At 67.0% G+C, this 57,671-nt stretch carries 49 protein-coding genes, 2 pseudogenes and 1 riboswitch (2 of these 52 cut by a window edge); of the genes and pseudogenes, 28 read left to right on the top strand and 23 right to left on the bottom strand.

Translation table 11 applies throughout. The features are described 5' to 3' along the window. The 3 genes in view from NV1_RS29350 to NV1_RS29340 are tightly spaced (at most 2 nt apart) and all read left to right on the top strand, a layout consistent with a single transcriptional unit that may run on beyond the window. Nucleotides 1–161, top strand: partial view of an SCO2523 family variant P-loop protein gene (locus NV1_RS29350; protein ID WP_067898723.1) — the final stretch only. Its footprint begins 784 nt before the window's first position; the window shows 161 of its 945 coding nt (coding positions 785–945); its start codon lies off the left edge, out of view; it ends in the stop codon at nt 159–161. A 2-nt stretch (nt 162–163) separates the two neighbouring features. Next, on the top strand, nt 164–1,189 hold the full coding sequence (locus NV1_RS29345) for an SCO2522 family protein (protein WP_067898481.1): 1,026 nt from the start codon (nt 164–166) through the stop codon (nt 1,187–1,189). A 1-nt stretch (nt 1,190) separates the two neighbouring features. Continuing rightward, nucleotides 1,191–2,210, top strand: coding sequence for an SCO2521 family protein (locus NV1_RS29340; protein WP_067898478.1), 1,020 nt, complete (start codon nt 1,191–1,193; stop codon nt 2,208–2,210). A 1-nt stretch (nt 2,211) separates the two neighbouring features. Here the strand turns inward: NV1_RS29340 and NV1_RS29335 are convergent, their stop codons facing one another. Continuing rightward, nucleotides 2,212–2,583: a PNPOx family protein gene (locus NV1_RS29335; RefSeq protein ID WP_067898476.1), complete on the bottom strand. Its 372-nt coding sequence runs from the start codon at nt 2,581–2,583 to the stop codon at nt 2,212–2,214. Nucleotides 2,584–2,721: 138 nt separating this feature from the next. Between NV1_RS29335 and NV1_RS43940 the strand changes: the two are divergent. The 5 genes and pseudogenes from NV1_RS43940 to NV1_RS43935 form a co-directional block, all read left to right on the top strand. Next, nucleotides 2,722–2,896: pseudogene (locus NV1_RS43940) on the top strand (F420-dependent methylene-tetrahydromethanopterin reductase); the annotation flags it as partial. Nucleotides 2,897–3,206: 310 nt separating this feature from the next. Continuing rightward, complete coding sequence (locus tag NV1_RS29325) at nt 3,207–5,066, top strand: SCO2524 family protein (RefSeq protein WP_067898470.1); 1,860 nt, start codon at nt 3,207–3,209, stop codon at nt 5,064–5,066. Between the two features lie 16 nt (nt 5,067–5,082). Next, nucleotides 5,083–6,006, top strand: coding sequence for an SCO2523 family variant P-loop protein (locus tag NV1_RS29320; protein WP_245713977.1), 924 nt, complete (start codon nt 5,083–5,085; stop codon nt 6,004–6,006). A 4-nt stretch (nt 6,007–6,010) separates the two neighbouring features. Further along, a complete protein-coding gene (locus NV1_RS29315) occupies nt 6,011–7,057 on the top strand; it encodes an SCO2522 family protein (protein WP_067898464.1) in 1,047 nt (348 codons plus the stop codon). Between the two features lies 1 nt (nt 7,058). After that, entirely contained in the window at nt 7,059–8,051 is a 993-nt protein-coding gene (locus NV1_RS43935; protein WP_067898460.1) for an SCO2521 family protein, read from the top strand. Nucleotides 8,052–8,082: 31 nt separating this feature from the next. Here NV1_RS43935 and NV1_RS29305 read toward each other — a convergent pair whose 3' ends face one another. The 4 genes from NV1_RS29305 to NV1_RS29290 form a co-directional block, all read right to left on the bottom strand. Further along, nucleotides 8,083–8,361 carry a LysR family transcriptional regulator gene (locus NV1_RS29305; protein WP_067898455.1) on the bottom strand — a complete coding sequence of 93 codons (279 nt, stop codon included), beginning with the start codon at nt 8,359–8,361 and terminating at the stop codon, nt 8,083–8,085. Between the two features lie 278 nt (nt 8,362–8,639). Continuing rightward, complete coding sequence (locus NV1_RS29300; protein WP_157117443.1) at nt 8,640–9,038, bottom strand: hypothetical protein; 399 nt, start codon at nt 9,036–9,038, stop codon at nt 8,640–8,642. Between the two features lie 72 nt (nt 9,039–9,110). Next, a complete protein-coding gene (locus NV1_RS29295) occupies nt 9,111–9,935 on the bottom strand; it encodes an SAM-dependent methyltransferase (protein WP_067898449.1) in 825 nt (274 codons plus the stop codon). A 156-nt stretch (nt 9,936–10,091) separates the two neighbouring features. After that, complete coding sequence (locus NV1_RS29290; RefSeq protein ID WP_067898446.1) at nt 10,092–10,994, bottom strand: helix-turn-helix domain-containing protein; 903 nt, start codon at nt 10,992–10,994, stop codon at nt 10,092–10,094. A gap of 249 nt (nt 10,995–11,243) precedes the next feature. On the opposite strand from NV1_RS29290, the gene NV1_RS29285 reads away from it, so the two are divergent. Next, entirely contained in the window at nt 11,244–11,564 is a 321-nt protein-coding gene (locus NV1_RS29285) for a hypothetical protein (RefSeq protein WP_067898443.1), read from the top strand. 47 nt (nt 11,565–11,611) lie between these two features. Here the strand turns inward: NV1_RS29285 and NV1_RS29280 are convergent, their stop codons facing one another. Then, nucleotides 11,612–12,883: a PucR family transcriptional regulator gene (locus NV1_RS29280; RefSeq protein ID WP_067898440.1), complete on the bottom strand. Its 1,272-nt coding sequence runs from the start codon at nt 12,881–12,883 to the stop codon at nt 11,612–11,614. Nucleotides 12,884–13,215: 332 nt separating this feature from the next. Here NV1_RS29280 and NV1_RS29275 point away from each other — a divergent pair, with 332 nt between their 5' ends. Then, nucleotides 13,216–14,232 carry an alpha/beta hydrolase gene (locus NV1_RS29275; RefSeq protein ID WP_067898438.1) on the top strand — a complete coding sequence of 339 codons (1,017 nt, stop codon included), beginning with the start codon at nt 13,216–13,218 and terminating at the stop codon, nt 14,230–14,232. Between the two features lie 427 nt (nt 14,233–14,659). Here the strand turns inward: NV1_RS29275 and NV1_RS29270 are convergent, their stop codons facing one another. From NV1_RS29270 to NV1_RS29250, 5 genes are all read right to left on the bottom strand, one after another. Beyond that, nucleotides 14,660–15,946, bottom strand: a complete 1,287-nt coding sequence (locus NV1_RS29270) for a sensor domain-containing diguanylate cyclase (protein WP_067898435.1) — start codon at nt 15,944–15,946, stop codon at nt 14,660–14,662. Between the two features lie 158 nt (nt 15,947–16,104). Continuing rightward, nucleotides 16,105–16,440 carry a histone-like nucleoid-structuring protein Lsr2 gene (locus tag NV1_RS29265; RefSeq protein ID WP_067898431.1) on the bottom strand — a complete coding sequence of 112 codons (336 nt, stop codon included), beginning with the start codon at nt 16,438–16,440 and terminating at the stop codon, nt 16,105–16,107. A gap of 332 nt (nt 16,441–16,772) precedes the next feature. Beyond that, entirely contained in the window at nt 16,773–17,246 is a 474-nt protein-coding gene (locus NV1_RS29260; protein WP_218027235.1) for a MarR family winged helix-turn-helix transcriptional regulator, read from the bottom strand. A gap of 45 nt (nt 17,247–17,291) precedes the next feature. Beyond that, nucleotides 17,292–19,034: an NRAMP family divalent metal transporter gene (locus tag NV1_RS29255; RefSeq protein ID WP_067898428.1), complete on the bottom strand. Its 1,743-nt coding sequence runs from the start codon at nt 19,032–19,034 to the stop codon at nt 17,292–17,294. A gap of 92 nt (nt 19,035–19,126) precedes the next feature. Beyond that, nucleotides 19,127–19,306 carry a hypothetical protein gene (locus NV1_RS29250; protein WP_067898717.1) on the bottom strand — a complete coding sequence of 60 codons (180 nt, stop codon included), beginning with the start codon at nt 19,304–19,306 and terminating at the stop codon, nt 19,127–19,129. Between the two features lie 316 nt (nt 19,307–19,622). Continuing rightward, a riboswitch (M-box (ykoK) riboswitch) is annotated at nt 19,623–19,791 on the bottom strand. Between the two features lie 138 nt (nt 19,792–19,929). Between NV1_RS29250 and NV1_RS29245 the strand changes: the two genes are divergently transcribed. Together NV1_RS29245 and NV1_RS29240 are read left to right on the top strand one after the other, a co-directional pair. Next, nucleotides 19,930–20,913 (top strand): cation diffusion facilitator family transporter, encoded by a 984-nt coding sequence (locus NV1_RS29245; protein WP_067898426.1) that lies wholly within the window; start codon nt 19,930–19,932, stop codon nt 20,911–20,913. Nucleotides 20,914–21,055: 142 nt separating this feature from the next. Further along, nucleotides 21,056–22,048: a cytochrome c oxidase assembly protein gene (locus NV1_RS29240; RefSeq protein ID WP_084525911.1), complete on the top strand. Its 993-nt coding sequence runs from the start codon at nt 21,056–21,058 to the stop codon at nt 22,046–22,048. A gap of 50 nt (nt 22,049–22,098) precedes the next feature. Here NV1_RS29240 and lexA read toward each other — a convergent pair whose 3' ends face one another. Continuing rightward, on the bottom strand, nt 22,099–22,848 hold the full coding sequence (gene lexA, locus NV1_RS29235) for a transcriptional repressor LexA (protein ID WP_067898420.1): 750 nt from the start codon (nt 22,846–22,848) through the stop codon (nt 22,099–22,101). 347 nt (nt 22,849–23,195) lie between these two features. Between lexA and NV1_RS29225 the strand changes: the two genes are divergently transcribed. Beyond that, complete coding sequence (locus NV1_RS29225; protein ID WP_067898414.1) at nt 23,196–23,696, top strand: hypothetical protein; 501 nt, start codon at nt 23,196–23,198, stop codon at nt 23,694–23,696. Between the two features lie 126 nt (nt 23,697–23,822). Then, the gene (nrdR, locus tag NV1_RS29220) at nt 23,823–24,314 is read left to right on the top strand and encodes a transcriptional regulator NrdR (RefSeq protein ID WP_067898411.1); all 492 of its coding nucleotides are present in this window, start codon (nt 23,823–23,825) and stop codon (nt 24,312–24,314) included. Between the two features lie 89 nt (nt 24,315–24,403). On the opposite strand, the gene NV1_RS29215 is transcribed toward nrdR, so the two are convergent. Together NV1_RS29215 and hrpA are read right to left on the bottom strand one after the other, a co-directional pair. Next, a complete protein-coding gene (locus NV1_RS29215; protein ID WP_067898714.1) occupies nt 24,404–24,820 on the bottom strand; it encodes a polyketide cyclase in 417 nt (138 codons plus the stop codon). Nucleotides 24,821–25,040: 220 nt separating this feature from the next. Beyond that, complete coding sequence (gene hrpA / locus NV1_RS42550; protein WP_245713976.1) at nt 25,041–30,146, bottom strand: ATP-dependent RNA helicase HrpA; 5,106 nt, start codon at nt 30,144–30,146, stop codon at nt 25,041–25,043. A gap of 187 nt (nt 30,147–30,333) precedes the next feature. On the opposite strand from hrpA, the gene NV1_RS29205 reads away from it, so the two are divergent. Both NV1_RS29205 and NV1_RS29200 read left to right on the top strand, forming a co-directional pair. Next, the gene (locus NV1_RS29205; RefSeq protein ID WP_067898711.1) at nt 30,334–31,557 is read left to right on the top strand and encodes an aminotransferase family protein; all 1,224 of its coding nucleotides are present in this window, start codon (nt 30,334–30,336) and stop codon (nt 31,555–31,557) included. 111 nt (nt 31,558–31,668) lie between these two features. Next, the gene (locus tag NV1_RS29200; RefSeq protein ID WP_157117442.1) at nt 31,669–32,265 is read left to right on the top strand and encodes a DUF5134 domain-containing protein; all 597 of its coding nucleotides are present in this window, start codon (nt 31,669–31,671) and stop codon (nt 32,263–32,265) included. Nucleotides 32,266–32,357: 92 nt separating this feature from the next. On the opposite strand, the gene NV1_RS29195 is transcribed toward NV1_RS29200, so the two are convergent. Both NV1_RS29195 and NV1_RS29190 read right to left on the bottom strand, forming a co-directional pair. Beyond that, the gene (locus NV1_RS29195; protein ID WP_067898405.1) at nt 32,358–32,897 is read right to left on the bottom strand and encodes an alkyl hydroperoxide reductase; all 540 of its coding nucleotides are present in this window, start codon (nt 32,895–32,897) and stop codon (nt 32,358–32,360) included. Nucleotides 32,898–32,921: 24 nt separating this feature from the next. Further along, nucleotides 32,922–33,509: a peroxiredoxin gene (locus NV1_RS29190; RefSeq protein WP_067898402.1), complete on the bottom strand. Its 588-nt coding sequence runs from the start codon at nt 33,507–33,509 to the stop codon at nt 32,922–32,924. A gap of 112 nt (nt 33,510–33,621) precedes the next feature. On the opposite strand from NV1_RS29190, the gene NV1_RS29185 reads away from it, so the two are divergent. From NV1_RS29185 to eccCb, 8 genes and pseudogenes are all read left to right on the top strand, one after another. Next, nucleotides 33,622–34,530, top strand: coding sequence for a hydrogen peroxide-inducible genes activator (locus NV1_RS29185; protein WP_067898399.1), 909 nt, complete (start codon nt 33,622–33,624; stop codon nt 34,528–34,530). A 118-nt stretch (nt 34,531–34,648) separates the two neighbouring features. Next, entirely contained in the window at nt 34,649–35,467 is an 819-nt protein-coding gene (locus NV1_RS29180; RefSeq protein WP_067898396.1) for an MBL fold metallo-hydrolase, read from the top strand. A gap of 58 nt (nt 35,468–35,525) precedes the next feature. Beyond that, the gene (locus tag NV1_RS29175) at nt 35,526–35,720 is read left to right on the top strand and encodes a hypothetical protein (protein WP_067898393.1); all 195 of its coding nucleotides are present in this window, start codon (nt 35,526–35,528) and stop codon (nt 35,718–35,720) included. After that, nucleotides 35,717–36,229 (top strand): gamma-glutamylcyclotransferase family protein, encoded by a 513-nt coding sequence (locus tag NV1_RS29170; RefSeq protein ID WP_084525889.1) that lies wholly within the window; start codon nt 35,717–35,719, stop codon nt 36,227–36,229. The genes NV1_RS29175 and NV1_RS29170 overlap by 4 nt, the downstream gene beginning before the upstream one ends. 220 nt (nt 36,230–36,449) lie before the next feature. Beyond that, a complete protein-coding gene (locus tag NV1_RS29165) occupies nt 36,450–39,935 on the top strand; it encodes an indolepyruvate ferredoxin oxidoreductase family protein (RefSeq protein WP_067898705.1) in 3,486 nt (1,161 codons plus the stop codon). Between the two features lie 100 nt (nt 39,936–40,035). Beyond that, nucleotides 40,036–40,404, top strand: coding sequence for a hypothetical protein (locus NV1_RS29160; RefSeq protein WP_067898391.1), 369 nt, complete (start codon nt 40,036–40,038; stop codon nt 40,402–40,404). Next, nucleotides 40,397–42,352, top strand: a pseudogene (locus NV1_RS42545) (caspase, EACC1-associated type); the annotation flags it as partial. The gene NV1_RS29160 and the pseudogene NV1_RS42545, both read left to right, overlap by 8 nt. 122 nt (nt 42,353–42,474) lie before the next feature. After that, the gene (gene eccCb, locus NV1_RS46000) at nt 42,475–44,763 is read left to right on the top strand and encodes a type VII secretion protein EccCb (RefSeq protein WP_157117441.1); all 2,289 of its coding nucleotides are present in this window, start codon (nt 42,475–42,477) and stop codon (nt 44,761–44,763) included. A 30-nt stretch (nt 44,764–44,793) separates the two neighbouring features. Here the strand turns inward: eccCb and NV1_RS29150 are convergent, their stop codons facing one another. From NV1_RS29150 to NV1_RS29130, 5 genes are all read right to left on the bottom strand, one after another. After that, nucleotides 44,794–45,240, bottom strand: coding sequence for a hypothetical protein (locus NV1_RS29150; RefSeq protein ID WP_067898385.1), 447 nt, complete (start codon nt 45,238–45,240; stop codon nt 44,794–44,796). A gap of 63 nt (nt 45,241–45,303) precedes the next feature. Then, entirely contained in the window at nt 45,304–46,521 is a 1,218-nt protein-coding gene (speD, locus tag NV1_RS29145; protein WP_067898382.1) for an adenosylmethionine decarboxylase, read from the bottom strand. Between the two features lie 8 nt (nt 46,522–46,529). Continuing rightward, nucleotides 46,530–47,648, bottom strand: coding sequence for a type III PLP-dependent enzyme (locus NV1_RS29140; RefSeq protein ID WP_067898380.1), 1,119 nt, complete (start codon nt 47,646–47,648; stop codon nt 46,530–46,532). A gap of 258 nt (nt 47,649–47,906) precedes the next feature. After that, nucleotides 47,907–50,414, bottom strand: a complete 2,508-nt coding sequence (locus tag NV1_RS29135; RefSeq protein ID WP_067898702.1) for a DEAD/DEAH box helicase — start codon at nt 50,412–50,414, stop codon at nt 47,907–47,909. Nucleotides 50,415–50,594: 180 nt separating this feature from the next. Further along, nucleotides 50,595–51,551 carry a proteasome assembly chaperone family protein gene (locus tag NV1_RS29130; RefSeq protein WP_067898378.1) on the bottom strand — a complete coding sequence of 319 codons (957 nt, stop codon included), beginning with the start codon at nt 51,549–51,551 and terminating at the stop codon, nt 50,595–50,597. 320 nt (nt 51,552–51,871) lie between these two features. Between NV1_RS29130 and NV1_RS29125 the strand changes: the two genes are divergently transcribed. Then, entirely contained in the window at nt 51,872–52,594 is a 723-nt protein-coding gene (locus NV1_RS29125) for a hypothetical protein (RefSeq protein WP_067898375.1), read from the top strand. Between the two features lie 175 nt (nt 52,595–52,769). Then, complete coding sequence (locus tag NV1_RS29120; protein ID WP_169813437.1) at nt 52,770–53,966, top strand: DUF4192 domain-containing protein; 1,197 nt, start codon at nt 52,770–52,772, stop codon at nt 53,964–53,966. A 32-nt stretch (nt 53,967–53,998) separates the two neighbouring features. Here the strand turns inward: NV1_RS29120 and galE are convergent, their stop codons facing one another. Both galE and NV1_RS29110 read right to left on the bottom strand, forming a co-directional pair. Continuing rightward, complete coding sequence (gene galE / locus NV1_RS29115) at nt 53,999–54,979, bottom strand: UDP-glucose 4-epimerase GalE (protein WP_067898373.1); 981 nt, start codon at nt 54,977–54,979, stop codon at nt 53,999–54,001. Nucleotides 54,980–54,982: 3 nt separating this feature from the next. Then, nucleotides 54,983–55,669: an iron-dependent transcriptional repressor DtxR gene (locus NV1_RS29110; protein WP_067898370.1), complete on the bottom strand. Its 687-nt coding sequence runs from the start codon at nt 55,667–55,669 to the stop codon at nt 54,983–54,985. A gap of 245 nt (nt 55,670–55,914) precedes the next feature. Here NV1_RS29110 and NV1_RS29105 point away from each other — a divergent pair, with 245 nt between their 5' ends. Together NV1_RS29105 and NV1_RS29100 are read left to right on the top strand one after the other, a co-directional pair. Next, a complete protein-coding gene (locus tag NV1_RS29105; protein ID WP_067898367.1) occupies nt 55,915–57,159 on the top strand; it encodes an acetoin utilization protein AcuC in 1,245 nt (414 codons plus the stop codon). Nucleotides 57,160–57,172: 13 nt separating this feature from the next. Next, a protein-coding gene (locus NV1_RS29100; RefSeq protein WP_067898695.1) for a bifunctional acetate--CoA ligase family protein/GNAT family N-acetyltransferase crosses the window boundary here: on the top strand, nt 57,173–57,671 show its 5' portion. It continues 2,222 nt past the right edge of the window; 499 of the gene's 2,721 nt are visible here — the first part of the coding sequence; it begins with the start codon at nt 57,173–57,175; its stop codon lies off the right edge, out of view.

The raw sequence follows: 57,671 nt of genomic DNA, 5'->3' as shown, positions 1-57,671 counted from the left end.
GGACGACGCCGGTCGAACCCGTTCTGCAATGGCGCGAACAGGTGATTCTCGATACCGACGTCGATATGAGGATCGCCAATCGGGAAACCGTGACAGCCTTCACCGAATTGGCGGATGAACTCGTCAACGAGGATACCTGGCTGGGGGAGGGGTATTTCTGATCATGGATTTCGGCACCGGGTACGGTGAGGCAACCGAACAGGTGAAGATCGCCAATATCGAGCTGTCACATCTGTCCATAGAAACCGGGCACTTCTATATGAAAGACCTGACCGGCGACTTCGAACTCGTCCGGAACAAATTCCGGCGGGTGAAGAAGCTGGTCGACCTGTACACCGAAGCCACCCGGGCCGAGTTCGGCAGTTCCGCGCGAGTGAGTACCTGCTTCCTGGTCGACGACTATTTCGGGTCGAAATCAGATCCGACCGAGGTGCTGGCGAAAATTCTCGGCACAGCGCAGGAGTACGACCTGGTCATCGACTATCTCGCACGTGAGTCCAGTTGCTGGGAGTCGCCGCAGTATGTGGATGGACAGCCGACCGGGCATTCCGTTCCACTGGCGGAGATGATCGCGTCCTCGATTGTGTCCGAGCCGGTGCCCGCGACCACGGGCGGGCGACCGCCGGATATCGAATCCGGCTGGCTGTGCAACGGCCGGCGATCTTCGGAATATGATTCGAAGCAAGCCATGCAATTGACGAATTATCGTCCGCCGGAAGAGCTCGGCCGTCGCGAGCATTCGATATTCTTGGACGTGGAACTGTGGAGCGAGAGTATCGGCGAGGGTGGTGCGAAACATATCCGATGGTCATGTCCCTACCTGGCATCGGTATGGCAGCTTCTGCGTTTGGGCGTGGTGCGCTACGCCGGTGGGCCGGTGGTACAGCCCCAGCCGGCCGGTGAAAGGTGGCCGCAGCATTGGTGGGAGATGCCCGCGGTGGTACAGCTGAATCCGAAAGCCGCGCCGTTTGCCGCGTATCAGGCGTTGTCCATCCTGCCGCAGAGTTATCTGAAGATCGAACATGCGGTTCGGATGATCCTCGATCACGTGCACCTCGACGAGGAACTCGTGGCGCAGACTCTCGCACGTGGGGCGCGCGAGCGGGTCGAGATTCCTCGTGAACTCACCAGGCGCCTGCAACATGTCTTCCTCAGTGAGGTCTCGGCGGCGCCGGGTGGTGGGGCGTGAAATGACCGCCGTCGGCGTGGATTCGGGCGACTCGGTCTTGGCGATGTTCGGGGAGATCCAGACCTGTCTGCTGCCGTCCCGGCAGGTACTCGATGCCCCGGCCAGCGTCGAACTGCTCAGCGCGATGAAGTTCGGCAGTGCCGTTGTTACCCGGGAACGTCCTGTGCCCCTTGCGGTCTCGCCTAATCGCCTGGAGGGCGTCGACTGCAACCTGTCCCAATATCGAGTGGACGGGACCGGGGGTAAGCGGGTGCACGTGATCGGCACCGTCGCTTCGAGGGCGGTTGTGATCGGTGGCCGGGTGCTCCAGGGGTCGTCGCAGACCACGGTGATCCGAGCGCACGGGTCCGATCGGCAGCCCTGGGCGCACTATCTGAGCAGACCGGGCACCATCGAGGTGGTGAGCGGGTCCGCATCCGGCGGTTCACTGGTGGACGGCTATCTGCGGCCACCCGCCGAGGATCTGCTGGATCTGAGCTCGATCTGTGGCCGGATCTCGAATCTGACCCGCGTGGATCGCCGGCTCGATCAACGCATTCCGTTTCGCCGCGCGGGTACCACGCGGTTGCGGTGGGCGGTCGAGGTGGGCGAGTCGTCGGAGCGCGCGCTGCCGTTCTTCTTCCGGCTCGACGACGACACGGTGCGTTCGGTGCGAATCGTGTTGCCACGGCAGCACATCACGGAGGCTCAACGCTTCTGTGAGGATCTCGCGACCCACGATTGGCTGCTGACCGCCATCGGCCGGGTGGCCGAGGGATTCGGCGTATTCCAGACCCGGCCCGATGTGGTGCTGGACGAATTGTCCCGGGTGCTGGACGAATTGGTTCCGCTGTGGATGCCGGGCGCCCACGCGTCGCCGCTACTGCGGCCGATCTGGGATGGACTCGAGTCCGATCCCGGTTTCACCCGGCAGTGGACTGCGCGGGTGGGGCAGTTGCGGGACCGGATGACGGCCACAACCCTGAAAGTGTTCCAGCGTTCCCAGGCTCATCAGGCTGAGGGCATCCGGAAGAGATTGTGACTCAGGCGGGCTGGTCCAGACGGACGTTCACGGTGACCGTGCCCTTCTCGTCCCGAGTGGTGACCGCATGCCCGGTGCGGTCGCCGTCACGCAGGTGCACCGTGATGGGTGCGCCCTCGCCGAGGAAGTTGCGCCACCAGCTCTTCTTGTCGGGCATGGCCACGCCGATCACGACGTCGTCTCCGGTACGGCGGTAGGCGATGGGGGTGCGGAAGGTTTTGCCCGAACGCCGGCCGACGTAGCTGATCTCGGCCATGCTGCCGCTCATCCGCTCACCCAGCACGGGCACTCGCATCAGGGCGACCATCCCGTTGTTGAATCCCCGGACCAGCCCCTTGACGAGGCCGTTCGAAGCAGGACCGTTGGAACTCATCGCTATCCTCCCGATCGACGGATGACCGATAGTCACAGTAGCCGTACGCGGCCGGTCGACTCTTCCCGGTGTTGCGATCACGCGGAGGGAAAGGATGGCCGCCGGGCGGGCCACCACCGACGCCGAGCCGTTCCACACCGCTGGGTCCGCCAGGGCGCAAGCGACTTCAACATTCTCGCCGCATCTGGTGCCGACCGGTCTGGACGAAAACGTCGACTGGTTGATTCCCGAACTGCGGGAACGCAATTCGTACCCTACCGAATACGCCGGCACCACCCTGAGTGAACATCTCGGATTGCGTCCACCGCTCACCTGGTGGGGGCGAGTTGCCGACGACCGTGCAGCGGCAATGACAACCGTCCGGTTCGGGAAATTGTCCGAATCACTTGGTCCGCTTCGGATTTTCCAGGCACACTCTAGGTAGCGATCTATAGCGGTGACCGGATGCGGGGGCATGGGCGAGTGCGAAGAGTCAACTGTAGGGTGCGGCCGAACCTGCTCGAGCACAGGTCCGTTGGGCGTCGGCGAGGTCGCGGTGGGCCGATATTCGATGAGCTAGGGCGTCGTACGCCCGCGCAAGCGAACATGCTGACCGCGCTCCGCGGCGGTGCGGGAGCGGTGCGATGAGAATCCGCCCGCGACAACAACTTCTGGATCTGTGGCGCTCGGTGCTCGACTACTGCTACCGCGAGAAGAAATGGGTCTGGGGCGGGCGCGACGGATCCAACTCGATCAGCGACGCCGAACAGCTGCTGTGCCTGCTGTATCCGGCCACCTCGCTGGACACCTTCCGGCTGGACAGACCCGATGACATCGCACCCGATGTGGCAAATGCGCTCGCCCCGTTCGGCAGCGACACCCGCATCGGCAGTGTGCTGGTCAATCTCATCGAGGAATATTTGGCTCGTTATTCCGGCGAGGACGACGAGCCGATCTTCGCGATGGGCAGTTATCTGCGCACCTCCGAGGATTACACGCCCACCGAGAACGAGCAATCGGTCGAGATCGTCGATTCGTATTCGATGTCTCTGAGTCTGTGCATCGCCGCGATGCGCTTCCTCAAGGGATACGAGCAGTCGATGTCCGGGCTGTTGCGGGACGAGGCCAAGGCTCAGTTCGAGAACCGGATGTCGACGGTGCAGCGACAGGTCGGCACGCGGCTGACCGCGGCGATGGCGGGACTGGTGCGCAGTTTCGTCATTCACACCACTGAACCGGAATCACCTGCGGGGCAGGCAATTCTGCGCATGGTGAATCAGTCCGGCGTCCCGAACGCGGAGATCGTCCGGTCGTTGTCGGCCAAGCTGGAGCAGTTGCGGGTCCGGGCGGCCAACGAGGTGCGGCTCGACCAGCCCGAGGTCCTCGAGATCGCCAACGACCGCCGATTGTTCGAATGCGGCTGGGGCTGGGGCGTCGTACGCAATGCCGGCACGCTGGCAGACGTCGGCGGTGGGCACGTCGCGATCGCCAGCGGTCACGCCGAACCACGGCCCTACCTCTACTTCACGATGGTCGCGCTGGACGGCATCCTGGATCTGTCCTCGCAGCGTATTCGTGAGCTGGATCTGCTCGATGCCACCCAGCGCAAGCTTGCCGACGAACTGCAGTTGAGACTGGAGCTCGCACAGAGTTACTGGTCGACCGTGGCGCGTTTCGTCAACGAACGGTGGCCGCTCGAGGACATTCCGTGGCGCACCTCCGACGGTGAGGAATCGGACTACTACAGTCTGGTCGTCACCGCGATCCTGATCCAGGATCTGGTCCGTCGCGATAGTACGGACGATCTGGAGCGGACCGTCGGGGTGCTCGATCAACTTGCTCGTCGTGGGCGCATCACCAGCCGCCCGACGCTGGACGATCAGGCCGCACGTCTGCATTTCCCGGGTGTCCGGCTCCGGCTGGCCGGCAGCGAGGATATCGACGGTGGACCGCAATTGTCCTGGTATGTACCGGATTTCGCGACGTTGCTGCTCAAACGCACCATACAGGCGGTGAGTGTCGCGGTCGAGGTGTCCGTTCGCGATCAGCTCATGGCTCTGGCCGAGACCACCATGGACCACATCGATCAGCGGGCCATGCAGGGCGGGCCGGCGGCCGGTCTGTGGGACGACAGCGGTCCGGTATTGGGCCTGCCCCCTCCGCTCCCGACCGACGAGCCGTCCTGGTTCCTCACCGAGCGGGTGATGGAATTCCTCGTCGGTGCCTACGACACGTTCCGGCGCCCGCCGCCCGCGCCTCAACCGATGGTCAATCGTGCTCAGGAGTTGCTGCGCGAGGCCGACGACTTGCTCAACCGAGAACGTCTCGAGGTGAGCGAGGACGATCAGTCGGCCAAGCGAGCCGAACTGGATCGGATCGAGCAGTCCCTCGACCGAGCGCGGCAGCTGTGGCGTCAGCGTCCGGGCACGGCGTTCAGTCTCGCGGTGGGTGCGTTGGAACAGCTCGACGAGCTGGCCAACGCCCGTGAGGACGCGACCCGGTGAGGGCGGCATAGTGCTGGTGTTCTCGACCTCTGACAAGGGCGGCACGGGGCGGTCGGTGACCAGCTGCAATCTGGCCTACCGGCTGTGTCGCTCCGGCCACACCGTCGCTTACGTGGACTTCGACTTCGGTTCACCGACCGCTGGTGCGCTGTTCGAGATCAGCGCGGTGGAGCGGGGTGCCGAACACAGCGGGGTACATTCCTATCTGCTCGGTGAGCACGATGCGGTGACTCGTGTCGACGTGGCCGCCGCCACCGATCGGCCGGGTCTGCGCCGTGGTCCGCGCCTGAGTCGGCTCATGCTGCTCCCCGGCGATCAGGGCGGGGCCGAATTCCTCAGTCCCGACAAGGTTATCGTGGAGCGCTGCGCACGGCTGCTACTCGAACTGGAACAGGAGTTCAAGGTCGTCATCGTGGATCTGAGCGCGGGACGTTCGGCCGCGTTGGAAATAGCCTTGCGCGCCACCGCGCCTCCCACCTCCACCGGGGCTGCGTCGCGTACCTCCCGCAAAGTGCGTTGGCTGGTGTTCCACCGCTGGACCCGCCAGCACATCATCGCGGCATCCGGGTTGGTGCACGGTAAGAACGGGCTGCTGGAAATGGGCGAGAAATATGGGCACAACCCCGATGAGCTGCTCGATTCGGTGCGATATGTGCGCACGGCGGTATCCGGGAAGGAAGCCCGCAACTCTCAGCAGTTCCCCGCACAGTCCGCCTGGCTGGACGAACAGGACAAGGCTCTGCGGCAGCTCGCGAATGAGAAGCGGCTGGGCATGACCGCCGTACTCGGCGAAACTCCGATGGAACCCATTCTGCAATGGCGTGAGCAGATCATTCTCGACGCCGATGTCAATGCCCATATCGCCAACCCGGACACCGGGAAGGCGTACGCCGAACTGGCCCGGCGGCTGGTCGATCCGGCTACCTGGAGAAGGCTGTGATCGTATGGTCGATGGATACAGCGAGGCAACCGAGCACCCGAAGATCACGCCGGTCCCGTTGTCGCACTTGTCGATCGAGGTCGGGCATTTCAAACTGAGGACGATCGCCGAGGATCCGGAGGCGCTGCGCAGCGAGTTCCGCCGCATCAAACCTCTGGTGGAGGCGTTCTCCGAATCGGCGCGCATCCAGTACGGGCCGGGCGCCCGGATCAGTACCTGCTATCTGATCGATGACTACTTCCAAGGCGACGATGTCCGGAGTCGGGCCCGAGATTCGGATTCGCCGGAGCCGGACCCGGCGAGAAGCGCCGATCACACTCCGCAGAAGATCCTGTCCCAGCTGCTGGCCGCCGCCGAGGAATGCGGGCTGAAGATCGACTATCTGGCCCGCGAATCGGCCTGTGCGCAGACCTCGGAATTCGTCGGCGGCGTCCCGCTGGGCGAGCCGATTCCGCTGGCGGAAATGGTCGCGGCCTGTATCGTTCCCGAACCGGCCCCGGACGACACCGGTGGACGGCCACCCACCGCGGAGTCCGGTTGGCTGTGCAACGGCCGCCGATCCTCGGCTGCCGAGCCCACCCAGGCGATGCGGGAGCGAACCTATCGTTCGCCGCAGGTGCACAGCGCCAACGAACATACGATCTTCATCGATATCGAGTTGTGGAGTAAGACCGAGGACGGGCGAACTCGCTGGTCGTGTCCATTTTTGGCCGCGATCTGGCATCTGCTGCGGCTCGGAATGTTGCGCTACCACGGTGCGGCCGTGGTCGATCCGCAGCCGCACGATGCGCAGTGGCCGGATCGCTGGCAGGATCTGCCCGCGATCGTCCGGCTCTACCCCGGCGCCGAGCCGTTCGCGGCATATCGGACCCTGTCGATGCTGCCCAAGCGCTATATCGAGATCGAGCACGCGGTCCGAGTCATTCTCGACCACCTGGATCTGGACGAGAATGTCTTCGGCCAGGTCGTCGCGGCGGGGGAGGCGGAAGGTATAGAGGTGTCGGCGAAAATCAGCGAACGGCTGGCACATCTGTTGTTGGACGGATCGTGAGATGCCCTCAGCCGCACCGCTGGTCGTTTTGGGCGAGGTGAAGACCTGCTTACTACCCTCGTCGACCGTCCTTTCTCGTGCCGAGGCGGGAGAGCTGCTGGCACTGATGCCCGGTCGCGATGTGTCCTGGCGCGAACGACCCGGTTCGCTCGCGATCTCACCGACGATGGCGGTCGGTGTGGACTGTCACGTGCGAATGGATGACGGTGCGGCGGAACGGCGTTCGACGCGCATCGTCGGCACTGTCGCGACCCGGGTGGCGCTGCTCGGCGGGCGGATCCTGCAGTCCTCGGCGCATATCCGGATCGTGCGGGGTGAGGATCGTCGCCGACAGGCGTGGTCGCATTACATCAGTCGCAAGGGCATCGCCGAGGAGATCGAACTCTTCGCGCCGGACCCTCCAGCGGTGGCCGCGGCCATGGTCGAGGGCTATCACAGGGATCCGGCCGAGGCGGGCGTCGACAATGTCCTGGATCTGGATTCGACCAGCCGCAGGCTACTCGGCCGGATCCGGACCGATCCGCGCTTGGATCAGTCGCCCCCGGTGCAGGTCGGCACCACACGCCTGCGCTGGACCGCGGTGGTCGGTGGTTCGGCCGGCCCCGATGTGCGGTTGCACCTGGACGACGAGACCGTCCGGTCGGTGCGCGTGATCGTGCGCAAGGAAGCCGACCTCGATGCGGTGCAACGGTTCTGCGAAGATCTCGCCGCACACGACTGGCTGCTCACCGTGGTCGCCGACGCACTGGATCAGGCCGATCACTTCGATTCGGTGAGCGCTGACCGGCTCGATATCCTCGAACCTCTGGTGCGGCATTTCAGCGGACTCTGGATGCCCGGGGCGCATACCCCGAAAGCGCTGCGCACGCTGTGGCGGGATCTGCAGGCCGAACCGGGATTCACGCGTCAGTGGACCACACTGCGCGATCGGCTCCGGGATGATATCTCCGTCGCCACCTTGCATGCGTTGCGGCACAAGGACACCGGCTGGTGAGCGTGACCGGTGACCATGAATACGGGCCGGCTCAGCCGGGCCGCGGGCCGAGACTGCGTGCCCGCTCTATCGCGTTGTCGACCATAGCCAACGTCGGCCGAACCGATTCCAGCAGTGCCGCGCCCGCCGGAGTGAGACTGACCGATCGTGTCGTCCGGTCGAAAAGGCGTACTCCCACATCGCGTTCGAGCTGCTGGATGATCCGGCTCAGTGCTTGCTGTGAGATGTACAGGCCGCGAGCGGCCGCCGAGTAGTTCAGCTTCTCGGCGACGGCCACGAAATATCGCAGATGTTTCAGCTCCACACCCATATCGAATCGGTGTAACGCGGCGCGGGATTCGGCTATTTCCGGGAGGGTGCGCCGAGACGGGACCGAACGCGGCCGGACCGGAGGGTTTCGGGTGAATTCGCCTGTGACGGCGCATGATCGGTTCGTCCGAGCGGTGATGAGATCTGTGCGTACCGCTGCGCGCGGCGGCGGTTGCGCTTAAAATAGTTGGTGCGCAAGGGGTTTATCGGAGCGGTCGCGGGGAACTTGCTTGCGGCATATGGAACCGCGCGACCGCTGTCGACGTGTTCTGCTGGGCCCTAGGCGTGATCGAACTCGTGGTTGAACACACCGTCGTGGAAGGCGTCGAGTTCATCTTGATCGAAGACGAGTTCGACTTCGGTGTGTGCCGCATCCGACGACGTTGTCATGATGCGAAAGATGTACATGCCGTCGGTGCGCCGGGTGACGTCGAGCGGTGAGCGGCCGCTGTCCCCGGCGCGCACGGCGGCCTGATAACTGTCGAACTGGGCATCGGTGAGCAGGAGTAGTTCACTGTTCGGCAGCGTCGTCGCCGGAGTGGTGGCGGCGGTGCTGCGCTTGTCGTCCCAGACGGCCGTCCAACCCTGCTTGCGGGCGACGCGGACGCAGTTCTGATTCGGAGAGCTGCGTGCGGCCTTGCGGAACTCACCCACGGTGAAGGTAGGTAGCAGCGTCATCGGTGTCCCTTTCTACGGAGTAAAAACGCAGACACGCGGGACGACGAGATCCCGCGTATCTACCAGCTGTATCTAACCCTTGTAACCAACCGCGGCGAAATTACACGGACGCGCCGGATCCTGCGGGTCGACCGGCTGCTCGGGCCGCCAGTCGGCGGCGTACACGATGCCGGGCTCGACCAGCTCGAGGCCCTCGTAGAAGGACTCGAATTCCGTGCGGCTGCGCATGGTCGCCGGATCGGAGGTCTCGCGATACAGTTCGGCGAGCGCGGCCATGCGCGCGACGAGTTCCTCGGGAGCCTCGGACATGGATGCATGGCTCATTCCCACATAGCTGCCCGCCGGGAGTGCGTCCCGCAATCGGGCCATCAACTCCGTGGGCCGGTCGCCGTCGGGGACGAACGGCCACACGCTGACGATGAGCAGACCGATCGGCTCGTCGAAATCGATCAGCCGTCGGGTCTCGGGATGATTCAGGATGACATCGGGCAGTCGCAGATCGGCCTCGATGATCGCGGTGCGATCGAGTGTCTCCTGCTCGGTCAGCAGTTCGTGGGCGCGGTTGACCGCCTCCAGGTCGTTGTCGACGTAGACCACCCGGCTCGCGGGGTTCAGCGCCCCGGCGACCTCATGTGTATTCCCGACGGTGGGCAGACCCGAGCCGATGTCGAGAAATTGCCGGATTCCCTGCGACACCATGAATCTCGTGGCGCGCTGGAGGAATTCCCGGTTGTGATGAGCCATCACGTCGAGGTAGGGAATGGCTTGGAACACCCGCTCCCCGAACACCTTGTCCACATCGAACACGGCCTCGCCGGACAGGTAGTAGTGATACATGCGTGCGGCCGAGGGGCGGGTCGCATCGATCTCCCGTGATTCGAAGTCCTCGGAACTCATCGCCCCGCCTTCCCCGACGTGACTGCAGTCACCCGGACCGCGGGGTGGACGTGTACACGCATCTGTTCTCTCCTCGTCGAGTCGTCGAATCTTGTTGAGTCGTCGAAATGTTCGCCGGCAGGTTTGTCCGGCGAACTCGTGGTGGTGGATCGGCGCTCAGGTGTTGTTGAACGTTTTGCGACGGAACGATCGCGCGACATGTTCGATGAACTGGCGCGAGTCCTCGGCGCTGAGCGCAGCGGCGGACAGCCGTGCCCACACCGCCTCGCGGGCAATGACGGCCGGTTTGTCGTCGATATAGCGGATATCACCCTGGGATTCGACGATCGCCATGTCCAGATCACCGGCCGCGCCGGGGGAGGGCACCCGGATCAGGGTGAACCTGTCCTCGGCGCCCGCGCCCCGGGTGGTGACCGTGAAGGGCAGCACCTGGATCAGGATGTTGGCTCGTTTCGACAGTGTCAGAAGGTGTTCGAGCTGCTCGACCATGACCGAACGTCCGCCGTATTCGCGGCGCAGGCACGATTCGGACAGGATCGCATGGAATTCCGGCGGACGCTGCGTCAGCAGAATCTCCTGACGTGCCAGTCTGGCCTGCACCGATTCCTCCACGGTGACCGTGTCGGGATCCGGATCGGGTGTGGCCTCGGGCTCGTGCAGTGCGCGAATGTACGACTCGCACTGTAGAAGTCCGGGCATGATCTCGGCCTCGGCTACCCGCAGTTGACCGGCGTGGGCCTCCAGATCCACCAGCAGGCGCAGATCCTCGACGTAGGCGCGGCGGTAGCCGGTATTCCAGAAGCCACGTCGATGATTGTCGCGCCGAAGCTCTTTCAGTGATTCGAGATAGGTCTCGTCGGTGAAGCCGAGCTCGCTGGCCAGCCGTTCGAGATCGCCGACCGTGATCGAGCCCGTGCCGACGATCAGCATGGCGATGCGACTCTGGCTGGTCTCGATGATCTTCGCGGCCTCGCTCTGGCTGACCCCGGCGGTGCTGAGCATGTGCTCGATCTCGCGGCCCAGCAGCAGTTTTCGGGCCGTGCGTAATCGTGTACCCATGGCGCATCGGCGCACCGGCGGAGCGCCTGAAACTCCTTCCGCGGCAACCACTTCCGGGGCCCGATCGCAATCTTGCTGTAGCCCTCGCGTGATAATCACGCTAACATCTATCACGTTCAGATTATCATGTTTTCGGTATCACGGATGGTCTTGCCGGCCACCGGGTTACGCCTCGGCGGAGGGGGAGTCGGATGACGACGACCACGCAAATGCGTTCGGCACCTTGTCGATTCGGCGACGGTCGGGTATGTGGCGATCTCCCTGGTGAACTCACCGATCTCCTCGCGCGCCGAATCCTCGGTGTCGAACACGCGCCCATGTGCGATCGATGGCTGGACGCCGTCGCGTACCTCTCCGCAGATCTGGACGACGACTGATATGGATATCTCACTGTGGCCGGCCGGATGGCCGCACGAGGCCCCCGAGGCGCCCTTGACCGTGGGCGAGGCGCATTTGACGATGCAGCGGCATCGTGGCTGCCTGCGCGAGGAATGTCCGCGTAAGGGCGCCGCGTACCGCACACTCGTCGAGGCCGGACGGATCCGGCCCGACTCCGCGCGCGAGCGCTGAAATCGCCTCCGGCGCCCACCCTCCCGGGGTGGGCGCCGGAGGACTGGTCAGCTTCCGTAGGTGCGGGCGACCAGGGCTGAACGCAGGTACCAGAGGCCGCTGGCCTGGGTGGGATCGAAACCGGTGAGCTGGCCGATCCGCTTGAGGCGGTAGTCGACGGTATTGGTGTGCACGTGCAATAGCCGAGCGGTGCGCTGGCGGTTGAGGTTGTGCGCGATGTGGGTCTGCAGGGTGTCGAGCAGTTCGGCGTGCTCGTCCAGCGGATCCAGCAGCGAGCCGAGGTATTCGCGGCCCGGCCCCGGCCGGGTCAGCTGATACTCCAGGGCCAGATCGTCGAAGCGGTACAGTCCCGGCACCGATTGCAGCCGCTGCACCATGTCCAGCAGCTGATGCGCCTGATCGGCGGCGGTGGGGATCTCCGCGGCGGCGGTGGTGACGACCGCGGCGGTCACCGGAACTCGCGCGGCGTGCGAGAGCCGGCCGACGAGCTTCTCCAGGCCCTCGTCGTCGAACTGCTCGGCCGGGATCAGCAGGGTTCCGCCGTCCACCGACAGCAGTGAAAGCAGGGATTCGCCACAGCGCAGGGCCAATTCGGCCTGCACGCGCCGAAGTTTGCGCCGCGCCACCACTTTGGAGTCCAGCATCGGGCTGGCCTCCTCGGGATGTGGCGGAATCGCCACGGCGATAACGCGATACCGCTCGGCGATCTCGATCCCGCATTCGCGGGCCATCGTCGAGGTGGGGTGCCCGCCCAGCAGCGCCGAGGTCAGCGTGTGCACCGCGGTGTGATGCTCGCTCACGACCGCCTTGAGCTCGCGGACGTAGGCCACCGAGACGGCCGTGGTCATGGTGTCGAGCATCTCCACCACGCGCTTGGCCCCGTCGACGAGGTTTTCGTAGTCGGCGGTATTCAGAGTGAGCATGGGCTCGTTGCCGGGGGCGGTGCCGAGCGATTGATGCCGCACCGCCGCGCCGGTGACCAGGTCCAGGCCGATCTTGAAGCCCTCGTGGATGGCGTGGTGGATGGTGTTGATGGGTACGCCCTCGCGCGCCCACTGACCGGCGGCGTCCTCGAGCCGCTCGGTCTTGGCGCGCACGTCCTTGCCGTCCAGCATGCTGACGGCCAGCTCCAGACAGGTGCGCGTGATGGTGGTGACGTCTCCGTAGATGGCGTCGCCGGGTAGTGTCCCGCACGGTGCGACGTTTTCGACGAAGTGGCCCACCATCTGTCGCGATAGCGCCCAGACGTCCTTGAGCGGTAGCGACATCGGTCGCCCCGACATGGTCAGTCCCGGCCGGTCCGGAGTGGTGACAGACATTGGCGAACTCCCTTCCACCCCCGCGTTACTGCCCTGCCATGTCACCGTAATCGTCTCGAGATCACCGGAGGGCCCGTTTCCTGCACCATCGTGATGTTTGGGAACGTGGTACCGGACGTTCATAGTGATCGATCACAGTACTGGCCGGTAGTCGGGCGATGGGCGGCGTCGACCGGGGGATTCGGCCATGCGGTGCCGCCGGTCGCGGTGACCTACGCCGCATTATCCGTGCTCGCGGAACCAGAGCGGATAACCCGGTCGTTGCCTCGACGGTGCCACGCCGATGTGGCGATGGTGCCGCGCTCTGTCCGGGTACATGGTGAGGCGGCAGTATGAACGATCACATCCGCGGGACGGCCGGGCATTGCCTGGCAACGGTACTGCGGTTCGCGGCGGCGGTCCTGACGCTCGCGGCCGTGCCGGTTCTGGCGCCGGAATCCGCCGGCGCCGTGCGAGTCCCGGCATCTTCGGATGGATCGCATATCGACCACACGGTGCCCATCGACGCCCGGCGGGCCACGGTCTACGTGTACTCCGCGGCGATGAATCGGGTGATCGCCCTGGATGTCATCCGCGCGGCCGACACCAGCGTCCCGCGGCCCACGCTGTATCTGCTCGACGGCGCCGAGGACGGGATCGGCTGGGACGGCACCGAGACCTCGTGGGAGACCAAGACCGATCTGCTCCCGTTCACCACGGACAAGAACGTCAACGTCGTCACAGTGCTCGACGGCCGGTACTCGTACTACACCGACTGGCAGGCCGCTGACCCCGTGCTGGGACGCAACGAGTGGACCACGTTCCTGACCCGGGAACTGCCGCCCGTCATCGATGCCGCGTACGACACCTCGGGGCGCAATGCCATTGCGGGCGTATCGATGTCGGCCACCTCGGCCCTGGCGTTGGCCGAGGCCGCGCCCGGGTTGTACCGGGCGGTGGGGTCGTTCAGCGGGTGCGCGCAGACCAGCACCGATCCGGGGCGTCGCTATGTACAGGCCGTGGTCGCATCGGGCGGCGGCAATCCGTGGAACATGTGGGGCCCCGACGGTTCGCCCGGCTGGTCGGCCAACGATCCGTCGACCGACGCGAACCTGACCCGGTTGCGCGGACAGGAGTTGTATCTCAGCGCGGGCACGGGTGGCCCCGATGCCGCGGGGGTGACTCCCCCCGAGGGCGGGATGCTGGAATCGGTGGTGGCGAACTGCACGCGCCGATTGCAGGCATCGACCACTCGGCTGGGCATACCGGCAACCTTCCGGTACGTGCCCGGCGGTCAGCATTCCTGGCCCTATTGGCAGCGGTCCCTCCATGCCGCCTGGCCCGGATTCGCCCGCGCACTGGGCATCTGACGGGCCGGAAGTCTCCTCCTCGGGAGATGATTCGGCCCATCCAGCGCGCTGCCCGTGTCGAATACCTGATCAGATGCCCAGCGGGTCCGGCAGATCGTGCCGGTCCGCGTCCGCGCCACAACCGGCGCATATCACTCCCGCGAGACGGAAAGGACTCCGGCAATGATTCCGCATTTCTTCGATCAGCTCGGCTCCATGATCTCCACCTTCCTCGCTCGGTTGCTGCTGCCCTGAAACCCGCACGGCCGGGGTGGGGTGTGCACCCGCGGCGGGCGAGTCGATCCGGTGGAATACCGTGTAACGCGGTCGAATTCGAGCTATCGGCCAGCACCCGCGGGTTCCTCGCATCGTCTCGATCGATCCGAAAAGCCGGGACCGCCTCGACATTCAGTACGCCTGCCGCCGGAATGTCTTGTCGGGGACCGACTTATAGCCGACCCGTGAACCCCATCCCGGCCGTCATGTCCACACTGTGCAACACCCAGCGATTCGGCCCAGCGGCTTTGGCCCGATACAACCCCGCGTCGGCGGCATCGAGAAGTTTCTCCGCGTCCGCTCCGGATACCGGTGTCACCACCGCCCCGATACAGGCCGAAATGGTGAGTCGATGTTCGTCGACCGGTATCGGTTCTTCCAGTGCGCCCAAGAGCGTTTCCGCGACCGAGCCGACTCGTGCCGCATCGCACGGCGGCGGAAGCAGGGCGACGAATTCGTCCCCGCCGACCCGGGCCAGCGTCGCATCGCCGATGCACTCGGACAATCGTGTCGCCACGGCGGTGAGCAGCCGGTCGCCGACGCTGTGGCCGTAGGTGTCGTTGACGGTTTTGAATCCGTCCAGATCGATGAAGCCCAGGCCGATCCGGTCGTCCGGATCGGCCTGGACGATGATCTGCGACAGCGTTTCCACCAGTTGACGCCGATTGGACAATCCGGTCAGCGGATCGTGCCGTGCCTGGTGGTGTAATTCGGCCTGCAGGGCACGGCGTTGGGTGGTGTCCTCACCGGCCACCAGGAGGTAGGCCGCGCGTCCCCCGACCGCCGGCACGAGCGTGACCGCCCAGGACACCCAGCCGCCGGTCCCATCGGCGCGCAGGTACCGCACCTCCAGACGCACCGTGCCGGCTCCGGCGACCACGAGTTCCTCGAAGACGCGCGATTGCACCTGATCGTGATCGTCGGGATGGACCAGATCCCACACGGGTAGTCCGCGTAGTTCCGACAGGGGGCGGCCCAACATGGTGGCCAGTGCCGGATTGGCGTCCACGACCCGGCCGCCGGCATCACCGATGGCTATCGCGATCGCGGCATTGTCGAATACGACGCGAAACCGGGCTTCGGCGGCGATACGGGCATCGGCCATCGCCGCGTGCAACATCTCCTGATGCCGTGCGCGCAGGGCGAGTAATTCCTCGGTGTAGCCGCGCGCCATCTCGCCCAGGGCGGGAATCAACCGTTCCTCGTACGGGGCGATCAATCCGGCGAGTTGGTTCAATACCTGGGCCGAACGGGCGAGCACCCGCGGATCGGTCAGATTCGCGCGGACCAGTGCGGCGCCGACCGCCGTGGCCACTTCGGTATCGAAGGATTCGCAGGCGAGCGCGCCGATCATTCGATCGAGCAGATCGCACAGCAACTGTTCGAGTTCGCGGTGGGACATCGGCACGAAACCGGTATCGACGACCGCCGCACGCCACCGGAGAGCGAGTTCCGCCACGCGGTGATCTCGTGTCAAACCCACCCCCGCTCGATCCGACGCTGCGACATGCGGGAACGGCGTGGTGCCGAACCGGAATCCCAGGCTACCGGAAACCGCCGAGCCCCGGCGGTCGCGCGACCGCCGGGGCTCGGGAGAAACGACGAGGGGAGGACCGGCTACTTGTTGGCTTTGTGATAAGCGGCGACGATCTCGGAGGAAATTCGGCCGCGAGCCGACACGTTGTAGCCGTGTTTCTTGGCCCATTCCCTGATGGCGACGGTTTGCTCGCGATCCGCGGCCGACTTCGAGCGCGAGGTACTGCCCGCCTTCAGCCGGCCGACCTTGCGGGCCTTATCCGTCCAGGGCTCGAGTGAGCCCCGCAGCTTACCGGCATTCAACGTGGACAGATCGATTTCGTAGGCCACACCATCGATCGAGAACTGCACGGTCTCATCCGCTTTGGACTTCCCGTCGTAATCGTCGATGAGTGTGACGGTGACCTTCTTGGCCATCACTGAGCCCTTTCGCACGGACACGGATCAACTCGGATTGCATATACCGTACCGCATTACCGGGGAATGCAGCGAATCCAGCGCTATTCGGCGCGTTTCCGGTGCCGGAATGTGGCTAATGGTATTGAACAATCCCCACGGTGCTGGAATTGTCCGGGCTGCGAGCATTCGGATATGTGAATCCTGTGACCGCTCACGATCGTGACGCCGCGAGACGATGTGTATGCCCAATGTTCGCCGCCGTTCCAAGATGGACCGGCGATAGTGGTGTCCGTGCGTGCGGGATATTTGCCGAATGCGGTATTGGAGGTGTTCGGGCGGGTTTCGGCGGATCAGTGTTCGAGCAATCGCTGCAGCAGCGGGATCGCGGCCAGCAGCGCGTCCTGGTCCGCGCGAGTCAGTTCGGTCGCCATCGCCTGGGCCAACCAGTCCTCTTTCGCGCTGCGCGCGGCGGTGAGTTGCTGTTCGGCCGTATCGGTGATCGACAGCAGCACCTGCCGCTGGTCGGTCGGATGCGGTCTCCGGGACACCAGGCCGCGTTCCTCGAGCGCGGCCAGGGTGACCCGCATCGACTGCGGGCGAACGTTTTCCGCGCGGGCCAGGGCGGCAACGGTCGCCGGGCCGTCGCGGTGCAGGCGGCTCAGGACCACCCCCTGCGACGGCGTGACCTCCATGCCCGAGTGGGCCGCCCGCAGCCTGCGCAGGATGCGACTGAGGGCGACCCGCAGCTCGGCGGCCGATTCGGTCAGTTCACTCGCCGATCGGGCGTCGGTCGGCGCGGTGTCGTCCTGCGTTTCCCCGGTCACGGATCCAAGTATGGAATACGGACGGCGAACGCGGACGCGGGCTGCCTACCCGCCGATCTGCTGGACGATCTTGACCACGACCAGGACGACCGCGAGGGCCAGATAGCCGCGCAGGGCGATCATGCCCGCCGTGCGCAACGGCGAGAAGTTCGGGCGCTCGAGGTCGTCCAGTTGCGGTGTGCGCCAGGCGTATCGATCGGCCGCCACGATCGACTTGCGCTCCTGCCGGGACAGCGGCGTGGAGTCCAGCTCCTCGATCTGGTCGGGGTCCAGGCCGCCCAGTTCCGCGGCGGTTCGCTCGGCGCCGCGCCGTTCACCGCGATGCCGGGTGACCGCGAGGGCGACCCCGCCGAGCAGTCCGATCGCCGCGCCGATGCCGAATCCGAGCTCGAGGCTCGCCGTGGACAGGTGCGGGAAGAAGGTCGCCGCGGTCAGGGCCAGCGACAGCAGTACCAGCGCCCATACGATGATGCCCGCGACGATGTTCTGCCGGGTGGTGTTCACCCACGGCCCGAGCACGGCCTTGTCGTTGCACAGAAGAACCAGGAACACCGTGGCGGAGGGCAGCAGCACGCCGGCCAGGGCCTGCACGCCCTGGGTCAGCAGGCCCAGTACGTGGTCGGGGCTGAACGCTACCGCCGCCGCGGCGGCCAGCAGCAGTGCGTATCCGGCGTAGAACGCCGGCGCCTCGCTCATCTTCCAGTGCAGCGAGTGCCGCTTGCCGAGGGTGTCACCCAGCGTGTACGTGGTCGCCAGGCCGACGGCGTTCGCGCCGATCAGTGACGCGTCCAGCAGCAGGATCGCGAACATCGCGCCGACCGTCGTGCCCAGATGTGCCGACAGCCCGTGCGCGACGGCCCCGGCATCGGAGAACGCACCCCGCCCGGCCGGGCCCAGGCCGAAGGCGGTGGCGGCCATGATCGCGACCGCACCGATCATCACCACGACGATCCCCACCCACAGGTCCACCCGCTCGTAGCGGATCCAGCGTGGGGTGATGCGCTTGTCGACGATGTTGGACTGTTGAAAGAACAACTGCCAGGGCGCGACGGTGGTGCCGACGATGGCGACGATGATCAGCAGGAGGGTCGAGTTCAACCCGCCCGGGAACGACGGGATCAACCCGCGTGCCGTGGCCGATACGCTCGGGTGCACCATGAACGCCAGCGGGAACATCACGATGTTGATCGCGATCAGGGTGAGCAGGAACCGTTCCCAGCGCCGGAACGAACCGCCCGCGACCACCGCGAACAGCAGGACCGCGGCCACCGGGACCGACACCTGCTTGGGCAGCCCGAAGTATCCGAGAGCCATTGAGACACCGATGAATTCGGTGACGATGGTCAGCGCGTTGACCACGAACAGGTCGCCCACGCTGAACGCGCCCCAGAATTTGCCGAACCGCGCGAAGATCAGCCGCGCGTGGCCGACCCCGGCGACCGCGCCGAGCCGCACCACCATCTCCTGATTGACGTACAGCACCGGAATGAGCAGCACCAGCGTCCACATCAGGGCCATACCGTAGTTCTGCCCGGCCTGTGCGTAGGTGGCCATGCCTCCGGCGTCGTTGTCGCCGACCATCACGATGAGGCCGGGACCGATGACGGCGAGCAGCATCCGAAATCGCTGCCGGCGGCTGCGCCCCTCGGCGGTGTCGTGCCGGCGGATGGTGCCCAGCGCGCCGACGATATCGCCGACGTGCGCACTGTCGAGCACGGCGGTGGTGGTGTCGGCCGGAACCGGCGCGGTGACGGTGCGGCGGGGCGCGCCATTGGAGAAGAAGGCCATGGCCGTTCCCTCTCTTCCTGAAAATTGTTGCTGTACCGCGTAATTCGCGACTGTGACAGCTGTGGCAGGGCGGAGATGGATTGCGCGGATGTCTACCGGAGGTGCTCGGCGTGGCCGCCGAGGGATGCGGTGACGACCGCCGGCGGAATATGCGCGAGGTGCAGGTTGTGCCGCTCCTGCGGCGTGAGGTTGTAGCGCGCGCGGACGCGGCGAACCGACTCGCCGAGGGTGGTCCGCAGGGCGGCGCGGCGGGGGAAGGTGGTGCGGATCATGTCGTACTCCTTGCGGAAACTCAACCGCCGCAACAGGATTCGGGCATGCTCGAACGCGCGGAGAATGCCGTCGGCTGACCCGCGCGGAAAGATCCGCGAGGATGCCGATGGCTGATTTCCGTGTCGGTCAGGCCGCGAGGGAGGTGCAGCAAGTTGGGAACGAAACGGGTTGTCGAACCGGACTCGGATACGGACTATCGCCGGATTTCATCTCGTTCCTCACCTCCTTGCCGCCAGGACGCACGTGCGCGTCGTCGTTCGATCATCGTCACCACGACGACCGAAAGGGGAAGGCCCCCGCCCGAAATGGCTGGAGCACGCACCCCTCTCGTCAGAGCTTCGGCACTGTACGACGTATCCCGACCGGGAAGCCACTTCGGATCACCCCTTAATCCGGGAAGATCTGTCCTAACCCTGGGCGTCTCTCGACGTCGTCGGATCAGTGGCCTGTGTTCGTGCAGGAGCCTCGCCTAGCGAGGTGCTGACCCCGAAATATTCGACTCTCCGACCCGAGAAGTCAAGTCGGCGACGCTGTGACGCCCGGCTCTCGAAGCTCTTGCATACATAGTGATGTGTGCATACTATCGCAGGTGGAAGATCGTCTACGCCGGGAGGAGACCGGGATGGGGTCAGCGCACGCCGGGCATGCGCACGACCATGCGCACGTGCACGCGAATTCCGAGAGCGATCGGCGCTGGCTCGCCGGTGCGCTGGCGGTGATCGCGGTGTTCATGCTCGCCGAGGTGTTCGTCGGAATTGCCGCGGGTTCGCTGGCTTTGCTTTCCGACGCTGCGCACATGTTGACCGACGCCGCATCCATCGCGCTGGCACTCTGGGCTATCGGGCTGGCCGCGCGGCCGGCCGCGGGACGGATGACGTTCGGCTGGAAGCGAGTCGAGATCCTCTCGGCCCAGGCCAACGGGATCACTCTGCTACTGCTGTCGGTGTGGCTGGCCTATGAGGCCGTCCGCCGCCTGCTGCATCCGCCGGAGGTGACCGGCGGCCTCGTGCTGGGCACCGCGCTCGTCGGGGTCGTCGTGAATCTCCTTGCGACATGGATGATTTCGCGCGCCAACCGGACCAGTCTCAATGTCGAGGGCGCTTATCAGCACATCCTGACCGATCTGTTCGCCTTCATCGCGACCGCGGTGGCCGGTGTGGCCATCATGCTGACCGGATTCGCCCGCGCCGATGCGATCGCCACCCTGGTGGTCGTCGTGCTGATGCTGCGCGCCGGTGTCGCACTGGTGCGCGCCTCGAGCCGGATCTTCCTCGAGGCCGCCCCCGCCGACCTCGATCCGACCGAGATCGGGCAGGCGATGGCGGCCCGCGAGGGTGTCGTCGAGGTGCACGACTTGCACATCTGGGAGATAACTTCGGGTTCGCCGGCGCTGTCGGCGCATGTTCTCGTCGAGGCCGGGCGAGACTGCCATGCCGTGCGCGAGGATCTGGCGCACTGGCTCGACGAGGAGCACCGCATCGCGCATGCCACTCTGCAGGTCGAGCACGCCTCGCCCGAGGTGCTCGCACTCGGTGCGCCGCCCGCGCCGGAGTGTGCCGACACACACGGACAGGCACATTCGAGCCCGAAGACAGTGCGCCGCTGATCTGTTCGGCGCGCGGTGATCCGACGCGCCCGGCCGGGGTTCGGCCGGCGCCTACTCGGTACCCGCCGACCGACCCGCGAAGCTACGCCGCCCTCGTCGAAGAGGCGATTCGCGCGGGAGCATACTGACTCCCGTGGGATGGATCGAGACGCCGCTGACCGTGCAGTCCGCCTTCGAATCCTGGCGCTGGGACACCTCGACGGTGGTGCTGACCGTCGCGCTCGGCGCCGGGTATTGGGCGGCTCGCAGCCGTGCGGCACGACGCGGCACGGTGATCCCCGCAGGTCGGCTGGCGGCTTTCGCGCTGATGGGTCTGGGCCTCTGGCTGCTGAGCGGGATCAGCATGGTCGGGGTCTATTCCGACACGTTGATGTGGGTGCGGGCGTTGCAGACCCTGTTGCTGTTGTACGTGGTGCCGTTCGGGTTGGCCAGCGGCCGTCCGTTCACGGTGTTGCGGGAGGCACTGGGTCCGCATGGACAGGCGCGGCTCGATCGGATATTGGCATCGACTCTCGCCCGTGCGGTGACCTTCCCGCTGGCGCCGTCGCTGGCGATGCTGGCCGTGCCGTGGCTGCTGTTTCTGAGTCCTTGGTACGAGATCGTGCTGCGGCACGGCATTGCGGACACGTTCACTCGGATCGCGTTGGTGGCCATCGGATTCGTGTACTTCTACTCGCGACTGCAGACCGACCCGGTGCCGCACCGTTATTCGCAGGGGCTGTCCCTGTTGATCACGGTCTTCGAATCACTCGCCGACGGCATCCTCGGCATCGTGCTGTGGTGGGGACCCCTGGTGGCGCTCGGCTACTACACCGAGGTCGGGCGGACCTGGGGGCCGGACCTGCGGATGGATCAGACCATCGCCGCGGGCATCATCTGGGTGCTCGGCGACGTGCTGGGTCTGCCGTATCTACTGGCGCTGATGCGCGCGTGGGCCTCGGACGAACGGCGCAAGGCCGCGGAGGTCGATGCCGAACTCGACGCGGCGGAGGCCACCGTCGCGACCGCTTCGCCCGCTCGGCGGCAGAAATTCAGCCGATCCTCGGACGCGGCTGTCGCCGCAAAATCGGATGCGGTGCAGAGCGGGTTGTGGTGGGAGAACGATCCGCAGTTGCGGCAGCGCTTCGGTCGCTGAAACGCCGACCTGCCGTGCCACCGAAGCGGCACGGCGGGCGCGTGTCGATCTCAGATCTTGCGGATGACGGTGACGACCTTGCCCAGGATCTGCGCGTCGTTACCCGGAATCGGCTCGAAGTGCGGGTTGTGCGGCATCAGCCAGACATCCTTGCCGGTGCGCTTGAATGTCTTGACGGTGGCCTCGCCCTCGATCATCGCCGCGACGATATCGCCGTTGTCCGCGACGTTCTGCTGGCGAACCACGACCCAGTCGCCGTCGCAGATCGCCGCGTCGACCATCGACTCACCCACGACCTTCAGCAGGAACAGCGACCCCTCGCCGACGAGTTCGCGGGGGAGCGGGAATACGTCCTCCACCGCTTGCTCGGCCAGGATCGGCCCACCGGCGGCGATCCGGCCCAGCACCGGGACATAGGTGGGAGTGGGCTGATCGCCGGATTCGGATTCGCTCGGCACCGCGTGCAGGGCGGTCACGCCGGTGACCGCGCGCACCACCGTCTCGTCCAGCCCCCGCACGTCCACCGCGCGCGGCCGGTTGGGATCGCGTCGCAGATAGCCCTTGCGTTCGAGGGCGCGAAGTTGATGGGCGACCGAAGAGGTCGAGGTGAGACCGACCGCGTCGCCGATCTCCCGGATGCTCGGCGGATAGCCGCGCTCGGTGACCGAGGTGCGGATGACCTCGAGTACCTTGCGCTGCCGGGCGGTGAGATCCGTTCCGGCGCCGGATGTCTCGACGCCGTCGTCGGCGCCGCCGGGGCCGCTCGTGTCGTCGCGGCCCTCGGCTGTGTGCTCGTTCACGACCGCACCTCGCCGATGCTCGGCCGCGCGTGCGCGGTGTCCGTGGTTGCCTCGCTGCGCTCACTCACGGTCGTGGTCCTCCCGTTCATGGGTGTGCTTCGTCCTCCTCGGGTCGTGCGCCGACACTGGGCCATCGCGTCGGCCTGATCCGCTCCAACCGGCCCACGCCGGATCGCGTGCTCCGAATGTAGTCCGGTCTCGGCCAGGTTTCAAACATCTGTTCGACGCATGTCGCGGATAGTGGTGACTTTGTGGGTAGCGCATGGTAAGAATCGAACATCAGTTCTTCGAACACATGATCGAAAACCGGAAATCGATCCAGCACACCGCCCCCGGAGGTCCGTCCGATGCGCACCACGATCAGCGAAATCGATATCACCGCAAGCGATTCGGGGTACAACGCGGCAGTGCCCGGTCGCCGGCCGCGCGCGGCCGGAGCGGCCCGCCGGAATACGCGAGCCGGGCGGTCACGTGTCGCCCGACCGCCCGCGGGGGTGATGCGGTACGACCGTCCGCGGGTTCGATTCGCGCAGACGCCGCATCCGCAGACCCGGGTCGAGCGGGCGCGGATCGGATTCGCGACTCTGGCGCTGGCCGCTCTGCTCAGTGCGCTGGCGGTTGGCGGCCTGCTCGGGATCGCCCAGTTGCGTGCGGGTGCGGGGGCGAGTCCGGCGGCGACGACAGTCGTCCAGGTGCGCGAGGGTGAGCCGCTGGCGGAGGTGGCCGCGCGGGTGGCTCCGGGAGTTCCGGTGCGGCAGACGGTCGATCGGATCGTGCAGCTCAACTCGCTGCGGGGCGCACAGGTCGCCACCGGCGGGACGCTGATCGTGCCGACATCCGGGCGGTAGTGTTCCATGGGCGGTGGTGGCGTCGACGCCGCATCCGAAGCCTGGCGGGCCGACAGGTATCCTCGACAGTGCTGTGGAGATACAGCATGGCTATGGACTACTGCAGGCATCGACGAAGGAACTCGGATGCATTGCCCATACTGTCGGCACCCGGACTCCAGGGTGGTCGACTCGCGTGAGGCCGAGGAAGGCACCGCCATCAGGCGCCGTCGTGCCTGCCCGCAATGTGGGCGACGGTTCACCACCGTCGAGAACGCCATTCTATCGGTGGTCAAGCGCAGCGGCGTGACCGAGCCGTTCAGCCGGGAGAAGGTGATTCGCGGCGTGCGGCGTGCCTGCCAGGGCCGCGAGGTCGACGACGATGCGCTCAACCTGCTCGCCCAGCAGGTCGAGGATGCGGTGCGCGCCACCGGTTCTCCCGAGGTTCCCAGTCACGAGGTCGGCTTGGCCATCCTGGGGCCGTTGCGCGACCTGGACGAGGTCGCCTACCTACGCTTCGCCTCGGTCTACCGATCCTTCAGCTCCGCGGACGATTTCGAACACGAGATCGCGGATCTGCGCCGCCGCCGCGCCGAACAGGCCCGCGAGGAGCAACCGGTCCCCGCGGGCAAGGACTGAATCCAGCGAGTCCGCTGTGGCGGCAGAACCGGAGCGACACAGGCGAATTGAACAGGTCGACGGCGCCTGGGGTCGGGTCGCGCAGCGGATTACATCTCCAACAACGCCTTCAGGGCTTGTAGGTCGCGCCGCACCCAGTCGCTGTCTGCGTCGAACTGCTCGTCGTCCACGCCGGGCAGCCGGAACAGGGTGAACGCGACGGTCGTTCCGTCGCCGTTGCGGATGGCGCGCAACGGGATGTCCACCACGGAGCCGTCCGGCAACCGGACTCGGTGATCGGCCACGCCGTATCCGTTGGGCGGGCTGAACCGAACGAAGGCCGTCCCCTGCGGGGAATCCGCGACCCACTCGCCGGGCTCCGCATCGGCGCTCGGCGAACCGGGTTCGATACCGGACGACAGTCCGGTCGCCCAGCGCGGAAAATTCAGTGGCTCGGCGAGAAAATCCGCGACCTCGACGAACGATCGGTCTATGTCGACGGTGATAGTGCGCACTGGATACGTCACCGCACCACGATATGTCGGTGTGTATGCCAGCCGCTGTTCCACCGCGGCTCGGTCGCGGGTCCGGTCCGGCCAGGCTGGAACCAGCCCACGTCATCGCGGTCGGACTCGAGTCGCACCGCCTCGGCCCGATCCGGCGAAGTGCGGATGCGCCTTGAGGTCCGGTTTCGTCAGGAGCCGGGGCCGGTGTTCCCGCGGCGGTGGCCAGGCGGCGTAGGCGAACTCAGTGTGTGCGGCGGGCGGCCGGGGCGGTGCGGACGGCGGTGATGGCTCGTTCGATTCGCTTGGCCGACACCGGATACGGGGTGCCGAGCTGCTGGGCGAAGAGGCTGACGCGCAGTTCCTCGATCATCCACCAGATCTCGGTGACGTCGCGGCCCGTGCGGCGTGCTTCGGGGAGCGCGTCGAGGAGCCGCTGGTAGGCGGCGTGCACGCGGTCGAGTTCGGCCATGCCCTGGCGGTCGCGGGTCGCCGAGGCGGGCAATGCCTCCAGGCGCAATACGGCGGCCTGCAGGTAGCGAGGAAGCTCACGCAAGCGCGCGCTGCCGAATTCGGTGACGAATCCGGCGAATACCAGGTCGTCCAGCTGATGTCGGACATCCTCGGCGATCTCGCGATCGGCGGTGCTCGCCAGTGCGCCGCGCACGTGGTGAGCCTGGGTGAGGACCGGAACCACCAGCCGCACGATGCGGGCCACCGCCGCACCGAACTGCGGGCGGATACGCTCGACCAACGCCTTGAATTCTTCGGGGCCCCGGACCGGACCACCGTTCTCGGCGACCAACTCGTCCGCTGCGCAGGCCCGGCAGTCCTCGATCAACGCATCCAGCGAACCGGAAGGATTCTGGCTCAGCGCAAGGCGATCGGCGGGGGAGAGCCCGGCGGTGGCCGCGCGAGCCGAGGCGGGCAGCTGGTTCAGCAGCAGCACCCGCGTGCCGGTGCGCATGGCGGCGGCCTGTGCCGCGGGCGAGGCCAGTACCCGCACCGCGACACCCGTGCCTTCGGGAACCAGTGCCGGATAGCCGGTGATGGTCTGCCCGCCCACCTCCCGGCGCACCGTCGGTGGCAGGGCGCCCAGCGATTCCGAGGTCCACACCGTGCTCGCCGGACGTTCCGCGGCGGCGGTGGCCCGCGCGACGGACTTCGAGACCTGGTCTGCCAGGCGGGTTTTCAGCGCGGCCAGATCCTTGTCGCGGTCCACGATCGTGCCGTCGGGGGCCGTGGCGGCGAAGGTCATCCGCAGATGGTCCGGCAGCGCGGCGGGATTCAGGTCCGCGGGCCTGACGGTCACCGAACCGAGCCGGGACAGTTCCCGGGCCAGCCCGGTTCGCAGCGGTTCGGCGCGCGGGGTCAGCTGTGCCAGGGCCGCTCGGGCGAAATCGGGCGCCGGAACCACACTGCGGCGCAGATGTTTCGGAAGGGTCTTGATCCACGCCGCCGCGAGCTCCTCGCGCATCCCCGGCACCAGCCAGTCGAAGCCGACGGCCCGGACATGCGCCAACTGGGCGACCGGGATGTGCGCGGTGACACCGTCGTCGGCCTGTCCGGGTTCGAACTGATAGGTGAGCGGGAAACTCAGCTCACCCTGCCGCCAGCCGTCCGGGTAGGCGGCCGGATCCAATACGGCCGCATCGTCGTTCACCACGGTCGAGGCGGTGAAGTCCAGCAGATTCGGTTCCTTGCGCCGCTGGGTGCGCCACCAGCTGTCGAAGTGCCGGACCGACACGACGTCGGCGGGAATCCGCTCGTCGTAGAAATCGAACAGCACCTGATCGTCGACGAGGATGTCGCGGCGGCGCGCCCGATGTTCCAGATCTGCCACGTCCTCCAGCAATTCGCGATTGCGCGCGAAGAACTCGTGCCGCGTCTGCCATTCGCCCTGTACCAGGGCATGCCGGATGAACAGCTCGCGCGACAATTCTGGGTCGATGCGGCCGAATTCCACCCGCCGCTGCACCACCAGCGGGATTCCGTACAGCGTCACCCGCTCGTACGCCGCGGCCGCACCCCGTTTGGCGGACCAATGTGGTTCGGAATACGTGCGTTTGACCAGATCCCCGGCCAGCCGCTCGGCCCATTCCGGCTCGATCCGGGCCGCGGTGCGGCCCCACAGCCGCGACGTCTCCACGAGTTCGGCCGCCATGACCCACCGTGGCGGTTTCTTCGCCAGCGACGATCCCGGGAAGATCATGAACTTGGCATTGCGCGCCCCGAGGAATTCCCGCGTCTCCGCCTCACGCACCCCGATATGCGACAGCATCCCCGCGAGCAGCGCCTGATGAATCGACGTCACATCCCACGGCAGCCCGTCCGGCTCCGGCGCGTTCGCGGCCAGTATGTCCGCCCGGCCGGCACGCTGCACACCGCTCCGTTCGCGCCCGGATTCGCGTTTACCGCCCGACCGGCCGCGCCGACCGGAGCCCTCGGCGTCATTGTCTCGCCGCCCGTGGTCTCCCGGGGCTTCCAGCCGGCCTCGAGTCTCGGCGTCCCGTTGTGCCCCGTCGCGGGATGCGGATTTGCCGGCACCCGAACGGGAATCGTTGTCACGTCCGGCCTTGCCGGGACGTTGTGGTCCGCGACCCATCCGGGTGGATTCGGCACTGTCGGACGAGCGTTCGTTGTCGGTGGAGTACCCGCTCGATGTGCTGCCGCTGCTGCCGCCCGGTTGCGTATCGGCGTTCGCCGGCCGAGAGTTGCCCGAGCGTGGTTCGCGGTCGTTGCCGGCCGCGAGGTCCGGCGCCGGGGAGACTCGGTGGCGAGCGGAACTGCCTGTGCCGGAACGGGATCGGCGGGCTCCGGAGCCATTGCCGGACTCCGGTGTCCGCGAACCTCGGTGTCGGTCGGAGGCTCCCGCTCCCCGAAGTTCGCGACCTCGCTCGCCGGATACCGTTGCGGCGTCCTCAGATTCGGCGTCCGGGTACCAGCCCAGGCCGCGGGTGATTGTGCGGAGTTGGCCGTGCAGGTCCTGCCACTCGCGGATACGCAGGTAGTGCAGGAACTCGTCGCGGCACATCCGGCGGAACTGATTGGTGGACAGTGCTTTTCGCTGTTCCCGCAGATAGTCCCAGAGGCGCAGGTAGGACAGGAAATCCGAACCCTCGACGGTGAAGCGCGCGTGCTGTGCGTCGGCGGCCTGCTGGTGCTCGACGGGACGCTCGCGGACGTCCTGGATGGACAGCGCGGCCACGATGACGAGCACCTCGGACAGGCAGCCGCCGCGCTGTGCTTCGACCAGCATGCGGGCCATCCGCGGATCCACCGGGATCTGCGCCATCTCGCGGCCGATCGGAGTCAGCGCCAGGGCCCTACCGGATGCCGCGCCCGCGCGGTCTCGATCGTCGCGGCGGGTCAGCGCGCCGAGCTCCTCCAGCAGCGCGACACCGTCGCGGATGGCGCGGCTGTCGGGCGGCTCGACGAACGGGAAACTCTCGATATCGCCCAAACCCAGTGCTGTCATCTGCAGAATGACCGCAGCCAGATTCGTGCGCAGAATCTCGGGTTCGGTGAATTTCGGACGTGATTCGAAATCCTCCTCGGAGTACAACCGGATCGCGATGCCGTCCGCGACGCGGCCGCATCGACCCGACCGCTGCCGGGCCGAAGCCTGCGAGATCGGTTCGATCGGCAGCCGTTGCACCTTGGTGCGCAACGAATATCGCGAGATGCGCGCGGTGCCCGGATCGATGACGTAGCGAATGCCCGGCACGGTCAGCGAGGTCTCCGCGACATTGGTCGCCAGCACCACCCGCCGCCCGGTGTGCGGTTCGAACACCCGATGCTGTTCGGCCGCCGACAACCGCGCGTACAACGGCAGAATCTCGGTCCGTGGCAACCGCATATCCCGCAATGTGTCCGCGGCATCGCGGATTTCGCGTTCCCCGGACAGGAACACCAGGATGTCCCCGTCCCCTTCGGTGAGCAGTTCGCGGACCGCGTCGCCGATGGCATCGGTCGGATCCCGGTCCACGATCTCGGTGTCCTCGTCATCGAGATCCTCGGAGGTGACCGGCATTTCGAGCGATAACGGCCGGTACCGCACTTCCACCGGAAACGACCGCCCGGAGACTTCCACGATCGGCGCAGCGGTCAGCACCGTCGCGCTCGATTCCGCGGGCGCGCCGGACAGACCCGTGCCGTTTCCGCTCTCGACCGGTGCGGCTGCCGTGGCACCGGGGCTGGGCACCTGCCGAATCGACCGGCCGGCCTCCGGGTGCGGCCAGGGTTCGCCCGGTGCGCTCCCGGACCCCTTCGAGCCGCCATCGACCCGCGCCCCGCCTGAAGCTGCGTCGTCGTTCCGGCGTAGTTGCGATTCCTCGGCGCTCGGTGACTCACTCGCCCGTTGTCTCGCTTGCCTCGCCGCCGAATCGGAGTCGGGGCGCGCGGCGTCCCCAGCGATCGCTGTCGCATCGTCGGCCGAATCCGCGCCGTCCCCGTTCGTTGGGGTGACGGAAGATTGTGAAGCTCGGATGTTCAGGAGCTCGGTTTCGGGCCGATCGGTCTGCTGTGCTGTTGAATCGGAGCCCATTCCGACGGCCGGTGTGGCAGCCTCCGCGGGCTGCACGTCGATGGTTCCCGCGGAGGTGTCCGGGCCGATCGAGGCGGTGCCGGACTGTTCCGCCGGTGCCTGCGTGCCGAAGTGGCGGGCGAACAGGTCCGGATCGATGGTCGCCGAGGTGATGACGACCTTCAGGTCCGGGCGTTTGGGCAGCAGCTGTTTCAGGTAGCCGAGCAGGAAATCGATGTTGAGGCTGCGCTCGTGTGCTTCGTCGATGATGATCGTGTCGTAGCGGCGCAGCATCCGGTCGCGCTGGATCTCGGCGAGCAGGATGCCGTCGGTCATCAGTTTGACCAGGGTCCGATCGGAGGCCTGATCGGTGAACCGGACCGTGTAGCCGACCACATCGCCGAGTTCGGTGCCCAGTTCCTCCGCGATGCGTTCGGCGACGGTGCGGGCCGCCAGGCGGCGCGGCTGGGTGTGGCCGATCGTGCCGCGAATGCCTCGACCCAGCTCCAGGCAGATCTTCGGAATCTGGGTGGTCTTACCCGAACCGGTCTCGCCGGCGATGACGACCACCTGATGTGCCGCGATGGCCGCGGCGATATCGTCCCGGCGCGCGGAGACGGGCAACTGTTCGGGATAGCGGATCTGCGGGACGGCGGCGCGGCGGGCGGCGATACGGCCCTCGGCGGCGGTGATCTCGTTCTCGATATCGGCGAGGTCGCCGCCACGGGCCTTGTCGAGCCGTCGCCGTAACCGGTGTTCGTCGCGGATCGAGAGTTCGGCCAGGCGGGTACGGAGCTCGCGTGTTGTGGCGGCGGTCCTGGTCATTGCATCCTCCAGCCTAGCGAATTCATCCCCCGGGTCCGCCACCGGTTATCGGGCCCTGCCGGTCGGGGCGACGATCATGCCGGGCGGCGTTCGCGCCGCGCGCCGGCGGTCGTACTCGCGGGTAGTCTGGCCTCGCGCGGGGCCGGTGACGGACGGCCGCCGGTGGTGTGGACGAGAGGAGCCGGACATGGGATCGCTGTGGCACGGATTCGCCGATATGGGCGCGGTCGAGCGGGACGGCGCCTTCGTGGTGGCGCGTGGCGAAGGGGCCTACATCTGGGATGAGGCGGGTACTCGTTATCTCGACGCCACGGCCGGGCTCTGGTTCACCAACGTCGGCCACGGCCGCCGCGAGATCGCCGACGCGGTCGCCGCCCAGCTGTCCACCCTGGCGCACTACTCCAATTTCGGCGATATCACCGCGCCGGTCACACGGGAACTGGCCGAACGTCTCGCCGAACTGGCTCCTGTGCCCGGCAGCAAGATCATGTTCACTTCCGGTGGATCCGATTCGGTCGACACCGCCGCCAAACTGGCGCGGCGGTACTGGCACGAGACGGGTGAGCCGGACAAGACCCTGATCGTCGGCCGGCGTCTGGCCTACCACGGAATGCATTACGCCGGAACGGCTCTGGGCGGTATCGCGCCGAACCGCGCGGGCTACGGCGAGCTCGTCCCGGACGCGCGGACCGTGGAATGGGATGACGCCGGCTCGCTGGCCGCACTCGTCGAGGAGGTCGGAGCGGACCGCATCGCCGCGTTCTTCTGCGAGCCGATCATCGGCGCTGGCGGGGTGTATCTGCCACCGGAGGGCTACCTGGCCGAGGTGCGACGCATCTGCCGGGAGAACGACATCCTCTTCGTCGCCGACGAGGTCGTCACCGGATTCGGCCGCATCGGCGGATCCTGGTTCGCCTCGACGCGTTTCGGGCTCGAACCCGATCTGATGACGACGGCCAAGGGTTTGACTTCCGGCTACCTTCCGATGGGTGCGGTCTTCGCCGCGCCCCGGGTGGCCGAGCCGTTCTACTCCGGAGGCGTCTGGTTCCGGCACGGTTACACCTACGGCGGCCATGCCGGCGCCGCCGCGGCCGCGATGGCCAACCTCGATATTCTCGAACGCGAGAATCTGATCGACGCCAGTAAGAATCTGGAATCGCTGCTGCACGAACATTTCTCGCCGCTGGCGGCGCATCCTCAGGTGGCCGAGGTGCGCAGTGGTCTCGGCGCGGTCGCCGCGGTGCAGCTTGCCGATCCGGCCGAGGGGCCCGCGATGGTGAAAGCCCTTCGCGCCCAGGGCGTTTCTGCGCGTGCGGCAGGTCAGGGCGCATTGCAGATCTCGCCGGCTTTCGTCATCACCGAACAGCAGGTCGCGGAGTTGGCGGCGGCCTTCGGGCGCGCCCTGGGCTGAGGCCGGCGCACCGCGCGCCCGGATGAAAGGCTGCCCTGACCCGTCGCGGGATGCGAGCATGGACGAAGGCGTGCGCGCGTCGCGGGAAGGCGGTGGGGTGTGGGTGGTTTCGTGGCGGAATACACTGTGCTGCGCTGGGGGATCGTGGCGGGTTTCGTGCTCGCGGCGGTCCTGGTCGCGGGCAGACTCCCGGTCTTCGCCCCCGGCGGTGCAAGTGATCGTGCGTCGGGAGCGGTCGCCGATCACGAATCCGATGCCGCGCATCTGCTGATGTGCCTGGTGATGTCGGCGATGCTGGTCTTCCCGATGGCCGCCGCGCCGGACGCCCTGCGTGGCGTACTCACCGCGATGACGGTGGTGTACGCGGCGGTGCTCGTCGAACGGGTGCGTGCTTGGCGCAACGGTGACTGCCGACCCGCGCGGGCCGCGACGATCGGGTATCACCTGGTGGCGGTCGCGGCGATGCTGTGGTCCATGTCCGGGCACGAGATGAGTATGAGCGGGAACCCTGCGCACAGCGCATCGGTCGTCCCGATGCTCGTGCTCGCGGCCCTGTTCGTCCTGGACGCCGTCCTGATGTTCGTTCCCGGCCCGAAATCGCTTCTGCGCCATGCGATTGGGCATGACATGACCCCGGCCACGGTGATCCCGCACGTGGTGATGGATCTGGGCACCGCCTTCATGCTCGTCGCCGCGGCGTCGAGCTGAGTCGCGCCGGGCCGTGAACACGCCGATGGCCGCGCACTCGTCGAGTACGCGGCCATCGCGAGATGTGCTGCGACGCTGGATAGCTCGCGGTATCAGACCGCGGCTGCGGCGAGGGCCTCGGTGGACTGCACCGCCTGTCCGACGCCCGCGACGATCGCCGCCGCGCGCAGCGCCTCGAAGATCGCCTCACGCGAGACGCCGGCCTCGCGCAGGGTGTTCTCGTGCGCCTCGAGGCAGTGCTGGCAGCCGTTGATCGAGGAGACCGCGAAGGACCACAACTCGAAATCGGCCTTGTTCACGCCCGGATTGCCGATGATGTTCATCCGCAGTCCGGCGCGCAGATCGTCGTACCGGCCCTCCAGGAATCCACGACCCCGGTAGAACACGTTGTTCATGCCCATGATCGAGGCCGCGCCGAGGGCGGCGTTGTACGCCTCCGCCGACAGCGTGTCGGCGGCCTCCTCGGCGATCTCACGCAACGTGACCGCCGAGCGGGTGGCGGCCGCCGAGGCCAGCAGGGTGCCCCACAGCTGCTGTTCGCTGAGTACGGTCGAACGCGCGATGGACGACAGATTGAGCTTGAGGTCCTTGGCGTATTCGGGGAGTGAGTTCTTCAGGTTCTCGACGGTCACAGCCGATAACTCCTCGGGGTTCGGTCAGACGCTCGCGGCGAGTAGCTCGCCGGCGTTGATGGTCGGGTCGCCCTTCTTCCAGTTGCACGCGCACAGCTCGTCGGACTGCAGTGCGTCGAGCACGCGCAGCACCTCGTCCACGTTGCGGCCCACCGAACCGGCGGTGACCGAGACGAACTGGATCTCGTTGTTCGGGTCGATGATGAACGTGGCGCGATCGGCCACGCCGTCGGCGTTGAGAACGCCTGTGGCAGTGGCGAGTTCACGCTTGATATCCGAGAGCATCGGGAACGGCAGGGTCTTGAGATCCTCGTGCTGGGCCCGCCACTGGAAGTGCACGAACTCGTTGTCGACCGAGGCGCCGAGCACCTGGGCGTCACGATCGGCGAACTCCTCGTTCAGCTTGCCGAACGCGGCGATCTCGGTCGGGCACACGAACGTGAAGTCCTTGGGCCAGAAGAACACCACGCGCCACTTGCCGGCGTAGTCGTCGCTGCTGACCTGGGTGAAGTAGTCGTCGGGCTGCTTCGCGTCGACCTTGGACAGGTCACCGCCGATCACTGCGGTGAGGTTGTATGCGGGGAATTGGTCGCCGATGGTCAGCAGAGCCATGCTGTCTCCTTCTCCTTCGTTGTCGGGATTGCCGTGCGGAGGTATCTACCTCGTGATCTTGCCCGCAGCCGGGCAAAAGGTAAACGTGATCAGTCGCACTACACTGATAGGCGTGACTGATCAGACTTATCAGCCCACCCTGTCACAGCTGCGTGCGTTCGTGGCGATCGCCGAGTATCGCCACTTCGGCACGGCGGCCGCGCGATTGAACGTGAGCCAGCCCACGCTATCGCAGTCGTTGGCATCGTTGGAAAACGGCCTGAAACTGCAGCTGATCGAACGCAGTACGCGTCGAGTTCTGGTGACCGCGGCGGGTAAACGGTTGTTGCCGCAAGCGATGGCGACGCTCGAGGCGGCCGACCGGTTCATCGCCTCCGCGGTCGGCGACGGACTCGGCGGCACGGTGCGGCTGGGCATCATTCCCACGGTTGCGCCCTATGTGCTGCCCGCCGTGCTGCCGGAACTGCGCCGCCGATTCCCGGCGATGGTGCCGCACGTCATCGAGGACCAGACCACGCGGCTGCTCGACGGACTGCGCAGCGGCATCCTGGACGTGGCATTGCTCGCGCTGCCGTCAGATACCCGCGGCATGCTCGAAATTCCGCTCTACAGTGAGGAATTCGTCCTCGTGGTGCCCGAGGGGGACGAATTGTCCGGGCGCACCGGCCTCTCGCCCGCCGTACTGGACGAGTTGCCACTGCTGCTCCTGGACGAGGGGCACTGTCTGCGGGATCAGACCCTGGATCTGTGTCGCGCCCAAGACGTGCGCCCGGGGCCGGTGGGGGACACCCGGGCCGCCTCGCTGTCGACGGTCGTGCAGTGTGTCGCAGGCGGTTTGGGTGTCACGTTGATCCCGGAGATGGCCGTGGCGGCCGAAACCGCCCGCGGCCCATTGCGGATCGCCCGATTCGGCGCGCCGGCCCCGGGGCGCACGCTCGGGCTGGTATTCCGCGGGTCCACCGCGCGTACCGAGGATTACGAACAGCTCGCCGATGTGATCCGCACGCAGCGGCCGATGTGATCGTCACCGACGGGCTCGGCCGCCGAGGGTAGTGTCCTCGCACACAAATCCGCACCGATGTCCGGTGCCGAGGGGGCATGCGATTGACCGGCGGGGGAGCGTCTGGGACGCTCTCGGCGTGCGGATTCATCATCTCAACTGCGGCAGCATGGCGCTGGGCACCGTCGATCACTGTCTGCTCGTCGAGACCAAGGCAGGACTGGTTCTGGTGGACACCGGATTCGGTCTCGGTTGTGTGCGTGATCCGGGCACGATGGTGGGCCCGAGTCGTTTCGTGCTCGGTCTCGAACTCGCCGAACACGAAACCGCGTTCCGTCAGATCCAGGGCCTCGGATACGACCCCGCCGATGTCCGCCACATCGTGCTCACCCACTTGGATTTCGATCACGCGGGCGGACTCTCGGACTTTCCCGAGGCGACCGTGCACGTGCACGGTCCCGAGTTCCGGGCCGCGACCGCGCGTCGGACGTTCTCCGAGCGGACCCGGTACCGGGCGCAGCAGTGGGCGCACGGCCCGCGGTGGATGGTGAACGAAATCGACGGCGGCGAGGAGTGGTTCGGTTTCCGCGCGGTGCGGGATCTTCCCGGCCTGCCGCCGGAAATTCTGGTGGTGCCGTTGCACGGTCACACTCGCGGGCATGTCGGCGTCGCGATCGATACGGGCCGGGGATGGCTCTTGCACGCGGGTGATGCCTTCGGCGTCGGCAGCGAAATCGATCCGGCACAACCACATACGCCGTTGTTGTGGCGCCTGTACGAGCTGGCCGCGGTGGCCGGATTGCCCTACCGCGACAACCGCCGTCGGCTGCTGGAACTGAACCGCGCACACGGTGCCGATATCACCATTTTCAGTGCTCACGACGGCGAAACGTTCACCCGTCTGACGTCCTCGACGGTGCGGCCCACGCGATGGCGCGGTGGCGAATCCGGAGCGTGAGTCAGTTCACCACCCCCAATATCATGTTTCCGGAGCCGCGATGAGGCACCATGGGTACATGACACGTAATGCGCCCCAGCTCGATTCCGACGTGCCGGTCGCGCGCCCCGATCAGATCGCGCGGATCGTCGCGGCGTTGGCCGCGCTCGATACTCCGGCTCCGCAAATAACCGGCGAACTCGTCGGCGGTACTCGGATCCGCCTCGCGTACCGCGTTCTGCCCGACGGACGGGTCGAACGCGGGCTCGCATGACGGAAGGCGGCGCACGCGGCCCCGCCGGGTCGCGTCGCGAGACCGCTGCGCCCCCGCGCCGGCCGAGTTCGTCGGCGTCGCAGGCGGACACCCTGTTCGCCTATGGCACGCTGCAATTCGGCCCGGTGCTCGCGGAGCTGCTCGGGCGGGTGCCCGATGCGGAACTGGGTGTGGTCCGCGACCGGCGGGTGGCGGCGTTACCGAAACGTGCCTATCCCGGTCTGGTCGCCGAACCGGGGCGGATGGCCTCCGGGCTGGTGTTGCAAGGACTTACCGAGGCGGACTGGGAGATCATCGACGCGTTCGAGGACGAGCAGTACGAGTTGCGCACGGTCCGCGTGATCGGCCGGGAGGAGCCGGTGCCGACCTATGTGTGGACCGATGTCGTCTCCGGCCATGACTGGCACCCCGAGCAATTCGCTGCGGACCACCTCCACGCATACGCCACCCTGTGCGCCCGATGGCGCGCCGAATTCTGCCGCCGGGCCCGTGAGGATTTCACCGGGTGAAAAGCGCTACGAGCGTCATGTTCTCGGCGGCGCCGTGTTCGCGATCACATATGAGGTCGCAAGCTGCATAATTACTGCACAGTCAGGGGGCTGTGAACTGTGCAGGATGCGCAATTTCTGAGGCGCAGGTTGTTCATTTCGCGCTGCGGGGACAGTATGGCGGCGACGAATGCTCAATCTAGGTCGCGCCCATTCGGTGCCGGCCGGACGGGTGGAACTGATGACCGAGCTCGCCGATCGCGATCTGATCCCAGCACCGTACGACCTCGCCGACCGTTACCGCGTCGGCGCGGGAACCGTCGTCCTGACCGGGGTTCAGGCGATCGCGCGGCAGTTGGTGGAACAGCACGTCCGGGATCTGCGTGCGGGTAGGCGCGTGGGTACCTTCGTCTCCGGATATCAGGGCTCGCCGCTGGGCGGGGTGGATCGGCTGCTGGGCGGAATGCCCGACGTATTGTCCGAGCACGACATCCATTTCGTGCCGGGCGTGAACGAGGAGCTCGCGGCCACTTCGGTCTGGGGTTCCCAAGCCGATCTGCCGGGGGGACAATCCACCCACGACGGTGTGGTCGGGGTCTGGTACGGCAAGGGGCCGGGACTCGATCGCGCCACGGACGCGCTGCGTCACGCCGCGGTGTACGGCGTCAATCCCCGGGGCGGGGTAGTACTTCTGGTCGGGGACGATCCCGCGGCGAAATCCTCCACGGTGCCCGCGGCCTCCGAGCGGTCGCTGGCCGCGATGAACATCCCGGTGCTGTTCCCGCGCAATGCCGGTGAGATCGTCACGATGGGTCTGCACGCCGTCGCGCTGTCGCGTGCCTCGGGCTGCCCGGTGGCGCTGAAGATCGTCGCCGATGTGGCCGACGGTGCGTGGACGGTCCCGGCGACGATCGGCGACATTGATATCGCCGTCCCGGAAATCACCTGGGAGGGTTCGCCGTTCACCTACCGGCAGCGGCCGATGGGCGCGCCCGCCGACAGCCTGCTCGCCGAGGCCGATCTGCACGGTCCGCGGTGGGCGACCGTCCTGGCCTACAGCGCCCTCAACGATCTGGACGTCATCGAGGTGAATCCGGAAAGCGCCCGGATCGGCATCGCGGCGACCGGAACCGCATTCGACGCGATGCGCCAAGCCCTGGCCGATCTCGGCGCGGACGACGCGGCCCTGCGGCGCGCGGGAGTGCGGCTGCTACGCATCGGAATGCCGTATCCCCTTGCCCCCGAACGGGTCCGCGAGTTCGCATCGGGGCTGTCCCGGTTGATCGTGGTGGAGGACAAGACCGCCTTCGTCGAGACGCAGATCCGTGAGATCCTGTACGGCACAGCGGATGCGCCGCAGATTCTCGGCAAACGCGATGCCGAGGGCAGGCCACTGTTCGCCGCCGACGGCGAGCTCACCGCCGGGCGGATCATGGCGCCGCTGCGGCGCGTGCTGGACGGCCAGCTGGATATGAAACGTCCACTGCCGCAACCGCTGTCACTGTCGGTATTGCCGGCCGGACGCGCCGCCTACTTCTGCAGCGGCTGCCCGCACAACCGCTCGACCGCGGTGCCCGAAGGCTCCCTGGCCGGGGGTGGAATCGGCTGTCACACCCTGGTGACCATGTCCGGTCGCACCGACAGCAAGGTGGTCGGGCTGACGCAGATGGGCGGGGAGGGCGCGCAGTGGATCGGGCAGGCGCCGTTCACCGATGTGCCGCATCTGTTCCAGAACATCGGCGACGGAACGTATTTCCACTCCGGTCAACTGGCGGTACAGGCATGTATCGCCGCCGGGGTGGACATCACCTACAAGCTGCTCTACAACGATGTGGTCGCGATGACCGGAGCACAGGATGCCGAAGGGGCGCTGGCGGTTCCGCGGCTGACACACAAGCTCGCCGATGAGGGGGTACGGCAGATCGTCGTGTGCGCCGACGAGCCGGACAAGTACCGCAAGCGCGACCTCGCGCCCGGAACCCTGCTGTGGCACCGGGATCGGCTGGACGAGGCGCAGCGGATGCTGCGCGAGATCCCCGGGGTCACGGTGCTGATCTACGACCAGCACTGCGCCGCCGATGCGCGCCGCAAGCGCAAGCGCGGCGAACTGCCGGTGCGGCGTACCCGGGTGGTGATCAACGAGGCGGTCTGCGAGGGCTGCGGTGACTGCGGTGTACAGAGCAACTGCCTGTCGGTGCAGCCGGTCGACACCGAATTCGGCCGCAAGACCCGGATCGATCAGACCTCCTGCAATACCGATTACAGCTGCCTGAAGGGCGACTGCCCGTCCTTCGTCACGGTGGAGGCGCCCGAACCCGGTCGCAAGCCGTCGCGGAAAACGCAGCGCCGCAAGCAGGTTCGGACCGAACCGCCGAAGCTGCCCGACGTCGTGGTCGAATCGCCGAATGCCACGTGGAACGTCCTGCTGGCCGGAATCGGCGGTACCGGCATCGTGACCGTCAATCAGGTCCTGGCCACCGCCGCGATGCGCGCCGGATATCAGGTCGCGGGCCTGGACCAGATCGGGCTGAGCCAGAAGGCTGGTCCGGTGGTGTCCCATATGCGTTTCGCCGCCACGTCCCTCGAGCCCGCCAACCGGCTCACGCCCGGTTCGGCGGACTGCGTCCTGGCCTTCGATCTGCTTGCCGCGGCCGATCCGAAGAATCTGGCCTACGGGTCGGCCGAGGAGACGATCTCCGTGGCGTCGACCAGCCGGACGCCCACCGGTGCGATGGTGTACGACGCGGCGGTCCGGTATCCGGACACCGCGGATCTGCTCGCCCGGCTGTCCGGAGTGTCGCGGTCGATGACCTCGTTCGACGCGCTGGCTGCCGCACAGGCGCTGTTCGGCAGCACGACGGCCGCCAACTTCCTGCTGGTCGGCGCCGCATACCAGGTCGGCGCGCTGCGCCTGCCCGCCGCGGCGATCGAGGAGGCCATCGAGATCAACGGCGTCGCGGTCGCCGCCAATATCGCGGCCTTCCGCTGGGGTCGCGCGGCGGTGGCGTGTCCCGATGAATTCGCCGCCGCGACCGCACCCGGTTCCGGCGGACGTATCGCGCCCGAGGCTCCGGCGGAGCTGCTGGCCGGTCTGAGCGCGACCGGTGAGACCCGGCGGCTGGTCCAGCGGCGTGCTGGTGAGCTCATTGGTTTCGGGGGCGTACGCGTGGCCCGTGCGTATGTCGCCCTCGTGCAGCGAGTGTGGGAATCCGAGCGCAAGGCCACCGATCGCACCGAATTCAGCGAGCAGGTGGCCCGCGGGCTGTACAAGCTCACCGCCTACAAGGACGAATACGAGGTGGCGCGCCGCCTGACCGACCCGGCCTTCCTCGACGAGGTCGCCGCCACCGTCCCCGACGGTACGAAGCTGACCTATCGACTGCATCCGCCGATGCTGCGAGCCCTGGGCCGCACCGAGAAGATCGGCCTGGGCCCTCGGTCCCACCTGGCCCTGCGCCTGCTGGCCAAGGCGAAGCGGTTGCGCGGCACCCCATTCGATCCATTCGGATACGCGCACGTCCGCCGCGTCGAACGCGCCCTGCTGGCGCACTACATCGAGATGGTCGAGGCGCTGACCGCAAACCTGTCCAGCGACTACGACCGCGCCGTCGAGGCCGCGGCCCTGCCGGACGTGGTCCGCGGCTACGAGCAGATCAAGCTCGCCAATGTCGAGGCCTACCGTGATCGCCTGCGGGAGTTGGGCATCGAACCACCCGCTCTGCCGTAAGCGGTCGATCGTCGCACCGCGATCGTTGTCCCTGTCGGCCCGGCCGCGGCGGGATAGAGTGTGCGGGTGCCGCGTACGCGGTGGACTAGGGAGGGCACCGATGTCGGCAGTGGTGATCAGTGTTGCGGCGCGGCGCGGCGACACGGAACTACTGGACCAGCTCGCGGGCGAACTGGCCGAGGATCTGCGGGAAGTCCGCGGGCTGACAGTCGGCGCGGTCACCGTGCCCGGGGAGGCCGGGACGAAATCCGAAGTGGCGCTGCAGATCGGGCAGCTGGCGGTGTCGGGTGGAGCGCTGGGCACCGTGGCGTGGGTGATTCGGGACATTGTCATCCGATTCCTGGATCGCACTCGCGCGGATTCGATCACGATTCGCAACGGAGACCTGGAGGTGTTCATCGAGCGCCCCTCCGATAGGCAGGTCGATGGTCTGATCGAGCGATTGCGCGACGTCCTGCGCGATGACTAGCCCAACCGGTCGCAGGCTTGCTCTGTTCGTCGCCAACGACACGTTCCACTCACCGGGCATTCCCCGGCTGCATGCGCCGGTGTCGGATGCGAACCAGTTGCGCGAGCTGTTGCGGGACCCGGAGATCGGTGCTTTCGCGCCGGCGGAGATACTCGTCAACGAGTCCAAAGCCGAGATCGAACGCGGTATCGAGCGGCTGTTCCGCGGTGCGGGCCCCGATGATGTCGTCCTGTTCTACTTCTCCGGCCACGGCATCCGCACCCGCCACAATCTCTATCTGGCGACCAGCAATACCGATACCCAGCTGATCAGCAGTTCCGCGGTATCGGCGTCGTTCATCAAGGAACTCATCCGGGAGTCCGCGGCCGCGGCGAAGATCGTCCTGCTGGACTGCTGTTACAGCGGGGCGTTCCTGGGTGGCGACGTGATCAAGTCCCAAACCACGGTCGACGACGTGGGACATGACCTGGCCGCGGGGGAGGGTACCTGCGTGTTGACCGCCGCCACGGCGGTGCAGATCGCCGGGGACGGCGGCGCGGAGCGGTCGGCGCCGTTGTCGGTGTTCACCTCCGCGGTCGTCAAGGGAATCGCGACCGGCCTGGCCGACAATGGCGCCGGTGTGATCAACACGCACAGCTTGTGGAGCTATGTCAGTGCGGAGGTTCGCGGCCGGACCAGCCGGCAGACGCCCAGTCACTATGGAGTGCTGCAGGAGGAGGTGCACATCGCCCGGACCCGCCGCCGACTTCCCGCGGTGGTGGACGGCGGCGACAGGGTGGCGCTGGGCAGTCTGCTGGGTCGGCTCGAACACAGTCCCGACTACGGCCTGCGCGCGGAGAATTGGTGGGGCACAGGGAGATTGACGGTTCCTATCGGGCAGCAGCGGCAGCCCGACGGCGGCGCCGGGGAGACCGTCTGGCTCGATTTCTCCGGCGTCGATCGCAACCTGCTGATCGTGGGGCGGGCCGGCAGCGGGAAGAGCACGCTGCTGCGCACCCTCGTCGGTTCGCTCGCGCTGACTCACACTCCCGACGAGGTCCGGATCATGGCACTCGAGTCGAGCAACCGGGTGGGGTCCCTGCGCGCGCTGCCACATGTCGCGCGGGTGGTGGGTGATGACGAGCCGGACGAGGTGGCATCGCTGCTCCGAGAGATCGTCGCGGAGATCCGCGCGCGCAAGATTCTGTATCGGGAGCAGTTGATCGATTCGCCCACGAGCCTGCGTTCGGTACGCGCGGGACTGCGGTACGGCCCGGTGCCGGATCTGTTCCTGCTGCTGGACCCCTGGGACGAGTTCGCGGGCCTGCTGCCGGATATCGGCCCCACCCTCAAGCAGATCGCCGGCACCGGCCCGGAGTACGCGGTCCACGTCGTCGCTACCGTCCGAGATTGGCGTGACGTCCCGCAATGGCTGGCGGATCTGATTTCCTCACACATCGAACTGCGGTTGCATCAGCCGGAGGAGTCCCACGTGGACCGCGATCGTGCGATGCGCCTGCCGGATGGCCCCGGATGGGCGCTGGCTGCCCGGCGGCCGTTCCGGATCGCGCTCCCCGATATCCGGGACCTGCCCGACGAGGCGGCCGTGTTGCCCGAGATGACCGATGGCGCAGCGGATCTGGTCACCCGGGTCGCCCTCGCGCACCGCGGGGAGGGGATCGATCGCGTCCCTGTGCCCGGCGCGGGTCTGGACGGCGACAACGATTTCGCGGCCCTGTACCGGATCGCCGACCCCGCGAATCCGGGCCTGGATCACCGCTGGCAACCGAAGACCGGGGCCGATCGGCTGAGAATTCCCATCGGGATCGACGGCACCGGCCGGCCGGTGCTGCTGGATTTCAAGCAGGCCGCCGAAGAGGGCATGGGGCCGCACGGATTGCTCATCGGCGCAACCGGTTCGGGCAAGTCGGAGCTGCTCCGCACGATCGTGCTCGGGCTCGCGCTGGAACACCCTCCCGAACAGGTGAACTTCCTGCTGGTCGAGTACAAGGGCGGCGGCACGTTCGGTGGTTCGCCGGACTGCCGCATCTCGGCGGATACCTCGGCGACCTGTCCTCGGATCTGGCGCTCGTGCAACGCTTGGAGGACGCTCTCACCGGCGAGCTGGCCCGGCGTCGGGAATTATTCCGCGCCACCGGGAACTTCGCCGCCATCCAGCAGTACGAACAGGCACGTTCCGCCGGGATGTCGCTGGACCCGATGCCCGCACTGTTCGTGATCATCGATGAGTTCAGCGAGTTGCTCTCCCAGACGCCGGAGTTCGTCAGCGTGCTGACGGCGATCGGCCGCCTGGGTCGTTCGGTCGGTATCCACCTCTTGCTCGCCAGCCAGCGGCTGGACGAGGTATCGCTGCGCAGCCTCGACGCCCACCTGTCCTACCGCATTGCTCTGAAGACCTACTCGCTCAACGAATCGCGGGCCGTGCTGGACGCACCGCTCGCCTACCACCTGCCGAGCATTCCGGGGAGCGGATATCTGAGAACGCATCCGTCGGGCGAACTGGTTCGATTCGTCGCCGCCTACAGCTCGCGGGCGGAGCCCGCCGAACCTTCGAGCGGTGTGATCGAGATGGCCGACCTTCCACTGCGTATGTCGATCGTCCACGCCATGGCCGGTGTCGACGGACGACGGGCGCACCAGATCTGGCTGCCGCCGCTCGATGTGTCCCCGACGGTGGGCGGGCTGGCGCCGCCGCTACCGGCGCCGCTGCCCGTCGCCCTGCAACGGATGCCCGGCCTGCGCCCCGCGGCCATCGGGATCGTCGACACTCCCCGGCTGCACACTCGGACGCTGCTGCAACTGGACCTGACCGGCGCCCAGGGAAATGTGGCCGTCGTCGGTGGTCCGCAGTGCGGCAAATCGAATACGCTGCGCACCCTGATCCTGGCCTTGGCGGTCACACATACCCCGGATCAGGTGCAGTTCTACTGTCTGGACTTCGGCGGCGGCGAGTTGGCCGCATTGTCCGGGCTGCCGCACGTCGGCTCGGTGGCCGGCCGGCACGACGTGGATCGAGTGCGGCGCACCGTCGCCGAGCTGACGGCACTGATACAGCGCCGGGAAGAACTCTTCGCGCAGCTGGACATGTCGATGGAAGAATTCCGCGGGCGCAAGGCGCAATTGGTGGATTCGAGCTCGAAAGGACGCGCTGCCGACCCGCTCGGGGGTGATCGATTCGGCGACGCGTTCCTGGTGATCGATGGTTACGAGGCCGTACGTCAAGATTACGAATCGATCGAACAGACCATCGCCGAGATCGCCGCACGGGGATTGGCTTTCGGCGTGCACGTCGTGCTGGCGGCAAGCCGCTGGACCGCCTTTCGGCCGGCGCTGAGGGATTATTTGGGCTCCTGTGTCGAACTTCGGCTCGGTGACCCTGCCGATTCGATTCTTGGACGCCGTCAGGCGCTCTCGGTGCCGATCGGTTCTCCCGGCCGCGGACTGACGCCGGACGGGCTGCACATGCTCATCGCCTTGCCACGCCTCGACACCCGAACCGACCCGGCGGGTATGGCCGAGGGCATTGCCGCGGCGATCCGCGATATCGGCGCTCACTCCGGAGATCTGCGTGCCCCGGAGGTGCGAATGCTGCCCGAGCAGGTGACTCGTGAGCAGCTGCTGCTCCGGGTGGGAGATACGCCTGGGCAGAGCGATCCGAGCGTGGCGTGCCTGAACATTCCGATCGGTTTCGACGAGTCCGAGCTGGCTCCGGTCTTCATCGATTTCTCCGTTTCCTCGCACATGCTCGTCTTCGGCGATGTCGAATCGGGAAAGACGAACCTGCTGCGACTGCTGGTACGCGGAATCTGCGGGTCGAACACTCCGGATCAGGCAAGGATCGTGCTGGCGGACCCGAGACGGACCCTGCTCGCGGAGGTGCCGCCGGAATATCTGGCCGGCTACGCGTGGGGTGGACCGAACCTCGTCACACTGATGAAAGGCCTGGTCGAGAGCGTCGGAAAGCGGTTGCCCGCAGACAGTGTGACCCCGCAGCAACTGCGCGATCGGTCCTGGTGGACCGGACCCGAGTTGTATCTGCTCGTCGATGACTACGACTTGCTCGCCAGCTCCGAGAATCCGATAGGGATGGTGCGGGAGTTGCTTCCGCACGGACGCGACATCGGCTTCCATCTGATCGTCACTCGGCGCACCGGGGGTGCGAGCCGCGCGCTGTACGAACCGGTGATCGCGATGCTGCGGGAGCTGGGCTCGACCGGCCTGATCATGAGCGGTAGCCGCGATGAGGGTGCGTTGCTCGCATCGATCAGGCCTGAGCCCATGCCCCCGGGGCGCGGCATGCTCGTCGACCGTAGGCGTGTGGAACTCGTCCAGACCGCCTGGGTGCCGCCGCCCGTGTAGCCGGATGAGCTGGATGCGGCCGACGGGCGTTCAGAGACCTCGCCGCTCGCGGGGTACCAGCAGGCACAGCAACCCGACGATCAAACCACCGCCCACTGCGTACAAGCCCCAGGTACCGCTGAACAGGGTGTGGTAGTCGTTCCGGATCTGATTGTCGAAGGAGCTGTCCAGGCGCCAGGCCAGCACGCCGAGGGTGGCGAGGCCGACCAGGACGCCCAGCCAGCCCAGCAGACGCGAGCCGAACAGCGCGGCCAGCAGGATCACCGCCGCGACGCCGAGCAGGATTATCGCGAGCGATGTCTGCAGAGTGACCGACTGCGCCTGGATCTGATCGAGGCTGCGACCGGCGGGGAACCCGTCGCGCAGTTCGGTGAGCTGCACATGCCGGGCTTCGACGGTGCCGATGAGCGGCCCGAAGGTTCCCACCGCCACCGCGACAGCACAAACCAGCAGGAGGAGATGGACGAAAGTGCGCATACTCCACGGTATTGCGAAGCGGGTGATTTCGCCCTCGACTTGCGGAGGTCGAGTCGGTGAATCTCAGCCGACGCCCACGGGTGCGCGCAGTGCGTGCGGTTCGATCGCACCGCGGACCAGGGCTCGCTCGTCGACCGTCTGCGCGCGGTAGGGCAGTCGCGGCAGTGTCGCGGTCATCTTCGCCACCGGATCATCGATCGCCTTCGGCGTACCGAACAGGAAGGTCCACTCGTGCTCATCGCTGACGTACGGCACGACAGTGGGGAACAGCGCGTGGAACCGGGCCCAGGAACGCTTGAGCGTCTCGTTGCGCCACATGGTCTGACAACCCGCCTGGACGGCCAGCACCCCGCCCTCGGCCAGCAGCGCGCGGCATCGCTCCAGGAATTCGTCCTCGTACAACCGGTTGTGCTGTGCTTCCTCGACCCGCTCATCGGGTAGATCGATGCAGATCAGATCGTATCGCACACCCGTCGCCTCGGCCTCGGCCAGGAAGTCCCAGCCATCGGCGAAGTGCATCTTGATCGGGCCGGACTGCGCGACCGCCTCGGCCAGATCCGCCGGGGAATATCCGTAGGGGAGGTGCTCGGCGCACAACTCCACCTCTTGCCGGTCGATATCCACGTGATCGACGATCGACGCGCCCGCGGCGACCGACATCTGTGCGGCTACGCCCTCGCCGGAACCGACGATCAGCACCCGATCCAGCTTCTCGGCCAGTGCGTAACCGGGGACGAGCATGGCCTCGTGGTAGGTCAGCTGGGAGAATTCGGTGGATTGACGATCGTCGTCGGAGAACAGGCTCACGCCCTGCTCGGTGCGTGCGATCACCATGTGCTGGAACGGGGTCCGGGTGTCGACTATGACGTCGTGCAGATTCCACACCCGGGTCGTGCCCGGGCCGACCGGCTCGTGGATGCGCCGGGCGCCGCGCCCGCGCTGGATCACCTCCGTGTGCACCGACGCGGGGGAGAGTTCCTGCCGCAGCAACTCCACCGCCGTGGTGGCGCCCGCACCGATACTTCCGCAGGTGAACACGTCGACGAAGATGTCGCCGGATTCCGGATAGGTGTGGATGGACGCATGGGATTCGGACAGCAACGCCAGCACGGTGACACCCTGCGGGTCGAACTTCTTGTGCACGACATCGCAGATGGTCACCCCCGCGGCGACCAACGATTTTCGAAGGGCTGCTTCGAGTCGTTCGAGATCGTCGCACAGGGCCGTGTCGACACCACCGAACTCGGCCAGCACGTGCCAGCCGGTGAATTCTGCCGTCATTGCTGAACTCACTCTCGCTCAGCGCCGATGACGTGAACAGTCAAAGGCGGAAAACCGTTGAAGGACACCGACGAATAGCTCGCCGTATATGCGCCGGCATCGAGGATCCGAACAGGATCGCCGGCTCGCAGCGTGGTCGGGAGAAGGACCCGCGTGCGTTGATAGAGTACGTCGTCCCCGTCGCAGGTCGGACCGGCAATCACCGCCTCGTCCGCTGCGTCACCGTCTCGCGATGTCACGATCCGGTAGGCGATGTACTCGTTCTCGGTCTCGGCCATTCCGTTGTAACGGCCGATGTCGAGGTATACCCAGCGCCGCCCGTCCGGCGCTATGCGCACATTGACGACCTCGGCGTGGATCACTCCGGCATTGCCCACCAGGGCCCGGCCGGGCTCCACGACGACGTCGATGTGCTCGGGAAGGTGGCGTGCGGCCGTCTCGGCGATCACCGCACCCAGCTCGGACAGCTCCGGCGCCGGATCGGCGTACGAAATCGGCAGTCCGCCACCGATATTCACCGAACGTACCGGAATGTCCTTGACCGCCAGCGCTTCCGTGATCGCGGCGGCCTGTTCGATGCCGATCCGCCATGCGGACGGATCGAGCTGCTGTGACCCGACGTGGAAGTAGGGGCCCACCGGCACGAGGCCGAGATCGCGGGCGCGCACCAGCAGCCGCACCGCTTCACCCGGGGCGCAGCCGAATTTCGTGCCGAACGGCGTCCGCGACTGCGGCGTCGAGGCCAGGAACCGGCACTCCACCTCCGAACCCGGCGCGTATTCGCTGATCCGGGTCAGGTCGTCCTCGGTGTCGAAGGCGTAGCGGCGCACGCCCGCGGCATGGGCCGCCGCGATATGGGCCGCCTTCTTGATCGGGTTTCCGAAGCACAGCGTCGCCGGGTCCACGCCGAGCGCGAGGCACTGCTCGATCTCGCCGATACTGGCGACGTCGAACTCCGCACCCTCGTCGGCGAGCAGCCGGATGATCTCCGGCATGGGAGATGCCTTGACCGCGAACCGAATTCGCAACGGATGGCGGCTGCCCAGGTTGCTCAGCGCGGATCGCAATGCGCGGAAATTGTCCCGTACGCGGGAGAGGTCGATGACGAGGCAAGGCGACTCGGGCACGTGTGGACCGAACAATCTGAGGGAACTCTCTTTCTTCCGGGCAGCCTCCCACGGCGGACAGCGAGCGAGAGCGTATCAGCGGGAGGCGGTAGAAAACGAACTGGATCGAGATCGTCTTGATCACGTGTGCGCCGGTGCGGCAATGAACCGCGCGCAGCCGAATACGGCAGGTTGGTCAGCTGATTTCGCGACCCGTGCGAACGGTACCGGGTTTTCGGCGCAACGTGCGGGCAGGGACGGCGGTGTGCTGTGCGGTACTCATCCCGCACTCACCGTGACCTCGTCGAACACCACCTCGCCGGCGGCGTCGGAGGCGGGCAGATCGACCACGGCATCGATCGACCAGCCGTGATCACCGGCCGGGTCGGCGAGTACCTGGCGGACCCGCCACAGGCCGGGCCGCTGTTCGATCTGGAACAGTTGCGGACCGCGTGCTTCCGGGCCGGTGCCGATCTCGTCGTATTCGGCGAAATAGGGGTCCAGTTCGGCTTCCCAGTCCAGGCCGTCGTCGAGGTCGTCCAGAGCCGCCCAGCGGCCCAGCGCCGCGAGCTCCACGCGGCGGAACATGGCGTTGCGCACCAGGACCCGGAAGGCTCGCTCGTTGGCCGAGATCGGGCGGACCGTCTCCGAACCGAAGGCCAGCTGCTCGGCATCGTTCTCCGCACCCGGATTGGTGAGCTGCTCCCACTCGTCCAGTAGACTCGAATCCACTTGGCGCACAAGTTCGCCCAGCCATTCGGTGAGATCCTCGAGCTCCTCGGTGCGCGCGGATTCGGGCACCGTGCGGCGCAGGGCGCGATACGCGTCGGCCAGGTAGCGCAGGACCACGCCCTCCGAGCGAGCCAGCTCGTAGTTGCTCACCAGTTCGGCGAAGGTCAGTGAGCGCTCGATCATCTCGCGCACCACCGACTTCGGTGACGGTGTGAATTCCGACACCCATGGGTGACCGCCGCGGTAGGTCTCGAACGCGGGCTCGATCAACTCGGCCAGGGGTTTGGGCCAGGTGACCTCTTCGAGCAGCTCCATCCGCTCGTCGTATTCGATACCGTCGGCCTTCATCTCCGCGATGGCCTCGCCACGCGCCTTGTGCTGCTGGGCCATCAGCAGCTGGCGCGGGTCCTCGAGGGTGGACTCGATGATGGAGACCACGTCGAGGGTGTAGGTGGGTGCGGAGTCGTCCAGCAGATCCAGGGCGGCCAGGGCGAACGGCGAGAGCGGCTGATCGAGAGCGAAATCGCGTTGCAGATCGACGGTCAGGCGTGCGCGCCGGCCGAGGGCATCGGGTTCGTCGAGCTGCTGCACCACCCCAGCATCGCGCAGCGCGCGGTACAGGCGAATCGCCTTGACGATATGTTTGCGCTGCGCCGCGCGGGGCTCGTGATTGTCTTCGAGCAGATGCCGCATCGCGTCGAAACAGTTCCCGGGCCGGGCGATGACGTTCAGCAGCATCGCATTGGTGACCTGGAATCGCGACACCATCGGTTCGGGCTGGGCGGCGACGAGCCGGTCGAAGGTCTCCTCCGACCAGGACACGAAACCCTCCGTTGGTTTGCGCAACTGCACCCGGCGCTGTTTCTTGGGATCGTCGCCCGCTTTGGCGCGCAGGCGCGCGTTCTCCACCTCGTGCTCGGGGGCCTGCACCACGACGGTGCCCATGGTGTCGTAGCCGGCGCGTCCGGCGCGTCCGGCGATCTGATGGAATTCCCGCGATTTGAGCCGGCGCGTGCGCACGCCGTCGAATTTGGTCAGGCCGGTCAGCAGGACGGTGCGGATCGGCACGTTGATGCCGACGCCGAGGGTGTCGGTGCCGCACACTACTTTCAGCAGGCCCTCCTGGGCGAGCCGTTCCACCAGGCGGCGGTATTTCGGCAGCATACCGGCGTGATGGACGCCGATCCCGTGCCGGATCAACCGGGAGAGGGTTTTACCGAACCCGGTGGCGAATCGGAAGCCGCCCAGCGCCTCGGCGATCGCCTCCTTCTCCGCCTTCGAGGCGAAGTTGACGCTGGTCAGCGCCTGGGCCCGCTCCAGGGCCGCGGCCTGGGTGAAGTGCACGACGTACACCGGGGCCTGACTGGTGGTGACCAGATCCTCGAGAGTTTCGGTGATCGGGGTGCGCACATACGAGAACATCAGGGGCACAGGACGTTCCGACCCGCTGACGATCGCGGTCGGGCGCCCGGTGCGGCGATGCAGGTCATTCGCGAAGAAATCGACCTCACCCAAAGTGGCGGACATGAGCAGGAATTGGGCCCGCGGCAGTTCGAGCAGCGGAACCTGCCACGCCCAGCCGCGATCCGGATCGGCGTAGAAATGAAATTCGTCCATCACCACCTGGCCGACGTCGGCGTTCGCACCTTCGCGCAGGGCCAGATTCGCCAGGATCTCGGCGGTCGCGCAGATGATCGGCGCGTCCGGATTCACCGCGGCGTCACCGGTGACCATGCCGACCCGGTCGGCGCCGAACACCTCGCACAGGGCGAAGAACTTCTCGCTGACCAGAGCCTTGATCGGCGCGGTGTAATAACTGCGCTGACCAGTGTTCAACGCGGTGAAGTGCGCGCCGATGGCGACCATTGATTTACCGGAGCCGGTCGGGGTCGACAGGATCACATTGGCCCCGGTCATCAACTCGAGCAGCGCCTCCTCCTGCGCCGGATACAGCGTCAGACCCTGGTCCGAGGTCCAGCCGGAGAACGACTCGAACAGCCAGTCGGGATCCACGTCGGGCACGGCACGGTCGGGGATCAGTTCGGACAGCTGCACTGTGCCCATTCTGCCTCCGTGCCGGTGCGAGATGCGCACGGCCCCCGGAGCATCCTGTCGCCCCTGGCTGCGGCGGTTGATGGAACGCACTCCGGTAACGCGGTGTGGCCGAACCGGCCGATACCCCGTCGAAGCCGGACGTGCCGGACAGTTGTGTCCGACTGCCGGGACAAACCAGGGTCAGCGCAGGTCGCCGTTCTCCGGAGTGTCCGAATCGCCGAATCCGGACTGCTCGGCCAGGAAACGCTCGAATTCCGCACCCAGCTCCTCGCCGGTCGGCAGATCGGCATCGCTGGCCAGCAGACTGGACTGACGCTCCTGTGCGGTGACGAAGCTGTCGTATTGCCGCTCGAGCGCCTGAACGACCGTCTCCACCTCGGTATTACCCGCGATGTGCTCGTTCACCTGCTCGCGCACCCGAGCCGCCGCCTCGCCCAGCGCGGCCAGCGGCAGATCCAGCCCGGCGTTGTCGGCCACGTTCTCCAGCAGGGTCTGCGCGGCCTCGGGGTAGGCGGTCTGTGCCAGATAGTGCGGCACGTGGACCGAGAATCCGATCGACTCGTGGCCGTGCTGGGCCATCCGGAACTCCAGCAGCGACGACGCGCTGCCCGGCACCTGCAATTCGCCCGGCCAGCGCTGATGCTCGCCGATCAGGTCGCGGTCGCTGGCATGTGCGGTGACGCCGAGCGGACGGGTATGCGGGATCGCCATCGGAATGGCACTCAGGCCGATTGTGCGGCGCACGCCCAGCTGTTCCGCCAGCAGCCGCACCGCGGTCACGAACTTCTCCCAGCGCAGATCCGGCTCCAGCCCGGCCAGCAGCAGGAACGGAGTGCCCGCGGTGTCCTTCACGGCCCACAGGGTCAATTCGGGCTCGGCGTAGTCGGAGAAGTGGTCGGTCTTGAACGTCATCAGCGGACGGCGCGAGCGGTAGTCCAGCAGCTCGTCCACATCGAAGGAGGCGACCAGCTCCGCCTCGAGACTCTCGCGCAGATGGGTGGTCGCCAGACGTACCGCATGACCCGCGTCGGTGAAACCTTCCAGGCCGTGTACCAGCACCGGGCCCGCGCCGTCGTCGGCGGACAGCTGCGGAGCGGGAAACTCCAGTTCGTACATTCGCGACTCGTAGTCCTCCATCGCTTACTCCTTCCTGGGTGGTCCGCCACAACCGGTCGGCGGCGGGGTGGTGGCGAACCCGGCGCCGCCTGCCGATGTGGTCTTCTGGGACCACCTTCCATTGTCCCTCATACCCTGCCGGGGCGGCGCCGTCGGTCTCGCTTCACGAGGCCGTGTGTGCGTGACAACATGCCGACAGGCCATCTCATTCCGCGATTGTGGGCCGGATCTCGCTTCCGGCAGGCATATCCAGTTCCCGCTCCGTCGCAATCGCGCACACCCTCGGCGCGCCCCGGCGTGGCGGCAGGGGCCGGGTGCGAGCATTGGGCATAGTGTGCCGAGTGAACGCGCCCGAGGCTCCGGATCCGTGGCCGCGCCGATTCGGGCTCGGCTGCGTCGCCGGGTGCGCGGCGCTGGGTTTGCTGCTGACCGCCTGCGGTTCCACCGTGCCCGGACATCCCGCCACCGAATCCCGACAGACCACGGTGATCAGGCATATTGTCGCGGATCTCGGGTCGATGCTGCCGACCGCCGCGCAGTTTCCCGACACGTATCCGCCCGTGGCGTTGTCCGGTTCGGATGCCATCGGCGCCGATGCGGATCTGCGCGGCATTCCCTCCGGCGCGACGGTCGTTCCGCCGGAGTGCGCGGCCTCGCCCCCGTCCGATCCGCGGCGGATCGCGGCGACGGCCGGCGCCGACGAGGACACCCGCGCGAGCATCACGGTCGAACTGATTCGTACCACCGACCCGCTCTCGCGCCTGCGCACCCAGTTGCAGCAGTGCGGCACGGTACACGCCCAGCACGGACCGCTCACCAATACCGTTGTCACCCAATTGGATCCGGCCGCACCCGTGAACGCCGACGATTCGCTCGCCTGGCGTCGCACGGTGAGCGGTCAGCGTGGTGGTCCGGGGCTGACCCGGTCCATGCGCGCTCTCGCGGCGCAGATCGGCGATGTGCGGATCATCTCGACCTATCTGACCTTCGGCGAAGACAAACCCGATATGACTGCGCTGGACCAGGTGTTCACCGCTGCGGTGCAGAACGTGGACAAGGGATGAGGCGGGTACGCCCAGCGTCCCCCTGCAGGAACCGTAGCAGGCGGGTCCGACAGGAATAGGGTTCAGGCGGCCCGGCCCGGCGTCTGATGCACAGGCTCGGGGATTGTCCCCAGGGCTGGTGAAAGACCAGGTCGCCGATGTCTTGTGGGACAGCTCGCAGGGCATGGTCGGACACATGACGACCGTTATCGAACCCACACCGGCCGACGACGAATTCGCCGGGACCTCCGCCGAATCGCCCGGCGATGCCGATCGGGACGCGAACCATGGCCGGCCCGCGCTGCGGGCCGACGATCCGCGCGAGTGCATTGCCGCTGTGCCCGCCCTGCTCGGCTTCGTGCCCCGCCGATCGCTCGTGGTGTACCTGCTGCGGCAGCCGCCGGGCGGGACCGGTCCGGCATCGCTGAGTGCGGTCGCCCGGCACGACCTGGAGCCGCCCGGCCGCGGCGGCTGGACACGGCTGGCCACCCACCTGACCGCGCTCTGCGTTCGGGAGAACACCGTTGCCGTGCTCGCGTTGATCGTCGACGATCGCGCCGGTGCACCTCATTCGGGTACTCCGGGTGTGCGGTCGGGACGACATCGCTATCTCATGCGCGCGCTCGAACGAGCCCTTGCCGCCGAACACATCATGTTGGACGAGGTGTGGGCGGTTCGCGAGATCGCCGCGGGGCAGCCGTGGTGGGCCGTCGAGGATCCCGAGGTCACCGGGGTGCAATCCGATCCCGCCGCTTCACCGGTCGCACTGGCCGAGGCCGTGGACGGGTATCGGATCAAGGCCTCGCGCGCGGATCTGGAGGGTCTGGTGGCGCTGGACGCGCAGCTGTGCGCGGAAGTCCGGCCGGAGGTGGACAAGGCCGGACTGGTGGCGGGCCAGCGATTCCGGACCGCGATCTTCCGCGACGAGCTGGATCGCTACCGCCGGTCCCTGCTGGACCGGGTTCTCGATCGGGTCGCGGTGCTGGCATCCGACGGTACGGTGGATGCCCGTGCTCTCGCGGAAACGGTTGTCGCACTACGGGATCCGACCGTCCGCGATGCGGTGTTCGCTCTGGCGGGTGGCCATCGGGCCGAGGCCGCGGCGCGGATGTGGGCGCAACTGTGTCGCGTCACGACCGGGTCGGACCGGGCCGAGGCGGCCACCCTGCTCGGATACAGCGCCTACACCCGCGGCGACGGCGTCCTCGCCGGAATCGCCCTGAGAGCAGCCTTGGAATCGGACCCGGACCACACCATCGCCCGGTTGCTCGACACCGCGCTGGGCGCGGGTATGCCGCCGCGGGAGGTCCGCAAACTCGCCTACAGCGGCCGGGCCAAAGCCGCCGAATTGGGCGTCGAGTTCGACCTGCGGGCCGATTGGCTGCAACCGTGAACGCCGGTGCCGAATTTCCGCCGGGCGCGGCGCTATCGGGCGCTGTGTGCGCGGTCGCCCAGCGACTGCAGGAAAGCCCAAGCGTCGGTGACGATCTCGTCGAGATCGTTGTGCTCCGGCCGCCAGCCCAGCTCGGCGATGGCGCGCTCACTCGACGCGATCAGAACTGCGGGATCACCCGCGCGGCGCGGCGCGTCGACCGAGGCGATCTGTCGGCCGGTGACCCGCTCGCAGGCCGAGATCACCTGGCGCACAGAGAAACCCGTGCCACTGCCGAGATTGAAGATGCGATGTTCGCCGGGGCGGGATTGTGCGAGCGCGAGCAGATGGGCCTGCGCCAGATCCCGGATGTGGATGTAATCGCGAACCGCGGTGCCGTCCTCGGTCGGGTAGTCGGTGCCGAAGACCGAGATCGACTCCCGGTGGCCCAGGGCGGTCTGCAGGACGAGGGGGATGAGATGGGTTTCCACGAGGCGGTTCTCACCGAGCCCGCCGTAGGCGCCGGCGACGTTGAAGTAGCGCAGACTCGTCGCGGCGAGTCCGTGTGCCGCCGCGTAGGAGGTGATGGCATGGTCGATCGCGAGCTTGGACGCACCGTAGGGGTTGGTCGGCCGGGCCGGGGCGGCCTCGGTGATCGGCACCTCTTCGGGCTCGCCGTAGACGGCCGCGGTGGAGGAGAAAACCAGTCGCGGGGTCCGGGACCGGCGGATCGCATCGAGCAGGGCGAGTGTCTTGACGACATTGCCGTGCCAGTACTTCTCCGGTTTCTGCACCGACTCACCGACCAGCGATTGCGCGGCGAAATGCAGGATGCCGTCGAAGGACTCGGATTCGACGAGTTCCACGCCGACGGTGGCGATATCACCGTCGACGAATTTCGCACCACTGGGCACGCCCTCGGCATTGCCGGTGGACAGATCGTCGACGACGACCACGTCGTGACTGTCCTCGATCAGGACCTGGGCGCAGACGCCGCCGACATAGCCCGCGCCTCCGGTGACCAGAAGTTTCATATTTCAGACCAGCCTTACCTGGATGGCGTGCGCCATCTCGTCCGACAGTTCGAATCCACCGTGACCGGGTACCGAGATGACCACCAGACCGGGGCGGGTCTCGACGGTGACACGGGCATCGGGCACCACGCCCACCTCCCGGAGCTGGCCGATGACCTCCGGATCGGTCTGGATGTGCTCGGACAGGCGCCGCACCACCACCGCCACGATCTGACCGGGCGGCAGGTCGGACAGCCGAATCAACTTCTCCTCCGAGGAACCCGCGTCGAGCACGCCCAACTCGTCCAGGCCCGGAATCGGATTGCCGTACGGGGAGGTGGTGGGGTTGTCGAGCACCTCGACCAGTCGGCGTTCGACGTCCTCGCTCATCACGTGTTCCCAGCGGCAAGCCTCGGCGTGCACGTTCTGCCAGTCGAGCCCGATGACGTCCACCAGAAGTCGCTCGGCCAAGCGGTGCTTGCGCATCACCGCGACCGCCATCGACCGGCCCTTGTCGGTCAGCTCGAGGTGGCGGTCACCCGCGACCAGCAGCAGCCCATCGCGTTCCATGCGGGCAACCGTCTGGCTCACCGTCGGGCCGCTCTGCTCGAGGCGTTCGGCGATTCGTGCGCGCAGCGGTGTGACACCCTCCTCCTCGAGGTCGTAAATGGTACGGAGATACATCTCCGTGGTGTCGACCAGATCCTTCACCTGTTACCCCTTCGTCGGCAAAGATTCTACCCACGCGCGTTCGCGGATTGGTGCGCGAGGATATTCGGCTTGTACTGCGGAAACTCCGGGCTATCCGGGCACGGCCCTGCGACGGCGGAACCCGGTGCGCCGCACTGCCTAGCTTTTTACTGCATGGCAACGACAAAAAGGCGTCGTCCCTTCCCGTGTTCGGTTGTGGATCACGGCACGTCCGTTCGCGGCGCGGGTGCATTAGCGTGAGATTCATGGCAAGCGCACTGCCCGGCGACCCGGCGCTCGTGTGGACCGATCGGTTCCTGGATTACGCCTGGACTCCGGAACATCCGATGAAACCCGCTCGACTGCGGTTCACGATGGCGCTGGCGAGCGGCCTCGGTCTGCTGGAGGGAGTCGAGACGCTCGCACCCTCGACCGCGGACGAGACGGAGCTCTTGCGAATCCACACACCCGCCTACCTGGACGCGGTCCGCCACGCGGTGCCCGCCGCGCCGGGCGTCCCGCCGCCGAGCACCGCGCCGTACGGACTGGGGACACCGGACAATCCGGTGTTCCCGCACATGCACGAGGCGGCATCGGTGATCGTCGGCGGCACGTTGGCCGCGGCGGGCGAGATCGCGGCGGGCCGCACCCGGCGGGCGGTGAGCATCGGCGGCGGTATGCATCACGCGATGGCCGACTCGGCCGCGGGGTTCTGCGTCTACAACGATGTGGCCGTGGCCATCTCGTGGTTGCTGGACCACGGTTTCGACCGCATCGCCTACGTCGATGTCGACGTCCATCACGGCGACGGCGTGCAGCGCGCCTTCTATGGTGACAAGCGGGTGCTGACCATCTCGGTGCACCAGCATCCGGCGACCCTGTGGCCCAATACCGGATGGCCCGAGGAGACCGGCGCGGGTGCGGCCGAAGGCTCGGCGATCAATCTCCCGCTGCTGCCGGGCACCCGGGATGCCCAATGGTTGCGCGGATTTCATGCCGTCGTGCCCGGTGCGCTGGCCGCCTTCCGGCCGCAGTTGCTGATCAGCCAGTGCGGGGTCGACACCCATCGGGAGGATCCGCTGGCGGATCTGGAGCTGAGCGTCGACGGGCAGCGCGCGGCGTTCCGCGCGATGCGCGAGTGGGCCGATCGCTACGCGCAGGGCCGCTGGCTCGCGGTCGGTGGCGGGGGATACGGCCTGGTGCGGGTGGTGCCGCGTGCCTGGACCCATCTCTTGGCCGCGGTGCTGGACCGCGATATCGACCCGGCGACAGAGGTTCCCGCGGACTGGCTCGCGCAGGTGCGCGCGTATGCGCCCGCGATCGAGCCGCCGCGCACGATGGGCGACGGAGTCGCCCCGGACTTCACCCGTTGGGACGGTCCGGGCGGCGCACCCGATTCCGGTGACGCGCACGCCGACCGGGCGCAGCGCGCGGTGGACACCGCCGTATTGGCCACGCGCCGGGCAGCGTTCCCGCTGCTCGGTCTGGATCCGGAGGACCCCCGTGACTGACGCCGAGCACAACATCCCGGCTCCGCAGCGGCCGCCCGCTTGGCTCGCCGAATTCGGGCCCGACACACCGCGGAACCCGCCGCCTCCGCCGCAACACTGGCTCGCCGATGTGCTCGCCTCCGACGGCGGTGTGGTGCGGCTGCGCCCGATCACCCCCGACGACGCCGAGGCGATTGTGGCGTTCCACGGCCGCTTGTCCGATCGCACTCGCTATCTCCGCTATTTCGGTCCGTATCCACGGATGACGCCCAAGGATCTGTACCGGACCACGCATGTGGACTACCACGACCGGGTGGGCCTGGCGATCGAGCTGGGCGAGGTCATCATCGCGGTCGGGCGCTACGAGTTGCTCTCGGACCGAGAGGGGCCTCGTGCGGCGGAAGTGGCCTTCGTGGTCGCCGACGCGCATCAGGGCCGCGGCCTGGGGTCGATTCTGCTCGAACATCTGGCCGGTGCGGCGGCGGAGAACGATATCGAGACCTTCGTCGCGGAGGTTCTGGCCGAGAACAACA

The sequence above is a fragment of the Nocardia vaccinii NBRC 15922 genome (assembly GCF_001613305.1).
GTDB lineage: Bacteria > Actinomycetota > Actinomycetes > Mycobacteriales > Mycobacteriaceae > Nocardia > Nocardia vaccinii.
Note: the sequence above shows the minus strand (reverse complement) of the source record. Positions and strands in the feature narration are given on the sequence as shown.

Excerpts from the sequence above, each read along its gene's own strand:
- NV1_RS29105 (WP_067898367.1), top strand. The coding sequence starts at position 55,915 with ATGGCAAGCGCACTGCCCGGCGACCCGGCGCTCGTGTGGACCGATCGG.
- NV1_RS29160 (WP_067898391.1), top strand. The coding sequence starts at position 40,036 with ATGTCGGCAGTGGTGATCAGTGTTGCGGCGCGGCGCGGCGACACGGAA.
- NV1_RS29340 (WP_067898478.1), top strand. The coding sequence starts at position 1,191 with ATGACCGCCGTCGGCGTGGATTCGGGCGACTCGGTCTTGGCGATGTTC.
- galE (WP_067898373.1), bottom strand. The coding sequence starts at position 54,979 with ATGAAACTTCTGGTCACCGGAGGCGCGGGCTATGTCGGCGGCGTCTGC.
- NV1_RS29255 (WP_067898428.1), bottom strand. The coding sequence starts at position 19,034 with ATGGCCTTCTTCTCCAATGGCGCGCCCCGCCGCACCGTCACCGCGCCG.
- NV1_RS29225 (WP_067898414.1), top strand. The coding sequence starts at position 23,196 with ATGCGCACCACGATCAGCGAAATCGATATCACCGCAAGCGATTCGGGG.
- NV1_RS29290 (WP_067898446.1), bottom strand. The coding sequence starts at position 10,994 with ATGGGTACACGATTACGCACGGCCCGAAAACTGCTGCTGGGCCGCGAG.
- nrdR (WP_067898411.1), top strand. The coding sequence starts at position 23,823 with ATGCATTGCCCATACTGTCGGCACCCGGACTCCAGGGTGGTCGACTCG.
- NV1_RS29300 (WP_157117443.1), bottom strand. The coding sequence starts at position 9,038 with ATGACGCTGCTACCTACCTTCACCGTGGGTGAGTTCCGCAAGGCCGCA.
- NV1_RS29120 (WP_169813437.1), top strand. The coding sequence starts at position 52,770 with ATGACGACCGTTATCGAACCCACACCGGCCGACGACGAATTCGCCGGG.
- NV1_RS29175 (WP_067898393.1), top strand. The coding sequence starts at position 35,526 with ATGACACGTAATGCGCCCCAGCTCGATTCCGACGTGCCGGTCGCGCGC.
- NV1_RS29250 (WP_067898717.1), bottom strand. The coding sequence starts at position 19,306 with ATGATCCGCACCACCTTCCCCCGCCGCGCCGCCCTGCGGACCACCCTC.
- NV1_RS29130 (WP_067898378.1), bottom strand. The coding sequence starts at position 51,551 with ATGGAGGACTACGAGTCGCGAATGTACGAACTGGAGTTTCCCGCTCCG.
- NV1_RS29345 (WP_067898481.1), top strand. The coding sequence starts at position 164 with ATGGATTTCGGCACCGGGTACGGTGAGGCAACCGAACAGGTGAAGATC.
- NV1_RS29335 (WP_067898476.1), bottom strand. The coding sequence starts at position 2,583 with ATGAGTTCCAACGGTCCTGCTTCGAACGGCCTCGTCAAGGGGCTGGTC.
- hrpA (WP_245713976.1), bottom strand. The coding sequence starts at position 30,146 with ATGACCAGGACCGCCGCCACAACACGCGAGCTCCGTACCCGCCTGGCC.
- NV1_RS43935 (WP_067898460.1), top strand. The coding sequence starts at position 7,059 with ATGCCCTCAGCCGCACCGCTGGTCGTTTTGGGCGAGGTGAAGACCTGC.
- NV1_RS29190 (WP_067898402.1), bottom strand. The coding sequence starts at position 33,509 with ATGGCTCTGCTGACCATCGGCGACCAATTCCCCGCATACAACCTCACC.
- NV1_RS29315 (WP_067898464.1), top strand. The coding sequence starts at position 6,011 with ATGGTCGATGGATACAGCGAGGCAACCGAGCACCCGAAGATCACGCCG.
- NV1_RS29275 (WP_067898438.1), top strand. The coding sequence starts at position 13,216 with ATGAACGATCACATCCGCGGGACGGCCGGGCATTGCCTGGCAACGGTA.
- NV1_RS29295 (WP_067898449.1), bottom strand. The coding sequence starts at position 9,935 with ATGAGTTCCGAGGACTTCGAATCACGGGAGATCGATGCGACCCGCCCC.
- NV1_RS29325 (WP_067898470.1), top strand. The coding sequence starts at position 3,207 with ATGAGAATCCGCCCGCGACAACAACTTCTGGATCTGTGGCGCTCGGTG.
- speD (WP_067898382.1), bottom strand. The coding sequence starts at position 46,521 with ATGACGGCAGAATTCACCGGCTGGCACGTGCTGGCCGAGTTCGGTGGT.
- NV1_RS29150 (WP_067898385.1), bottom strand. The coding sequence starts at position 45,240 with ATGCGCACTTTCGTCCATCTCCTCCTGCTGGTTTGTGCTGTCGCGGTG.
- NV1_RS29265 (WP_067898431.1), bottom strand. The coding sequence starts at position 16,440 with ATGGCCAAGAAGGTCACCGTCACACTCATCGACGATTACGACGGGAAG.
- NV1_RS29245 (WP_067898426.1), top strand. The coding sequence starts at position 19,930 with ATGGGGTCAGCGCACGCCGGGCATGCGCACGACCATGCGCACGTGCAC.
- NV1_RS29205 (WP_067898711.1), top strand. The coding sequence starts at position 30,334 with ATGGGATCGCTGTGGCACGGATTCGCCGATATGGGCGCGGTCGAGCGG.
- NV1_RS29280 (WP_067898440.1), bottom strand. The coding sequence starts at position 12,883 with ATGTCTGTCACCACTCCGGACCGGCCGGGACTGACCATGTCGGGGCGA.
- NV1_RS29305 (WP_067898455.1), bottom strand. The coding sequence starts at position 8,361 with ATGGGTGTGGAGCTGAAACATCTGCGATATTTCGTGGCCGTCGCCGAG.
- NV1_RS29170 (WP_084525889.1), top strand. The coding sequence starts at position 35,717 with ATGACGGAAGGCGGCGCACGCGGCCCCGCCGGGTCGCGTCGCGAGACC.
- NV1_RS29165 (WP_067898705.1), top strand. The coding sequence starts at position 36,450 with ATGACCGAGCTCGCCGATCGCGATCTGATCCCAGCACCGTACGACCTC.